Origin of the sequence: Bernardetia aquimarina, from assembly GCF_042180575.1 — a bacterium.
Taxonomy (GTDB): domain Bacteria; phylum Bacteroidota; class Bacteroidia; order Cytophagales; family Bernardetiaceae; genus Bernardetia.
In genome coordinates this window covers 4,900,001-4,957,671 of record NZ_CP170094.1, presented here as the reverse complement: position 1 = coordinate 4,957,671, position 57,671 = coordinate 4,900,001, and the positions used below count along the sequence as shown (strand labels likewise).

Annotated in this window: 53 protein-coding genes, 2 rRNA genes and 2 pseudogenes (2 of these 57 running past the window's edge); 38 read left to right on the top strand and 19 right to left on the bottom strand. The window is 31.4% G+C overall.

The window, feature by feature from the left end:
- The 5 genes in view from ACE193_RS21205 to ACE193_RS21185 are tightly spaced (at most 45 nt apart) and all read left to right on the top strand, a layout consistent with a single transcriptional unit that may run on beyond the window.
- Positions 1-200, top strand: partial view of a trypsin-like peptidase domain-containing protein gene (locus ACE193_RS21205; RefSeq protein WP_375560200.1) — the 3' portion only. It extends 4,930 nt beyond the left edge of the window; 200 of the gene's 5,130 nt are visible here — the last part of the coding sequence; its start codon lies off the left edge, out of view; its stop codon occupies positions 198-200.
- 3 nt (positions 201-203) lie between these two features.
- Entirely contained in the window at positions 204-431 is a 228-nt protein-coding gene (locus tag ACE193_RS21200) for a hypothetical protein (RefSeq protein WP_375560199.1), read from the top strand.
- Entirely contained in the window at positions 431-673 is a 243-nt protein-coding gene (locus ACE193_RS21195; protein ID WP_375560198.1) for a hypothetical protein, read from the top strand. Before ACE193_RS21200 ends, ACE193_RS21195 begins: the two co-directional genes overlap by 1 nt.
- A gap of 45 nt (positions 674-718) precedes the next feature.
- Positions 719-2,662 (top strand): AAA family ATPase, encoded by a 1,944-nt coding sequence (locus ACE193_RS21190; RefSeq protein ID WP_375560197.1) that lies wholly within the window; start codon positions 719-721, stop codon positions 2,660-2,662.
- Positions 2,663-2,664: 2 nt separating this feature from the next.
- Positions 2,665-4,434, top strand: coding sequence for an HNH endonuclease (locus tag ACE193_RS21185; RefSeq protein ID WP_375560196.1), 1,770 nt, complete (start codon positions 2,665-2,667; stop codon positions 4,432-4,434).
- A 58-nt stretch (positions 4,435-4,492) separates the two neighbouring features.
- Here the strand turns inward: ACE193_RS21185 and ACE193_RS21180 are convergent, their stop codons facing one another.
- A complete protein-coding gene (locus ACE193_RS21180; RefSeq protein ID WP_375560195.1) occupies positions 4,493-5,494 on the bottom strand; it encodes a hypothetical protein in 1,002 nt (333 codons plus the stop codon).
- Positions 5,495-5,692: 198 nt separating this feature from the next.
- Here ACE193_RS21180 and ACE193_RS21175 point away from each other — a divergent pair, with 198 nt between their 5' ends.
- From ACE193_RS21175 to ACE193_RS21160, 4 genes are read left to right on the top strand one after another with little or no spacing between them, the layout of a single operon-like run.
- A complete protein-coding gene (locus ACE193_RS21175) occupies positions 5,693-8,119 on the top strand; it encodes a type I restriction-modification system subunit M (protein WP_375560194.1) in 2,427 nt (808 codons plus the stop codon).
- A complete protein-coding gene (locus ACE193_RS21170; RefSeq protein WP_375560193.1) occupies positions 8,119-9,204 on the top strand; it encodes a restriction endonuclease subunit S in 1,086 nt (361 codons plus the stop codon). The genes ACE193_RS21175 and ACE193_RS21170 overlap by 1 nt, the downstream gene beginning before the upstream one ends.
- On the top strand, positions 9,201-12,308 hold the full coding sequence (locus ACE193_RS21165) for a type I restriction endonuclease subunit R (RefSeq protein WP_375560192.1): 3,108 nt from the start codon (positions 9,201-9,203) through the stop codon (positions 12,306-12,308). The genes ACE193_RS21170 and ACE193_RS21165 overlap by 4 nt, the downstream gene beginning before the upstream one ends.
- Positions 12,309-12,310: 2 nt before the next feature.
- Positions 12,311-13,015 (top strand): M48 family metallopeptidase, encoded by a 705-nt coding sequence (locus ACE193_RS21160; RefSeq protein WP_375560191.1) that lies wholly within the window; start codon positions 12,311-12,313, stop codon positions 13,013-13,015.
- 112 nt (positions 13,016-13,127) lie between these two features.
- Here the strand turns inward: ACE193_RS21160 and ACE193_RS21155 are convergent, their stop codons facing one another.
- From ACE193_RS21155 to ACE193_RS21135, 5 genes are all read right to left on the bottom strand, one after another.
- Complete coding sequence (locus ACE193_RS21155; protein WP_375560190.1) at positions 13,128-14,897, bottom strand: hypothetical protein; 1,770 nt, start codon at positions 14,895-14,897, stop codon at positions 13,128-13,130.
- A complete protein-coding gene (locus ACE193_RS21150) occupies positions 14,867-16,264 on the bottom strand; it encodes a M43 family zinc metalloprotease (RefSeq protein ID WP_375560189.1) in 1,398 nt (465 codons plus the stop codon). The genes ACE193_RS21155 and ACE193_RS21150 overlap by 31 nt, the downstream gene beginning before the upstream one ends.
- A gap of 70 nt (positions 16,265-16,334) precedes the next feature.
- Complete coding sequence (locus tag ACE193_RS21145; RefSeq protein ID WP_375560188.1) at positions 16,335-16,757, bottom strand: hypothetical protein; 423 nt, start codon at positions 16,755-16,757, stop codon at positions 16,335-16,337.
- Between the two features lie 25 nt (positions 16,758-16,782).
- Positions 16,783-17,283, bottom strand: coding sequence for a hypothetical protein (locus ACE193_RS21140; protein WP_375560187.1), 501 nt, complete (start codon positions 17,281-17,283; stop codon positions 16,783-16,785).
- 153 nt (positions 17,284-17,436) lie between these two features.
- A complete protein-coding gene (locus tag ACE193_RS21135; RefSeq protein WP_375560186.1) occupies positions 17,437-17,700 on the bottom strand; it encodes a response regulator transcription factor in 264 nt (87 codons plus the stop codon).
- 235 nt (positions 17,701-17,935) lie between these two features.
- Between ACE193_RS21135 and ACE193_RS21130 the strand changes: the two genes are divergently transcribed.
- A complete protein-coding gene (locus ACE193_RS21130; protein WP_375560185.1) occupies positions 17,936-20,773 on the top strand; it encodes a CHAT domain-containing protein in 2,838 nt (945 codons plus the stop codon).
- Here ACE193_RS21130 and ACE193_RS21125 read toward each other — a convergent pair.
- Together ACE193_RS21125 and ACE193_RS21120 are read right to left on the bottom strand one after the other, a co-directional pair.
- The gene (locus ACE193_RS21125; protein WP_375560184.1) at positions 20,757-21,530 is read right to left on the bottom strand and encodes a hypothetical protein; all 774 of its coding nucleotides are present in this window, start codon (positions 21,528-21,530) and stop codon (positions 20,757-20,759) included. The genes ACE193_RS21130 and ACE193_RS21125 overlap by 17 nt on opposite strands.
- Positions 21,531-21,711: 181 nt before the next feature.
- Positions 21,712-22,380, bottom strand: a complete 669-nt coding sequence (locus tag ACE193_RS21120; protein WP_375560183.1) for a hypothetical protein — start codon at positions 22,378-22,380, stop codon at positions 21,712-21,714.
- Positions 22,381-22,559: 179 nt separating this feature from the next.
- On the opposite strand from ACE193_RS21120, the gene ACE193_RS21115 reads away from it, so the two are divergent.
- From ACE193_RS21115 to ACE193_RS21080, 8 genes and pseudogenes are all read left to right on the top strand, one after another.
- Positions 22,560-24,806, top strand: a complete 2,247-nt coding sequence (locus ACE193_RS21115) for a hypothetical protein (RefSeq protein ID WP_375560182.1) — start codon at positions 22,560-22,562, stop codon at positions 24,804-24,806.
- Positions 24,807-25,199: 393 nt separating this feature from the next.
- A pseudogene (locus tag ACE193_RS21110) lies at positions 25,200-25,376 on the top strand (type I restriction enzyme endonuclease domain-containing protein); the annotation flags it as partial.
- A 105-nt stretch (positions 25,377-25,481) separates the two neighbouring features.
- A complete protein-coding gene (locus tag ACE193_RS21105; protein WP_375563375.1) occupies positions 25,482-25,610 on the top strand; it encodes a DUF4391 domain-containing protein in 129 nt (42 codons plus the stop codon).
- A gap of 228 nt (positions 25,611-25,838) precedes the next feature.
- Positions 25,839-26,876 (top strand): patatin-like phospholipase family protein, encoded by a 1,038-nt coding sequence (locus ACE193_RS21100; protein ID WP_375560181.1) that lies wholly within the window; start codon positions 25,839-25,841, stop codon positions 26,874-26,876.
- Positions 26,877-26,915: 39 nt separating this feature from the next.
- On the top strand, positions 26,916-27,314 hold the full coding sequence (locus ACE193_RS21095; RefSeq protein WP_375560180.1) for a hypothetical protein: 399 nt from the start codon (positions 26,916-26,918) through the stop codon (positions 27,312-27,314).
- Positions 27,315-27,552: 238 nt separating this feature from the next.
- Positions 27,553-28,098, top strand: a complete 546-nt coding sequence (locus ACE193_RS21090; protein ID WP_375560179.1) for a hypothetical protein — start codon at positions 27,553-27,555, stop codon at positions 28,096-28,098.
- Between the two features lie 165 nt (positions 28,099-28,263).
- Entirely contained in the window at positions 28,264-29,463 is a 1,200-nt protein-coding gene (locus ACE193_RS21085; RefSeq protein WP_375560178.1) for a S41 family peptidase, read from the top strand.
- A 229-nt stretch (positions 29,464-29,692) separates the two neighbouring features.
- A complete protein-coding gene (locus ACE193_RS21080; protein WP_375560177.1) occupies positions 29,693-30,163 on the top strand; it encodes an OsmC family protein in 471 nt (156 codons plus the stop codon).
- Between the two features lie 402 nt (positions 30,164-30,565).
- On the opposite strand, the gene ACE193_RS21075 is transcribed toward ACE193_RS21080, so the two are convergent.
- Positions 30,566-30,763: a hypothetical protein gene (locus tag ACE193_RS21075; protein ID WP_375560176.1), complete on the bottom strand. Its 198-nt coding sequence runs from the start codon at positions 30,761-30,763 to the stop codon at positions 30,566-30,568.
- Positions 30,764-30,884: 121 nt separating this feature from the next.
- On the opposite strand from ACE193_RS21075, the gene ACE193_RS21070 reads away from it, so the two are divergent.
- Entirely contained in the window at positions 30,885-31,127 is a 243-nt protein-coding gene (locus ACE193_RS21070) for a hypothetical protein (RefSeq protein ID WP_375560175.1), read from the top strand.
- Positions 31,128-31,132: 5 nt separating this feature from the next.
- On the opposite strand, the gene ACE193_RS21065 is transcribed toward ACE193_RS21070, so the two are convergent.
- Positions 31,133-31,402 (bottom strand): hypothetical protein, encoded by a 270-nt coding sequence (locus ACE193_RS21065; protein ID WP_375560174.1) that lies wholly within the window; start codon positions 31,400-31,402, stop codon positions 31,133-31,135.
- Positions 31,403-31,460: 58 nt separating this feature from the next.
- Here ACE193_RS21065 and ACE193_RS21060 point away from each other — a divergent pair, with 58 nt between their 5' ends.
- The 10 genes from ACE193_RS21060 (at position 31,461) to ACE193_RS21015 (ending at position 39,979) form a co-directional block, all read left to right on the top strand.
- Positions 31,461-31,718, top strand: coding sequence for a hypothetical protein (locus ACE193_RS21060; RefSeq protein WP_375560173.1), 258 nt, complete (start codon positions 31,461-31,463; stop codon positions 31,716-31,718).
- A gap of 248 nt (positions 31,719-31,966) precedes the next feature.
- A complete protein-coding gene (locus ACE193_RS21055) occupies positions 31,967-32,617 on the top strand; it encodes a trypsin-like serine peptidase (RefSeq protein ID WP_375560172.1) in 651 nt (216 codons plus the stop codon).
- 291 nt (positions 32,618-32,908) lie between these two features.
- The gene (locus tag ACE193_RS21050; RefSeq protein ID WP_375560171.1) at positions 32,909-33,352 is read left to right on the top strand and encodes a hypothetical protein; all 444 of its coding nucleotides are present in this window, start codon (positions 32,909-32,911) and stop codon (positions 33,350-33,352) included.
- Positions 33,353-33,517: 165 nt separating this feature from the next.
- A complete protein-coding gene (locus ACE193_RS21045) occupies positions 33,518-34,288 on the top strand; it encodes a helix-turn-helix domain-containing protein (protein ID WP_375560170.1) in 771 nt (256 codons plus the stop codon).
- 391 nt (positions 34,289-34,679) lie between these two features.
- Complete coding sequence (locus ACE193_RS21040; protein ID WP_375560169.1) at positions 34,680-35,312, top strand: NAD(P)-dependent oxidoreductase; 633 nt, start codon at positions 34,680-34,682, stop codon at positions 35,310-35,312.
- A 160-nt stretch (positions 35,313-35,472) separates the two neighbouring features.
- A complete protein-coding gene (locus ACE193_RS21035; protein ID WP_375560168.1) occupies positions 35,473-36,948 on the top strand; it encodes a serine hydrolase in 1,476 nt (491 codons plus the stop codon).
- A gap of 169 nt (positions 36,949-37,117) precedes the next feature.
- Complete coding sequence (locus tag ACE193_RS21030) at positions 37,118-37,462, top strand: 5-carboxymethyl-2-hydroxymuconate Delta-isomerase (protein ID WP_375560167.1); 345 nt, start codon at positions 37,118-37,120, stop codon at positions 37,460-37,462.
- Positions 37,463-37,783: 321 nt separating this feature from the next.
- On the top strand, positions 37,784-38,329 hold the full coding sequence (locus ACE193_RS21025) for a CbrC family protein (RefSeq protein WP_375560166.1): 546 nt from the start codon (positions 37,784-37,786) through the stop codon (positions 38,327-38,329).
- 287 nt (positions 38,330-38,616) lie between these two features.
- Complete coding sequence (locus tag ACE193_RS21020; protein ID WP_375560165.1) at positions 38,617-39,213, top strand: cysteine hydrolase family protein; 597 nt, start codon at positions 38,617-38,619, stop codon at positions 39,211-39,213.
- A gap of 238 nt (positions 39,214-39,451) precedes the next feature.
- Positions 39,452-39,979 carry a MepB family protein gene (locus ACE193_RS21015; protein WP_375560164.1) on the top strand — a complete coding sequence of 176 codons (528 nt, stop codon included), beginning with the start codon at positions 39,452-39,454 and terminating at the stop codon, positions 39,977-39,979.
- A gap of 156 nt (positions 39,980-40,135) precedes the next feature.
- Here the strand turns inward: ACE193_RS21015 and ACE193_RS21010 are convergent.
- Both ACE193_RS21010 and ACE193_RS21005 read right to left on the bottom strand, forming a co-directional pair.
- Positions 40,136-40,702: pseudogene (locus tag ACE193_RS21010) on the bottom strand (IS630 family transposase); the annotation flags it as partial.
- A 31-nt stretch (positions 40,703-40,733) separates the two neighbouring features.
- On the bottom strand, positions 40,734-41,177 hold the full coding sequence (locus ACE193_RS21005) for a helix-turn-helix domain-containing protein (RefSeq protein ID WP_375558679.1): 444 nt from the start codon (positions 41,175-41,177) through the stop codon (positions 40,734-40,736).
- A gap of 315 nt (positions 41,178-41,492) precedes the next feature.
- Here ACE193_RS21005 and ACE193_RS21000 point away from each other — a divergent pair, with 315 nt between their 5' ends.
- From ACE193_RS21000 to ACE193_RS20975, 6 genes are all read left to right on the top strand, one after another.
- Positions 41,493-42,134: a peroxiredoxin gene (locus ACE193_RS21000; RefSeq protein WP_375560163.1), complete on the top strand. Its 642-nt coding sequence runs from the start codon at positions 41,493-41,495 to the stop codon at positions 42,132-42,134.
- 279 nt (positions 42,135-42,413) lie between these two features.
- Positions 42,414-43,019, top strand: a complete 606-nt coding sequence (locus ACE193_RS20995; protein ID WP_375560162.1) for a class I SAM-dependent methyltransferase — start codon at positions 42,414-42,416, stop codon at positions 43,017-43,019.
- A gap of 142 nt (positions 43,020-43,161) precedes the next feature.
- Positions 43,162-43,338, top strand: a complete 177-nt coding sequence (locus tag ACE193_RS20990) for a hypothetical protein (RefSeq protein ID WP_375560161.1) — start codon at positions 43,162-43,164, stop codon at positions 43,336-43,338.
- A 464-nt stretch (positions 43,339-43,802) separates the two neighbouring features.
- A complete protein-coding gene (locus ACE193_RS20985) occupies positions 43,803-44,093 on the top strand; it encodes a hypothetical protein (protein ID WP_375560160.1) in 291 nt (96 codons plus the stop codon).
- 75 nt (positions 44,094-44,168) lie between these two features.
- The gene (locus tag ACE193_RS20980) at positions 44,169-45,431 is read left to right on the top strand and encodes a DNA/RNA non-specific endonuclease (protein ID WP_375560159.1); all 1,263 of its coding nucleotides are present in this window, start codon (positions 44,169-44,171) and stop codon (positions 45,429-45,431) included.
- A 30-nt stretch (positions 45,432-45,461) separates the two neighbouring features.
- On the top strand, positions 45,462-45,686 hold the full coding sequence (locus tag ACE193_RS20975; RefSeq protein WP_375560158.1) for a hypothetical protein: 225 nt from the start codon (positions 45,462-45,464) through the stop codon (positions 45,684-45,686).
- A 669-nt stretch (positions 45,687-46,355) separates the two neighbouring features.
- Here ACE193_RS20975 and accC read toward each other — a convergent pair.
- The 4 genes from accC to ACE193_RS20955 form a co-directional block, all read right to left on the bottom strand.
- Positions 46,356-47,711 carry an acetyl-CoA carboxylase biotin carboxylase subunit gene (gene accC / locus ACE193_RS20970; protein ID WP_375560157.1) on the bottom strand — a complete coding sequence of 452 codons (1,356 nt, stop codon included), beginning with the start codon at positions 47,709-47,711 and terminating at the stop codon, positions 46,356-46,358.
- A gap of 248 nt (positions 47,712-47,959) precedes the next feature.
- Positions 47,960-48,460 carry an acetyl-CoA carboxylase biotin carboxyl carrier protein gene (gene accB, locus ACE193_RS20965; RefSeq protein WP_375563374.1) on the bottom strand — a complete coding sequence of 167 codons (501 nt, stop codon included), beginning with the start codon at positions 48,458-48,460 and terminating at the stop codon, positions 47,960-47,962.
- A gap of 166 nt (positions 48,461-48,626) precedes the next feature.
- The gene (efp, locus tag ACE193_RS20960) at positions 48,627-49,196 is read right to left on the bottom strand and encodes an elongation factor P (protein ID WP_375560156.1); all 570 of its coding nucleotides are present in this window, start codon (positions 49,194-49,196) and stop codon (positions 48,627-48,629) included.
- A 245-nt stretch (positions 49,197-49,441) separates the two neighbouring features.
- On the bottom strand, positions 49,442-50,200 hold the full coding sequence (locus tag ACE193_RS20955; RefSeq protein ID WP_375560155.1) for an RDD family protein: 759 nt from the start codon (positions 50,198-50,200) through the stop codon (positions 49,442-49,444).
- 320 nt (positions 50,201-50,520) lie between these two features.
- Between ACE193_RS20955 and ACE193_RS20950 the strand changes: the two genes are divergently transcribed.
- Complete coding sequence (locus ACE193_RS20950) at positions 50,521-52,374, top strand: stage II sporulation protein M (RefSeq protein WP_375560154.1); 1,854 nt, start codon at positions 50,521-50,523, stop codon at positions 52,372-52,374.
- Positions 52,375-52,464: 90 nt separating this feature from the next.
- Here ACE193_RS20950 and ACE193_RS20945 read toward each other — a convergent pair whose 3' ends face one another.
- Positions 52,465-53,217, bottom strand: coding sequence for an SDR family NAD(P)-dependent oxidoreductase (locus tag ACE193_RS20945; protein WP_375560153.1), 753 nt, complete (start codon positions 53,215-53,217; stop codon positions 52,465-52,467).
- Positions 53,218-53,557: 340 nt separating this feature from the next.
- Between ACE193_RS20945 and ACE193_RS20940 the strand changes: the two genes are divergently transcribed.
- Positions 53,558-54,826 (top strand): LVIVD repeat-containing protein, encoded by a 1,269-nt coding sequence (locus tag ACE193_RS20940; protein ID WP_375560152.1) that lies wholly within the window; start codon positions 53,558-53,560, stop codon positions 54,824-54,826.
- 100 nt (positions 54,827-54,926) lie between these two features.
- The gene (locus ACE193_RS20935) at positions 54,927-55,502 is read left to right on the top strand and encodes a TetR/AcrR family transcriptional regulator (RefSeq protein WP_375560151.1); all 576 of its coding nucleotides are present in this window, start codon (positions 54,927-54,929) and stop codon (positions 55,500-55,502) included.
- A 539-nt stretch (positions 55,503-56,041) separates the two neighbouring features.
- Here ACE193_RS20935 and rrf read toward each other — a convergent pair.
- Together rrf and ACE193_RS20925 are read right to left on the bottom strand one after the other, a co-directional pair.
- Positions 56,042-56,152 (bottom strand): 5S ribosomal RNA (gene rrf, locus ACE193_RS20930).
- A 125-nt stretch (positions 56,153-56,277) separates the two neighbouring features.
- Positions 56,278-57,671: ribosomal RNA gene (locus ACE193_RS20925) — 23S ribosomal RNA — on the bottom strand (it continues 1,495 nt past the right edge of the window).

The window sequence follows — 57,671 nt, the reverse complement described above, 5'->3', positions numbered from 1 at the left end:
CTATTGAAAAATGTTGTTATCCACTTTCTTGGCAAGAATATAAAAAGTCAGATTCATATTTAGCTCGGAGTTTTGTAGGTGGTAAAAGCTTATTAGTTAGATACCCAGAATTACAAAGATATGCTTTAAATAAAGCTGCTATGAATGTCATAGGTAAAAATAATATTAATCAATTGTACCAAATTATTAATCAATATTAAATCATGTCTCAACCAAATAATCGAATAGAATTAGAAAGAAAACTCTACCTTTTTAAGGAACAGTTAGAGAATGGAAATGTATATTTTTCTATTCATACACCTCGATTAGGAGATAGTGTCAAAAATGTAAAGTCAACTCCTAATTTAAGGGTTAATTTGAGAACTGTTAATTCGCTAGTTAGAGCTTCAATAAACGTTATTGATTTGCAATTTTCTAAACAAGAAAAATAATGAATACTTTCAATTCTAGAAGAGATTTAGAACGTACTACTCATCTTATTATTGAAGAGTGTAATAAATCAATAAAATTAGATAAAGGGCAATCTTTTGTCAGAAAATATAGAATTTTTTTTAAAAGGCAAGGTTTTATGAGTCTTGAAAAAATTAATAACCCCTTACCTAATAGAAGAATTGATATTGTAGAAATTGATCCTATAATTAGATCGATTGGAAGACTGCATGATATACATTAACTATACAAATATTTTATTTAAACTCTTGCTTAAAAAAACATCTTTATGGAACTACTATATCTTTGGATCGAAAAATATAAAAACATTGAAAAACAGGGGTTTAATTTTAGCCCTTTGTATGATTTCAAGTATGATGAAGATACGAAAGAACTCAGTGTTGATAAAAAAGGAAATGAGGATTTTTATAAAGATTTTTTTAAGCTAGAAGAAATATTGGATACAAGTAGTGATGGTTCAGAACAGCTTGGAAAAATAACCAATGTTACAGCTATTATTGGGGAGAATGGATCTGGGAAAAGTTCTGTTCTTGAAGGTGTTTTTAATAAGGATATAGAAGCAATTAGAATTTTTAAAACTGAAATGAATTTGTTTGTCGTAATTCATTCTGATAAAATCACAATAACTAACAATTATCTTGATAAAGGAACATTTGAAGTTTTTAAGAAAAAAGAGTTTGATCAATTAGTTAAGGAGTTTAATGAAGAGGAGAAGAAAAAATATAAAATAAATGCTCTATACTATAATAATATTATGGAAGGTAACACAAAGTCAATATCCATGATAGATAAAGTTGATAACTTGTCTTTGTATTATAGATTGTACGAGCACGAGGAGAGATATCAGCATAATTTTGAAATGTACTCATTTTTTAACCAATGCACGCTAATAGAATATATCAAAAATAAGAAGAATTATACCTTTCCTTTTGATTTACCAAATAGAGTATTACTAAAAATTAATTACAATAAAATAAAAAGTTTCTTTGGTACAACAGATAATAAAGGAAGTTATTTAAAATTTCCTGCTAATCCTCCCCCAAATGATAATTGGAAGAATTTAGGTTCTGGAAATCATTTTACATCAAATTTTATTAAATACGTGAAATGGGCAATGTTTTATTCTCTTTTCACTGGAGATTCTTTTTCGACTAATTTCTTGAATTATAATGAAATGCATACTGAAAGAAGAGAAAAAATAGATAAATTATTGAGTGAAATACCTGAAAATGTTTCAGATGATGAAATAATATCGTTAGGGTGTCAAGTATTAAGGGATTATTTTAGTAGCTCTTATAAAGATAATGTAACCCTTCCAAACGAATATCAAAAAATAGACGAAGTAGAAAGTACAATGAAAGACATACTTACTATTTTAGAAGAAAATATTTTTAAGCTAAATAAGAATACTTTAATACATAATTTAATAGATTTTGATATATTAGTTAATTTGGTTAAGAAAATTAAAGAATTAAAATTGGTCAGTCCATTAGATTTTTCATGGGAAAAAGATGATACAGAATTTTATTTTAGCTCTGGCGAAAATGCTTTATTAAGTCTGTTAGCAACTATTTACAATTCAGAAGGTAGAAATAGCAATGATAATGATATTAATGTATTAATAGATGAAGGCGAACTAGGCTTACATCCTCAATGGCAAAAAAAATATTTAAACACATTACTTGATGTTTTACCACAACTATTTCCAACTCAAAATATTCAGCTCATTTTAACCTCTCATTCTCCATTTCTTGCCTCTGATCTTCCAAAAGAAAATATTATTTTTCTTGAAAAAGGAGATGGTGGGAAATGTGAAGTTGCTGATTTAGCAAATCAACAAAGAACTTTTGGTCAAAATATCTTTGAGTTGTTTGCAGATTCATTCTTTGTGCAAGATGGATTAATTGGGAAATTTGCTGATAATAAAATCAAAGCAATAGCTACAAAACTCAGCGAACTAAAATTAAAAGTTGAAAAAGAGGAATCTATAACTTCAAAAGAGCTTAATCAATTGATAGATGAGATTGATATGATAGGGGATGACTTTATTCGTTTCAAATTCAATGAATATTATGCCTCTATTATTACAGCATTAGATAATTCACCTAAATCTAGGCGACAAAAGCTACTCTCAGAGCTTAAAGAAGTTGAGGACAAAGCTAAAAATATTCGTAATAAACTTTCTAAATCAAACGACAAGGAGGACTTATAATCATGAAAGCAATTAAAGAGAAATTCAAAAATGGTAATCTCAAGGGTGAAAAAAAGTGGGAGGATATTGAAGCAGAATACCTTAATCTTATACTGCCTGTTTGTGAGGATTGTCAAAATAAAATAACTGATAAGCAAAATTGTGGTAAATGTAGTAAGATAGGCTATGATAACACAGGATTTCTTTTAAGTAGAATTATAGCGAAAAAAGATGCTTCTACTACAGATACCACAATAGTAAAACTACTTGAGTTTTTAATTGATGATATCGAAAATAATAAAGGAGTCTTAAAAGATTTATTGATATCTGAAGAGTTTGATTACAATAAAATAAAAATGGTTAGTGATGATGAAGAAAATAAAAAACTATTAGTATTGTTATTTCCTAAACTAGTTTTAAAAGATTATTATTTTACCACTCCAGAATTTAAGGAGTGTATAAGTGAAGTGTTTCAGTGGATTAATAAACAAGAATTTAAATCTGAAAGTCAGTTTCCAAAGGACGTTTATAAATACCTTTCTACTAATAAACATTTCAAAGAAATATTGAAGAATTTGAATAAAAATATAAATAATTTTGACGTAAAAAAGAAGATTTATAAAAAAAAGAAAAAAATAGCAATCAAAGACTCTTTCTGTAATATAAACATCAGCAAAAAGTGGCTGAATTATAATTTTAATAATTTAGAAAGCCTTGTTAAAAATGAAATAGACATTATTGTAAAAAATCATCCAGATCCTGATAAAGGAAGACGGAAAATTTTAAGTACTTTAAAACACAAGGATTTTCTTTCCCTTGGTAACCACGTCAAGAGAATTGAGGCATTACAAAAAAATAATAATAATGCTACTAAGGATAGTCTTAGAGATTTAATAAAGGTTCTTTATCCAAGTGGTAATTTTGCTATAAAAGTTATTTGTAAAACCACAGAGAAAGAAATAGAAAATGAAATAAAGAAATTAATTGCACATTTATTTGACAATACTCTATTAACTTTTCTTTACAAAAACATATTCAACTATACAACCCTCCAAAAAATGCATGGAGGATGGTTTGCTGACAAGTTAGGTATAAAAGCTTGTCCCTACTGTAATAATCAATGGGTATTGTCGGTTGATAAAGATGATAAAGGCAAACTTAAACCCAAATATGAGCTTGATCATATCAAACCTAAATCAATATTCCCACATCTAGCTATTTCTTTATACAATCTTGTACCAAGTTGTAGAAATTGTAATTTAGCAAAAGGAGATTCTTATGAAGATTTTTTTAATCCATATTCAGAGAGTTTTCATGATAATGCTAAGTTTAAATTATTAAACAATAATAATTTTATATATTATTTAAGTAATAAAGAAACGATTGAAAATTCTAAATTAAGTCTTTCTTGTACAGTTGATAAAAAAAAACCAGATGGCACAGATAATCTTAATTATAAAACTGATTCTCAAAAAGTTGAAAACCATAAAAAGAAATTTGCTTTGGATGAGATTTATACCCTTCATAAGGATATCATAGAAGAAATATACGCAAAAAGATATATTTATAAACACAATAATACTTGGCGAGATAAGATCAAGAAAATGCTTGAAGGTTTTGATAAAACAATAAATGGAAAAAACTTAGATCATGAAATAGATCGTTTTATCTATGGAACATATACAAAATCATCAGATTTTCATAAACGAATTCACACTAAACTACATAATGATATTATTGAGGAGTTAGAAAAGTTTGATATCTCACGAGGAACTATCCCAAAAAGTGTGTAAGTTGTAAAATTTATAGGGTTGAATTGATTTATAATTTAACCCTATCTCCAAATATCTCCTAAACTAACAACTCAATCTCTCCTGTATCAAAGCAATTTTTAAGACTTAAAATAGGAGGTAGTTTTTTCACAGAAGGGTTATTTTTCAAACGCTCATCACTTCTAGCATTATCTTGCCAACAAATAATCAAATCACAGTTTTTGGTAGAGTTTAAATGTCCGTGTCGTATATAATTATAACTTTCAAATTCGAATTCTACGTCTAATTCGAAATTTTTCTTCTTTTTCCCTGTCGTTTTGCAGCGAATGTTTGCATCAGGAAAAGCTGTTTGTATATATTTGATGGCAACAAAAGTTATCATCTCTTCTTTCCATTCAAATTGAGTTCCTCTTAAAGATTGAAACATAATACAAAATAACCCAACCACTCCCATTTCATTAATGGGTTCATTCTCCAATAGAGCACTCACATCTTTAAAGTATTCTGAAGTAAAAGGGTCGCCAAAAGGATCTTTACCATTTAGAGCTTTCTGTCTAGCTCTATTTCGTTTGCGTTTTTTAGCTTCCTCCTTACCTTTCTCTATATTAATGTTTATGATTTCCTCAATATTTTCTTCTGTTAAATCATATTCTTCACTATCTACGATCATTGTTACTATACCTACAATGTCAGAAACAGTCGGTTTATATCCTTCGCTACCTTCTGTTTCTTGCGATTCTTTTTCTCTGATTTCTTTCAAAACTAACTTTCTTAGTTTATCATTTTCAATCTCAGCAATTACCCTTAAATGGCTGACAAGCATTATATTACCAATTTCTTCTTTGGTAAAATTGCTGCGTATAATAATGTAGTTGTTTGCTGTCTGTGGGCTGATATCTATTTCTGTTTTAGTATAATTCTCAAATGTTTTATAGCGAGGAACATACTCCTTTTTATTTTTAACAATCATCAATAAATCTCCTGCATTCCAAGCAGAAATCCCTGAATTATCTACTTGACTAATCAGCTGTTTGAGCTGTTCTGTATCTTTTATGAGATCTTGTTCTTGAATGGTTTGCATGTTTTATATATGTGTTTTGTAATTCTATCATAGTACCTATTCATAAAGTTATTCTAATACTTAATATTAGAAGTAATTGATTGTCAAAATACGAATTTTATTTAAAATAAATAATTTGCGTAGCACTTCATAAATTCGTTACTTGCTTAGTAATTTTTAAACATACTTTTTAAGCAAAAAAAGAGAAATAGAAAATAAATGGCAATTAAAAAATCAGAATTATATAGTTCTATTTGGGCAAGTTGTGATGCTTTGCGTGGTGGAATGGATGCAAGTCAGTACAAAGATTATGTATTGACTTTGCTTTTTATAAAGTACGTTTCAGATAAATACGAAGGAAGTCCTTATGGTGCTTTAGTTGTTCCTGAAGATGGAAGTTTTAAAGCAATGACGGCTCTCAAAGGAAAAGCAGAGATAGGGGATAAAATGAATAAGATTTTTGCCTCACTAACTACTGCCAACGGACTGGACGAACTAAAAAACCTAGCTGATTTTAATGATACGGACAAGCTCGGTCAAGGCAAAGAAATGATTGACAGACTTACCAAACTCATTACTATATTTGAAAATCCTGCGCTGAATTTTAGTAAAAATAAAGCTGGAGGAGATGATTTACTTGGAGATGCTTATGAGTATTTGATGCGTCATTTTGCTACACAGAGTGGAAAAAGTAAAGGACAGTTTTATACACCAAGTGAAGTAAGCCGAATTGTAGCAAAAGTATTAGATATTCAAAATACGACAAACAATACTACTTTTTATGACCCTACTTGTGGTTCGGGTTCACTTTTATTAAAGGCTCTTGACGAAGCTGATGGAAAAGGAAGTATTTACGGACAAGAAAAAGATGTTTCTACGGCTGCCTTGGCTCGTATGAATATGATTTTGCACGATGATACTTCGGCAGTTATTGCACGAGGACAAAGTACGCTTTCAGACCCTAATTTTAAAGATGAGAATGGCTATTTACGAACTTTTGATTTTGTGGTTGCCAATCCTCCTTTTTCTTTAAAAGATTGGAGTACAGGATTTAATCCTCAAAAAGACCTTTTTAGTCGTTTTGATGGTATTGGAATTCCTCCTGATAAAAATGGCGATTATGCTTTTTTGATTCATATTATCAAATCCCTAAATAGTACAGGGAAAGCTGCTTGTATTTTGCCTCACGGTGTTTTATTTAGAGGAAATGCCGAAGCTGTTATTCGTCAAAATCTTATTGATAAAGGATATATAAAAGGAATTATAGGGCTTCCTGCAAACCTTTTCTATGGTACAGGAATTCCTGCTTGTATTATTGTCATTGATAAAGAACATGCCAATGGTAGAACGCATATTTTTATGCTTGATGCTTCCAAAGGATTTATCAAAGATGGAAACAAAAACCAACTTCGTGAGCAAGATATTCATAATGTGGTAGATGTTTTTAATAAACAGTTGGAAGTTCCAAAATATAGCCGTTTGGTAGCTATTGAAGAGATTAAAGACCCAAAAAATGACTATAATCTAAATCTACCAAGATACATAGACAACCAAGACGAAGAAGATATACAAGATATTGAGGCGCACCTTTTGGGAGGAATTCCAAATATAGACATTGAAAGCCTAGAGAAATATTGGACGGTATATCCTTCTCTTAAAAATGACCTTTTCGAAGCTACCGACCGACCTAATTACAGTCAGTTACGCATAGCAAAAGAAGACATCAAAACAGCTATTTTTAATCACGCTGAATTTGTTAGTTTTTCTGAAGAAATGGAAAATCTGTTTTTAGAATGGAAAACACGCATAACTCAACAGCTCAAAAACTTAGAAATAGGATTCAAGCCTAAAGAATTGATTCATACTATTTCAGAAGATTTATTGCAACATTACACCAACAAACCATTACTAGATAAATACGATATTTATCAGCATTTAATGAGCTATTGGAATGAAACAATGCAAGATGATGCCTATTTGATTGCTTTAGAAGGTTGGCAGGCGAATGTAGAACCTATTTACAAAGAAATCAAAAAGAAAGGAAAAGAAACTACAAAGAAAGTCATCGGACACGATTGTGATATTTTGCCTAAGACACTCGTTATAGAACGCTTTTTCAAAACCGAAAAAGAAACACTACAAGACTTAGAAGCGCAACGAGAAACAGCACTTTCAGAAATTACCGAATTAGAAGAAGAACACAATACTGAAGATGGTCTTTTTTATGATTACGATAAAATCAGTAAAAAGAATGTAGAAACGCATCTTAAAAAACTCAATAAATTAGACAGTAAAGAACAAGATAAAGAAGAGATTGTCATTTTAGAAAACTACCTTAAATTACAAGGAAAGGTATCAAAACTAAATGCTCAAATCAAAACCAAAGAGGCTTCTTTAGATGGAAAGGCTCTTTTGAAATACCCAGAGCTGACTGAGCAAGACATAAAACAGCTTATTGTAGAAGACAAATGGATAGGTGTACTAGAAAAAAATATAAAATCTGAAATGGAACGCATTAGCCAACGCCTTACCCAGCGCATACGTGAACTGGCAGAGCGTTATCAAAGCACACTCCCAGAGCTACAAGCCAAACAGCAAGAAATGGAAAGTAAAGTAATTGCTCACCTTCAAACTATGGGATTTTAATGGAAAAACAACTAAAAAACGGATATAAAAGTACGGAGGTTGGAGTGATTCCTAAAGAGTGGCAGGTTAAAACTATCAAAGAAATTGCACCATTACAAAGAGGGTTTGATTTACCAAATAGAGAATTAGTAACAGGAATTTACCCAGTAGTTTATTCAAATGGGATTGTAAATTATCATAATAAGTTTCAAGCGCAAAGCCCAGGTATAGTTACAGGTAGGTCGGGAACTATAGGCAAGGTAACTTATGTGGAAGAGAATTATTGGCCTCACAATACTGCTTTGTGGGTAACTAATTTTAATAATAATGATTCAAAATATATCTACTACTTATTTCTTAAAATTAAACTTGAACGTTTTGCAACTGGTTCAGGTGTTCCAACTTTAAATAGAAATGATGTACACGATTTTCAAATCCCTATCCCTCCCCTAAAAGAACAAAAAGCCATAGCCAATGCCTTGAGTGATGCCGATGTATATATTTCTTCTTTGGAAGAACTCATACAGAAAAAACAAAATATCAAACAGGCTACTATGCAAAAACTTCTAAAGCCGAAAAAGGATTGGGAAGTGAAGACTTTGGGGGAAGTTGCAGATATTAAAAAAGGGCAAATGATTACAGAAAGCCAAACTGTTTTGGGGAATATTCCTGTTATTGCTGGAGGAATGAAACCATCTTGTTATCACAACAAATCAAATAGGAAAAAGAATACTATTACAATTAGTGCATCAGGTGCAAATGCAGGATATGTTGCTTTTCATAAAAATGAAATTTTTGCTTCTGACTGTTCTACAATAGAAAATAGTAATCAATATAATATAAAATTTATTTATTTTCTTGTCTTGAGCAAACAAAGATTTATTTATAAACTGCAAGTAGGAGGAGCGCAACCTCATATTTACCCTGAACAAATTAAGAAAATAGAAATTTCACTCCCTCCTATTTCCGAACAAACCCAAATAGCCACCATTCTATCCGATATGGATAATGAGCTAGAAATCTTAGAAGAAAAGCTCCAAAAAGCAGAGCAGCTTAAACAAGGTATGATGCAAAATTTACTCACTGGAAAAATACGACTACTATGAGCAAAAGAACCGTTTCACCAGAGCGTGAAGTACAAAACCGTGTACTCAAGGTATTTCAAAACGAATTAGATTATCGTTACATTGGCGATTTGTCAAAAGAAGATAATCATAATCTTCGTCGAAATGATATAGAGGCTTTTCTAAAAAAGCAAAACTATACACCTGTTTTGATTCAAAAGGCTCTCTATGAATTAGAAAAAGCCGTTTCTATCAGCGCACAGGATAGCCTCTATGTAGTAAATAAAGATGTCTATTCTTTATTGCGTTATGGTGTTTCGGTCAAAGAATCAGCAGGAGAGCAGTATCAAACTGTCTATTTTATAGATTGGAAAAATATCCATCAAAATGATTTTGCTGTTGCTGAAGAAGTCAGTACAAAAGGCGCAAATCATACACGTCGTCCAGATATTGTCCTTTATATCAATGGAATTGCTATTGGAGTTTTAGAACTCAAAAAGTCAAGTGTATCAGTAAGTCAAGGTATTCGTCAAAATATATCTTGTCAAGATCATTTATTTGTAAAGCCTTTTTTTACAACGGTTCAGCTCGTTATGGCAGGTAATGATAGTGGAGGCTTGTATTATGGCACAACAGGAACAAGTGAAAAATTCTTTTTGAAATGGAAAGAAGAAGAAAGTACCTACCAGCCTGATAGTTTTCCATTAGATAAAGAAATAAAGGAGTTTTTGAATAAGGAGCGAGTTATGGATATTCTCTATAACTTTATCATTTTTGACTTTGGAACAAAAAAATTATGCCGTCCAAATCAATACTTTGGTGTAAAAGCAGCACAAAAAAGCCTTTCTAATAAAGAAGGTGGTATTATTTGGCACACACAAGGAAGTGGAAAAAGTCTAACAATGGTTTGGCTTGCCAAATGGGTACTAGAAAACAAACCACTCGGAGATAGTCAAAGAGTGCTTATTGTTACTGACCGTACCGAATTAGATGACCAAATTGAAGGCGTTTTTTCAGGTGTAGGAGAAACTATTGCACGTTCAAAAAGTAGTGCCGATTTGCTCACACAACTCAATGATGTTGGTAATCGTCTGATGTGTACGCTAGTGCATAAATTTGGAGAACGCACTACTGACGATGACGAATTAAAAGCATTTCTCAAAGACTTAGCACGTCCTAAAAATTTCAGTCCAAAAGGAGAGTTTGTTGTTTTTATAGATGAATGTCATCGTACTCAAAGTGGTTCATTGCACGATGCTATGAAAGCCTTACTTCCTGAAGGTAGTCGTATTTTGATAGGTTTTACTGGAACTCCTCTACTCAAAAAAGATAAAAAAACGAGTTTAGAGAAATTTGGTTCTTATATTCATACCTACAAATTTAATGATGCTGTAAAGGATAATGTTGTTTTGGATTTACTTTATGAAGCTCGTGATGTGGATCAGCATATTGTCGATCAAACAGGTATTGATGACTGGTTTGATGCTCACACCGAAGGAATGAATGATTTACCCAAGGCACAACTCAAACAGCAATGGGGAACAATGCAAAAACTACTTAGTTCTAAAAGTCGTTTAGAGCGAATTGTAGCCGATATTAAAATGGATTTTGCCAAAAAACCACGTTTGAAAGCCAAACGAGGAAATGCCATACTTGTTGCTCGTAGTATTTACGAAGCCTGTCGCTATTACAAAATTTTTACCGATTACGGATTCAAACGATGTGCCGTAGTAAGTAGTTTCGAACCCAATGCACAAAGTACAAAACAAGAAGAAACAGGAGACGGCACAACAGAGAAAAAAGAGCAATATGAGATTTATCAAAAAATGCTCAAAGATTATAATTTTGAAACTTCTCAAGCTGATAAGTTTGAAGATTTTGTTAAAAAGCAATTCAAAGAAAATCCTAGTCAGATGCAGCTTTTGATAGTTGTAGATAAATTATTGACAGGTTTTGATGCTATCCATTGTACCTATCTTTACATTGACAAAAAGATGCAAGACCACGGTCTTTTTCAAGCTATTTGTCGCACCAACCGTTTGGGTAAAGAAGAGGTAGATCAAGATTTTTATAAAGATTTTGGATACATCGTAGATTATCAAAGTTTGTTCGGCAAACTAGAAGATTCTATTACTACATATACTTCTGATGCCTTTGACTCATTTGACGAAGCTGATATAAAAGGTTTGCTTTCTAGTCGTCAAGAAAAAAACAAGGAGCAATTAGATGATGCCATCGAAACACTACATCATCTTTGTGAGCCTGTCGCTCCTCCAAAAGAATTACCTCAATATTATAATTATTTTTGTGGCGATCCTTCCAAACCAGAAGATTTAAAAGAACGAGAACAAAAGCGTTTGACTTTCTATAAAGCTGTTGTTTCTTTGATTCGTTCTTACAATAATATCGCTTCCGAAATTTTGCAATCCTATTCTAAAGAAGAGGCTGATAAGATAAAAAAGCTAGTCAATGAATACACAGAGTTGCGAAATAGTATCAAAGAGCATAGTGGCGATTATATAGATTTGAAAAAATATGAGCCAGAGATGCGTCAATTATTGGATATGTATCTAACGGCTGACCCTAGTCGTATGCTTTCCAATTTGGGAGAAAAAAGCCTTTTACAACTCATTATTGAAAATGGAATTGAAGATGCTACGGAACATTTATCTCCTCAAATAAAGAAAAGCAAAGAGTCTATTTCGGAAGCTGTAGAAAATAATATTCGTAAAATCATCATTCAAGAAATGCCTATCAATCCTATTTTTTATGGAAAGATGAGTGAGTTATTGAGTGATTTGATAGAGCAGCGAAAAACAAATGCGATTAGCTACGAAGAATTATTGAAAAAATACGAAGAGTTAGCTAAAGACATGCAGCCAGATGGAAAAAAACAAGATTATCCTGCTGATATAAATACACCAGCCAAACGAGCTTTGTATGATAATTTAGAAAAAAATGAAGCGATTGCACTTGCTTTGAATGAATCTATTTTACTCAACAAATACGATAATTGGATAGGGCATTTTAATAAGGAAAGAAACTTGAAAATACAGGTTGTTCTCCCTATCTTAGTGGAACATAAGAGAGAAGATAAATTAGAATCTATCTTTGAAATTATCAAACAGCAAACGGAGTACAAGTAAGAATGGAAAATAATACATTACAAATAGCCGAAAATTTGAACATTGATGTCATTCGAAAAAGCATCAAAAATGTTCATTTATCAGTACATCCTCCTGAAGGTCGTATTCGCTTGGCAGCTCCTTTGAGTGTTAGTGATGATACATTGAGATTATTTGTAGTTTCCAAAATTGGTTGGATAAGAAGACAACAACGTAGTTTTCAAAAACAAGAACGTCAGTCTGAAAGAGAATATAAAGAAAAAGAAAGCCATTATTTTCAAGGTCATCGTTATCTCCTTCGGATTACAGAAAAAGACGAAAACCCAAAAGTAACTCTGCAATCTAAAACTCACTTAGATTTACAAATACGTCCTAATTCTACCCAAGAGCAAAAAGATAAAGTAATGAGTGATTGGTATCGCTCTGAACTCAAAAAACACATTCCTAGTCTTATAGAAAAGTGGGAAACTAAAATGGGTGTAAAATGTAACGATTGGCGCATCAAACAAATGAAGACTAAATGGGGAACTTGCACCATTGAAGAAAAAAGAATTTGGCTTAATTTAGAATTAGCTAAAAAACCTTTGCATTGTTTAGAATATGTTATTGTCCACGAACTTACCCATCTTCTAGAACGCCATCACAACGAGCGTTTCTATGCTTACATGAATCACCACCTTCCCCAATGGAAACAAATCAAAAAAGAATTGAATGAGTTTGTTTTTTGATATACTACCACATAAAAATCTAAAAAGTATAACATTTTAGTTATGTTGTAATAAAAAAACACAGAGGATTTATCAAACTCTCTGTGTTTTTTTATTGTTACTTGTTTAATAATTAGTCCGTTACTAACTGAATACTTTTACCTCCATACTTAAAAGTAGCTTTGTAGTTTGCATCAGGTAAAGAAATTGCAGGTTCTATTACTTTTTGTAACAAAATACTGATATTTTCATAAGCATCCAAAGGTAATTTTTGCATTTTACTTTTAATTTCTTCCTCGTCAGGTTTGTGCTTCTCAAAAATTGCTTGGAATGCTGAATTAGCAACTACAACTTTGGCAATTTTTTTTGTTTCTTTCTTTTTTGCATCATAGATTTTTTCCTCTCCTTTTATGATTGGTTTTAAACCTACTACAGTTTTTTCTACATCCTTAGTTTCTGTGTACTCTTTCTTAGTTACAACTTTTAATACGACACCCTCTTGCTGTACAATATTGAGCAGCCTAGGAGTTCTAGATACTTGGACATTTACGTTTTGTTTCTTGTGGTCAATATCTACACTTATTTCATCCAGTTCAAAACCGATCGTATAAAGGCTTGTAATCTTCATTGTAACTTGAGCAGACTCCCCTTCACTAAGCTCTACAGTTTCCGTAACTATCTTCTCATGTTTTTGAACTTCTGCAACAAAATTAGTTAATGATTGCTGAACCCCACTTTGCATTTGAGGGGCAACACGGTTTAAATCATTCCCAAAAGCAACCTTGAGTAAGTTGTAATAGATAGTTTGAAGGTAATCTTCCTTTAAAACCCAGCAAACATTTCCTGTTTCAAGACCTATTATAGAGGCGTATTGAGAATTCTCCTTGCTGTAGGTTAGAACAACGTCAGCTACTGAACATAAATCCCAAGCAATAATATCAATCAAACTATGTGTTGTATGATAAGAGTGATAATTATAAAAGCTAGATTTTGCATCTGCTTCAATTCCCCATACTCTATAAATCGACAAATACTTCTCATAATACTGACTAGCTAAAGCAGGGTGAATTCTTTCATATTGCAAAATAGCATCCTCTCTTTCAATAGCAGAAAGTTCTAATCGTAGAGAAAGATAGTCAATCATATCAAGATGTATTTTTTTAATCAGAGCACTAAAAGTACTTGCATCTTCATAAATAGACTTTCCTTGTATAGTATGAATGTCTTCCACTAATTGAACATAATCTAAGGTGGATGGTAAATCAACCTCTTTTAATGTTATATTTTGCCCTTTTTTAAGTAGAATATTATAGGCGTTTTGATATCCATCTCTCCAACCCATGTTATACACCTTAGCTCGTATTTCTTTATACTTGCTTGAAGTGCTATCATAGGCTTCTTCTAAAATATTTCTTCTAACACTTTCTCTATACAAATCTATTTGCGCTTTTGCGTTTCCACTTCTTTTGAAAGCTCCCCAAAAGGCATCTGCAAGATATTGTAAGTTATAGTATTTAGCTGCGTCTTTCTCATTCATAGCTCGTAAATTTCCAATTTTACTAGAGTCGGAACTTGTGGGAGTCATCACTATGGGGATGGCATATTTTAACCACGAAGAATCCATGTTTACTAACTTTTCGTTAAAACCTAGTTCATACCCTTCGTCTTGCCCTTTTTTTATTCCTTTAGCATAACCTTCAGAATAACCTTCCTCATGTCCTTGCTTGTAACCCATAGAAATCCAATACTCTCTATCTTTTTTATGAGAAGTATTTTCTCCTGCATTTTTTGCAGCATCAATTATAGTCTGAGGGTTCTCATTTTGACTAAATACAGGAAAGAGAATACCACAAAAGACAATTACTAATAAAATTAGTGTGCGAGTTCTTCTAATATTTTGCATAGTTCATTTGGTTTGTGATAACCTAAAATAATTTTATTTAAAATAGTGTTTGTAGTGATTTGTCCATTACTATCTCCACTAACTTTAAAAATTAAAATTTGTGGATAAGTCACTAGCTGAGGGTCAAAAGCTATTATCAAAGAATCTTGAAGACGGTTTGACAACCCATCTTGACCTATTCCTCCTGGCATACGGTCTCTAACTTCTTCTGCATTAAAAGATTTGACATCGTATAAGCAAGTCGTATATTGACTAAACAATTCAGCTAATTTTTTATTTTCTCGAATATCATTTAGCAAAAGATTACACCATTGGATGCTATCATTGATAACAAGAAATATTACGCCTTTATCTTTTTTTCTTATACTTTTTAAAGCTAGAGAAGAAAATCTAGCACTCTCATCTCTTACAAAAATATTATCGTTTGTTGTTTTGTTTTTTATGAGGTACTCTCTACGATTTTGTATGACGCTCTTCATCATAGAGTATTGACCTGATGTGAACTTACTTCTCACGTCATAGTACGACATAAAATTATCAAAAGGAAGTTCTGTAAAACGATTGCCGTAACGATCCACATAAAACCCTTTATTTTTAATTTGCGCCTCAATTTTAAACTGAGTGATTGTTGTGTCAACCTCTGTTTCTTTGAGAAGGTTGATGTCAGGTGGAGTGTCACAGATGTAGTCTCCAGTTCTTTTGCAATCTCCATTCGGAAAAGGTTTACTATTCACGCTACCGAAAGTGTGCAAAAGCCCAAAGTAATGTCCCATTTCGTGAATCAATACTTGATTATTGCTACTAGCTTTAAAGTCATTTGCCACAATAAAGATATAATCTTGTTTATCAGTTGGTAAACTAGCATATCCATCAATATGATTCTTGTCACTTAGGATATCATCAAAAACATCTATTGCCAAAACATCATCCATTGTTGCATTCTCTAGCTTGTCAATATTCAGTTTTGAACTTGAGTTTTCGATAATTAAAGCAGGTGCCATACTGAATTGAACCTTAATTGGTGCAAACACTTCGTTAAGATTCTTAAGGGCAATATTTAAATCTTTATTATCGATTTTAGAGGTGTTACCTTCCTTTGAAGCATGAATACGGAACTGTAGCTCCATTTTGATACTGCCATTTATATCTTTGAATAATTCTTTTCTTTGTTTCTGTCCTTCCAACAATTTCTTCTCCACCTTTTTAGTAATGAATTCTGGAGTATTTTCAGGTACACTAGCTCTATCTAGACCATGAAAGCGTTTATGAAAAGATGGATTGTATTTTCTTTCTACCCCACAGTTGGATTGGGCGTAGGTTGAAAATGCAAACAAAAAAAAGTAAAAAGTAGTAATATATTTAAACATAGTTTTATTTTGGATAAAAATAAATGCTTTGCGTGAGCAAAGCATTTATTTAATTTTACAACTTATTTCATTACTTCAATTCTTGGCAAGCCACCTGTCCGTTGCTAATGTAAAAACGATAACGATAAGTTTGTCGTACTCTAATTGTTCCTGAAGCTCTTCCTATAGTAACTTTTACATTAGTAGAAGCTTGACCTTGAGGTAAATAATATTCTTCGGCTCGATTAGCTAAAGTATAAGAGCCGTATTGGATAGAGAGGTTTAAACTTGTATTCGTTCGATTCTCAATTGCAAACTTTCCTAAAGGAATGAGAGAACCATCATCGGAACTGGCAGAACAGCCTGAGCAAGAAATAAAATTGATTTTATCATTTTGCAAACTAGAAGTTTTTACAAAATAATTTGACTTATCTTCTTTTTTCTGAGGCATCGTACTCGCACAAGAGAAAAGAGATATAAAGAAAACAGTAAAATATAAAATTTTAGATGTCATAATTATTATTTGTTTTAAAAGTTAATTAATTATTATTTGGATTGGTATTTTCTGGCTGTTGGTTGTCTTTTGCTTCCTTAGCACATTTGTTTACTTCTGCACTACCTTGTCTTCCTAAAACATACCCTGCAACTGTTGAAAAGAGAGCTAACACAATAGAGATTTGTTCGATGCTGTAACCCATAATAACCAATATAACTGTGGGAATAATAAGCATAAACAAAGTCAAAAATTGAGAAACACTTGTGTCAATTTTCTTTTCTTTATTGAGATGAGTAAAACCCAAAACCAACCCCAACAATATAAGGCTGAAAATCATTATTGCAGCACCTCTCCAAACTTCTGCTGAAGTTATAGATTGAGGTTGCATTAAATATTCATCTTCAGATAGTTTAGATTTGAACGGTTCAGTTTCTATGGTATCCGCAGAAATAAAAATTATGGACTCTGTTTCAGTTGTGCCTTGTGCTTGAGTAAATGCAACAACTTGAAAAAATAAAATAAGACAAAATAGTATCTTTTTCATAAAATTGATATTTAATTTAAATACAGATTGAGAATGACAAATAAGTGGTTTGTAAAAAAGTATAATCTTAAAGAAAAGAGCTAACCGATATCTAAGTAGTGTAATATTTAAAAGTAAAATATACTCTCTTATAAACATAGTTGATAAATCATATTAAAAGTCACATAAAATTTTGTTTTTTTTATTACACCCTTCCTGCATGATATCTTCGTAAGTATAAAAGCCTAATTGAATAGCCTTGTGAAGTAGTAAAATAGAACAGTCTGAAGTTTCAAGAGTTTCCTTAATACGCTTCAAATGACTTTCAACTGTACGACTACTAATGCTTAACTCACGAGATATTTCATCGTATGTCATTCCATCACATCGAAACTTTAATACTTGTTTTTGTCTTTTAGTCAATAAGTTAGGATTCATACTATTAGTGATTATTCGGTTCAATCAGATAGGTATTCTAACTTAGAAAAAGTCACAAAAAAGTTAAAAATTTGATGATTTTTCAAAATTTAAAATTCCTATCATCATTTGTTAAGTGTTGCTAATTATATAGGAGGTCTAAGCTGTAAAAAGTCATTTTTAATAAAAAAAATGCAATCACTAGTGGATGTATTTATTTTTTAATATATTTGTTTAAATCACATAAATAAATAAAATGAACAGATTGATTACTTGCCTTGTATTATTATTACTTACGTTTGGTTGCTATCAAAACAAAATAGATAATAGTTTTAATGAGGACTCAAGAAAAATTATTCACTTCATAGAGTTATCAGATTTTAATGTTGCAGATAGTTTATTAGCGATTTATGAAAAAAAAATAGAGGCTTTTACAGAGGAGGAAATGGTTACCTTTTATCTATTAAATATGAGGTTAGCTATAAAACAAGCTGATAGAAAAAGATATAAAATAGCAGTAGATTATATCAAAAATAAATTAGATGACATTGATCCTTTATTGAAGGGACAGTTTTATATTTTAGAGAGTGAATATTTATATGATGTTGAGCAAATGTATAATTATTCAATTCTATCTTCATACAAAGCAATTAATATTTTTCAAAAAGAAAATAAAGATATTTTTTCTGATTCTATTTTGAGAGAAGTCTATTATCCAATGCTCTATTCTATCTTTCAAACACGAGAGACTGATTCAATGAAAAGCTCTATTGAGCTAACAAAGCATCTAATAGAAAAAACAAAAAAACCTAAAACCTTCAATGACTCATTGCATTTGTCTAAATTATATCGCTTGTACTATATTCAGAGCCAATGGCAGTACAATGATAGAGCTAGTTTTTTTTTGACTGAGAGAATTAATAGCATACGCAAATACGACACTCAGACTCCTGATACAACTTTAACACGAAAGATTCAGCAACAGTATGAACACCCATCAAAGATTGATAGTATCGCAAACAACTTTTTAGAAAAAGCATTTACATTTTGCCCATCTTCAATTCTTGATAAACCTACCTTGCATGGTGCTATGCTTTCTCATAATAAAGGAAATTACCATTTGTATCTGTATAGAGCAAAGCATGTAAATAACTTTCCTCGCCAAGAATGTCTTTACCATTTGGATTCGTCAGATAATTACTTCTATGAAGCTATAGAAAAAGTAGAACGTTTAACACCTACAAACTCTTTATACCCTCAACTATCATATCATTACTGGGTAGTTTCCTATAATAATTATCAGCGTAAAAATAAAAGCAGTAATTATAGTCTAATGAAGTCTTTACAGAAATCTAGTAAATACTATGACACTCTAGAGTATAAAACCTTATCAAATAATCCATTGCAGTATGTAGCAGAACTTAACTCTCTTGCCATGCTCTTGAATAGCTCTTTACAAGAAAAAAGAAAAACTCACACAAATATTCCAAGGCGACTGCGAAACTTATTAATTGAACACATAAGTAAACAGAATTTTGAGTATAATTACTTACCTAAGAGATTTGCTAGAACGAGTATATTAGAAAATTTGAAATACAATGTAGAAAAGAAATCTTTTTCAGTAGAAGATATAGACGAAATAATTGCTGAATTACAGTATGTAGATGATTGGCAATTATTTTTATATCAAACAAAAAATCAAGTAATAGGGCAATCACTAGATAGAGAGGAGTGGATTAATTTGTCGAATCAGTTTGAAAAAATAAAACGAGAGCAAAAGTCACTTTTCAGACAATCAGGTTTGCAAAATTGGGCTGAAATTGTGAATTTAGGAGCTGTTTTATATGACAATAAAGCAAAGCAAGATATTATTATAAAAAAATATAAGAAAAAAATAGAAAATAGTGTTAAATTTCAAACAAATGAGACAATAAAAAGTAAAATCCCTGATTCCACAGCAATAATTACAATCATTCCCAAATTGAAAAATTATACAGATACATATATCAAATATAGGAGGGATACATCTGAAATTTTAACTATTCTATTATCACAAGATACAATATTATTAAAAAACAAAACTGTTTTATACTCTGTAAATAAAAAATATCAAGAATATAAAAAAATAAATACTGAAATAAATAATATAATTATTAATTCTCAAAATTATCAATCTAATGAAAATTATAAAATCAAAAAACAACAATTTGATTCTTTACAAAATTTATTTTTCAACATATTTATTGGTAGTATAGAAGAAGATATTAAGCCGTATAAAAGACTCTGTTTTATATTTGCATCTGGAGAACTTTCGTATGACGAAATAGATTTTGCTGTTTTGAAAGACGCAAATGATAAATTATTATTAGATTCTTACGCAATTCAGCAGTATAGCTCTTTTAAAAGTGTAGTTAACTTATATAATGAATCCAACAAAGTTATTAGAGTAACACCTAATGATATCATAGCAATTGCGCCTTATTCAAGTTTTAATGAAAACTCTAGGAAAAAACCTGCGTATTCAATGTATAAACGTAACTCAGAAAGTAAGATTCCTCACTCTATTACCGAGTCTAAGCTAGATTTACTAGGTGTGAAGGTAATTTGGGAGCAAGAAAAATTAAATGCTGATTCATTTTTTGAATCACTACAAGAGAAAAAAATTGTCCATATTAATACCCATGCTTCCGAAGGGAATTTATTACTAAATGGAAGTCAAATTTCTATCTCTGACATTTACTTACAAAACCTATCTCACGTAGAGCTTATTGTGTTAGCTGCCTGCGATATTAACTATGAAGATAAAAACAATAAGGTAACAGGAGAAGCAAGTAAAAACCTTGCTAATGCATTTCTTGCTGCAGGTGTAAAATCCGTTATTTATACTACAACAAGCATCAATTCAAACTCTACAGATATGATATTAAAATTTTTTTATGAAAATTTACTACAAAAAGCAATGCACAAAGATCAAGCATTGCGTGCTGCACAAATAGAGTATTGTGCCAACACAAAGTCTGATTATCTTAAACACCCCTATTACTTTTCTAGCATAAAATTGGTAGGGAACCCTAGAGCTATTGTTCAGAAATAGCTTTTTTAAGCATATCACCTTCTTCTTTGACTAATGGCTCAGAGTAATCGTGTTTAATAAGTTTGTTTAGTTCTGTTTGATTATTTGTTTTCATATACTCCAATGTATATAAATAAGCAGATACATCAGAAGAAATTAGATTGCTTTCTTTTGCATTACTTATCAGAGGTAAAGCATTTTTACTTTTTGTAAATACTGAGCTATATAATAATATTAGATAACTAGAGGTATCTTGCAAACTTATATTCTCCTCTTCTGCTAAAATATTATTGTACTCCCTATTATAAAATTTACTTAATAGAGAACTCTTTTTTTTCATGTTGTTATTCGTTGCACTACGAGTAGATTTATCATAACCTATATGGTGAGGGTGAAATTTAGATAAAATATTAGGATCTGCATAGACCTTAAAATTATTTTGATTTTCATTACTAAGAAGAGGTATAAATTTTAGAACAACAAGCAATACTATTGCTGCAACCCCTAATGAAGCATAAATATATTTTTTAGTTTTTTGTTTTTTTATTTCTTCTATTTCATCAATCATAAGATGAGTAGATTCTACAGAATCTTTGTACGTTTTATACTTAATTCTGAAAGACGAACTATCTCTCATCCTCTTATCAAATTCTTTCTGAGCTTCTTCTGATAATTGCTCAAGGTAAGCTAGGCGAAATAATAAAAAATTATCATCACTAGTTTCTACTTTATTTAATAGAGTTTGAAAATATTCTTGAGATAAATCATTTGCTTCCATGGTATTGAATTTTAATTGTTTTGATATGCCTTATAAAATTAAGTTTTAGCTTTAATGTGATTTTAAATAAACGATTACTAATGAAGAATTAGTTTAAACATCAATCAATAAAAAACTGCTAACTAAATTTAATAGTTAGCAGTTTAAACATTTTTTGTGATAAAAAAAACAGTATTTTTACTCAATCAATAAAAGCCTCTGTAAAGTCACCTCCATAATTATTTTTTAAAAAATCCAAAGCTATTTCCTTTGCTATGTAATGCTTTTGTTTTATAGCCCCATATGTATACGGTTTGTTTAGTTTCTCTGCAATTTCTCCTAAAGAATAACCACAATAAGACTTTAGGTATAAAATATTCCACAGTTCATTTTTTCTTTTTTTTAAAAAATGTTTTTTTAAACCATTGATAGCTTCTTTCATATAAAGTAATGCAGGACTAGGAGTTCTAAGCTTATCTGATACTGTATCCTCATCTAAAGAAGATGAACTATGCTTCATATAATATCTAGTAAGCTCTCGCTCTTCTGCTTTTGACAGGTGATATAACCAACTCTTTATATACTGTTCTAGACTTTTTGTTATTTCTTTACTAGGATCTTCTAAAGCAGGAAGAATACATTTACCATGTATCTCATGAAGTAAAGCAGCTAGTACCTCTTTCTTAAAGATGAGTCGTTCTTTTTTATCTTTAGGAATTTCATAAGCTTTCATGTGAAACTCTAATTCAGAAGAAAACTTTTTTATATTGGTAACAATAATTCTTGTAAACTCAATAGGATTCTTAGCTAGATAAACAAGCTCTTCATTACTTAAAGGTCGATCAATTGTAATTCGTGTTTTTTTGGACATAGGATAAGGATTTAAGGAGATGGAAGAGAAGGGAAAAGAATTCATTAACAAAGTACAAAAGGTTTTTAAATTAATCAAATATTTTGTAAATTTATTTGAGCAAATTTTTCAAAACTTTCAATTTTTCATATAAAATTGACAAAAAATTTCAAAATATAACAAATAAACTAGTTAAAGTTATGGATTACAATGAATCAGACGGCTACACGCTTCAAGAGAGTATTACTATTATAGACTCCATGAAATCAAGTATTAGGAGTTCAGGGGGGGCGAAAGAACTCTTTCTATATATGTCCAAAGACAAAAAGTATAAGGAAAGCATGTTTATTAGTGGTAAAACACAAGCTAGTTTTGCCAGTTACTTAGCTAAAATGCAACCCGATAAGGCAAATGAACACTCTTTCATTAAAAGAGCTGGTAAGCTAGAGCTTAATTTATTATTAGAAGCAATAAGTCATTTTACGCAACAAACTGCTTTAGACGAAGACTGGCTTTATTTTATTATATACTTCATTGAGGTAGAAAGGATGGACAATAAATTACAAAGAGAAAAAAAAATGATAATAGGCTTAGATCCTAATGGTGACTCAGCTCAACTGCGATTCTTTAAAACATCCACTCAAGATGTAGAGTTGCACCCAAATGGTAAATATAGGTTTGAGCCAAATACATTAGTGATAGATACTGAACACAATACAAAAAGAACTGCACAAATAAGGATATACTGCCCCAAACCAAACATTTATGATATAAAGTGTTCATCATTAATGATGTTATACACAAGCAGGTACGGTGATCAAATAGCTGTAAAGGGAATTATAGAACCAAAGGACTCTAAAAAGGCAGCTCTTGATGAAATAGAAAATAGGAGTAACAGACTTCACATACCTGCAAACATAGGTTATCATTTATCAAGTAGTTTAGGTTTGATAGAGTTAAAAGGAGATAAAAATGCTGAATATACAAATATCATTGATATAGGGTTTCCTAAATCACATCAAATACGTAGTATAGCTGGAGTCTATAACGCTTATTATTTATCTCAAAATGATTTCTCAATAGATATGCTTATTATTGTGATTTTAAGTAATGGTAAGACACTTCTTATTGGAGATGATACTATATATGCTGGGGGTTTTGTATATATTGATGATGTGAATATTAGTGGACAATTTCATAATAATGATAATAATAAAAGTGGAGGTTCTTTTAGATTTCAGATAAACATTAATGAGAAGGAAATAAATACAGGGTATTTAAAGGGAACATACTCTGGTAGAGGAGCTACATCATTTGAACCAATGGCTGGCAGAATTATACTTCATAAAAGGAAAGATACAAACGATGAGATAAATAAAATTATTAAAACCCCCTCAGTAGATTATGAATTAGAAAACAAGATGGTGAACCACATACAACCAGAAAAAAGTATACGAAATTACAGGTTAAAAAATACCATTCAACAAACAGGAAATAATAAAAACTTTTACCCTGTAGAGCAACTGAAAAAAGATTTAGGAGATCAAGATATATTTAATACTATTATATCCTTCTTTTTGGGGAAGGATAATAATTTTATTGAAAGTTATGACTTTATGCACAAATACCTACAACCCTTGCTGCCCAAGTCACAAGAAATAAAAAGTGTTGAGGGATTATACTACCTTTATTCTTTTGAAAAAGAAAGAAGTCGTAGTTTCATTACCCTAAATCCAGTACAAATACTTTCAAGTGGAATAGCAAAGATGAAAAAAATGTCCTCTGATAAAGAATACTATATTGGAGAGGTATTAGTAAAAGGCGATAGATTAAGCATTGTTTTTAGCAAATTAGATGATATAGAAATACCTCCTATGTTTTTTTCTTTTATGTGTGGGGGAAAGTATAAGACAGCCAAATTTTATCCAGGTTTGTCACTAACAGCTATAAATAGACCAAATCCACAATCTAAAAGAGATTTTCTTGTTAAATCTAATTGTGAGGCTCAAATAGATAATATGCAAACAGAAAAGTTAGATTGGAGAAGATACATGAAAAATTCTGAAGAAGAGGAACAACAAAACATGTTAAGTAGTCTAGGAGTAGAACAATCAGTTCACGAAGACATTATTAAATTTATATTCGGAGAGTATAACAACATACTCAAAGCTACAAAAGATACTTCAACCAACTTACCTAAACGGACTGTAGAACCTTGGAAAATATTTTTTATTAACGCTTTATTTTATGCTGAGAAAGGAGATAAAAGCTCAACTATACAATTTTTGACATATTCTTACGAACATGGATTCAACTATTATTATAAACAAGATAATGATTTGAAAGAGCTTGTTGAAAGTAAAAAAGACGTGTTTGGGAGTTTAGGTATAGATCTAACAAATGCTTTAGAGCTTAATGAATTTACACATATAAGTAATTCAATATAGTATTTTAGGCAAATATTATGTAAAATTTTATGTTTTAAAAAAAAAATGACTTCTCTAAGTTTATGGCTATACTAGAAAAAGCAAAGGGATGACCACTTGCCTTTTGTCTATGAAATATAAGAAATAGAAAGCACTTAGTTTGATAGCATACTAAGCGTTTTTTGAAATCTTACCTTAATCTACCAAGAAAAAGACATCACAAGAAAAACTGATTTAGTTTACAACCACCTCAAAAACCAGTATTTTGGTGGTGGGTGGAGTCGGTATGGTGCTTATTAGTATCTGATGAATTAGGTATTAGTAAGCCTCTATTCTTGTACTATTTTACTAGTTACTTTCAGTTTGTTCTAGATTTCAATATGGAGCTAACAAGTTAATGCTTACAAATAAAAAGATAGTCAAGCCAAATTCCCAGACTGGAGCAAACGAGAAGACATAAAATCTGCCTTAAAAGTCGGACTTATTTTACTTTTGGACGAACATGGCTATCCCCCTGTAGAAAGAGATGAAGTGTATAAAGATATTTTCACACAAGCAGAGAATTATAAGAAGAATAAGGGTGGTTTATAACCACCTTAAAATCAATGTTTTGATTGTAATGAGTCACACTCATAAATTTTGGACATTACTAAAATTATTTCTTCTATGAACTCAATCCTAAAAAATTAACAAGAGATAGACCGTTTGGAAAAGGAAATAGCTCAACTAAAATCTGTCATCTCAAGAAGTAACCAGTTCAATGAAAAAGTGGAATTAAATCTAAAATTGAAGGGGGTGGAGAGGGAGTTAAGGAGTTTGGATTAGGCTTCTTCAAGATGATTTGAAGAAGGTAGGTAGTTTATTAATATATTTTAATAAAGCCCATAGAAATACAACTTCACAACTCCCTAAAAGTCAATCATTTAAAAAATAATTTACTTTTTTTTGTGAAAATACTGTCATTTTTCGGCAGTTTTTGACATTAAGTAGTAATACATCATTACTCTCTTCGCATCAAGTGCTATTTTTTTATAAAATCTCAGTAAATTAAATATGAAAATCACAGGTTTAGTCTTACAAGGTGGTGGAGCTCTTGGAGCTTATCAATATGGAGCATTAAAAGGCTTCTATGAAATAAATCCTAATTTTAGTCCTGAAATTGTAACAGGAACTTCTATTGGAGCTGTCAATGGAGCTGTTATGCTGGGAGGAAAGTATGGAGCATTAGAATCATTAGATAAATTATGGAATACACTTAAAATTCCATCTAACCCTTTTGTACCTCAAGAATGGCAAGCTAAAGCTTCTAAATTTGGCAATCCAAATATGTACTATATCAATCCTAACTTAATGCTTTCTCCTTTAACAGCTGATAGTGTTTATGATATTAGTCCTTTTCGTAAATTATTATTAGACCTCATTGATTTTGATAAACTCAATGATAAAAAAACAACGAAATTGGTCATAGAGGCAGTAAATGTAGAGAGTGGGGAGTTGAAGCAATTCTCTAATCATGATAAAGAAGGGTTAGACATTGATAAAATTATTTCTTGTGTGAGTATTCCTCCCAACTTTCCTGCTATGAAAGTAGAGAATGGTTATTATTGGGATGGAGGATTATATGCAAATATGCCTTTAAGTCCTGCAATCAACTTTTTAGAAAAATATAGACCTACCGAAGCAGAACAAAAAAAGGGAGTTACAATTACTGAAAGAGAAGTAATTGTAGTCAGTTTATTTAGAAAAGGTGCTGTGTTACCTACTAATATTTCAGAAATTACTGAGCGTGTAAAAGAGATTATCTTTGAAAGTAAACTTAAACTTGACTATAAGACTTTTGAGCAAATGAATGATACGATTGATTTGATGCGAGAAATCGATCAAGTTTTAGATCAAAATAGTCCTATTCGTAATAATGAAACTTTCAAAAAATTATTAGACCACGAAAAAATAAATCCACCTGTTCTACTTCAGTATGAAGCAGAAGGTGTAGAAGGTACTGATAATTTTACTCCTGAAGCAATGGATTTTAGAATAAGACAAGGATACCGAGACGCAATAAATTCTTTTAAAGAAGTAGTCAATAATTAATATTCACATTTTCACTTACATAACAAATAATCTATTATTATGCTATTTTACGATAAAAAATGGTGCAAAATCTACTATTACGAAGAACTTTCTTGTGTTCATCTTGATTGGTGTGGTTTTGCAAAAAGTGATCAATTTAAGGAAGCATGCGATTTTTCTTTAGAATTGCTTAGAGATAAGAAAGTAAACAAAATGATTGCAGATAATACAAAATCAAAAGTAGTGTCTGTTGAAGATCAAAAATGGTTGATGGAAGATTGGTTTCCTAGAGCTTATGAAGCAGGTTATCGCACTTCAGCAGTCGTTGTATCTACAGATGTATTCAACAAAGTAGCAGTAAAAAACATTGTGAATAAAATGGATAAAGGTAAATTTGTTGTTCAATATTTTGAAAAATTAGACAATGCTAAAATATGGATTAAGAAGTTAAAAAATTGACAAAACAGATGAAATTATAAACTCACAACTCCCTAAAAGTCAATCATTTAAAAAATAATTTACTTTTTTAATATTTTTTTGTCATTTTTAGGTGGTTTTTGACATTAAGTATATATAAAGGACAAGTGATAGAGTTGCGTTTATTTCTATCTTTGGGAGGGATTACGCAAGTTTTTTTTAAATAATTTAACGCAGTTGCGTTTATATATAAGTTGTGGGGCATTTGAAAAAAGCGTTTATGAAAGAACGAATAATAATAATTTCAGATTTGTGGGGAAGGGAAAAATCTGAATGGTTAATTAATTATACTCGAATTTTAGAGACAGAATTTGATATTTTGTTCTACGATAGTTGTGAACTTGGACAAATTGATGTAGGAAATTATTCTCAAGAGAACTTACACAAACAGTTTATAAGTGGTGGAATAGAAAAAGCGATAGACAAACTAGTAAAGAGTGAAAAACAAAAGGTGAATATTCTAGCATTTAGCATTGGTGGAACAATTGCTTGGAATTTCGGTCTTAAAACTGATAATATTAAGTCATTAGTCTGTGTTTCATCAACAAGACTTAGAAATGAAACTGAAAGACCTAAAGGAAATTTAGAACTTTACTTTGGAAAAAATGACGAAAATAAACCTACGGTAGAATGGCTTGAAAATATGGAACTTGAATATGAAATCCTATCAGATAAAGGACATCAAGTCTATTGCGAAACTCAATTCGCTGAACATTTAAGCGAAATAATAATAAAACGACACCACAACAATGTATATAAAAAATAGGCGAAATAGTAATAAAATCAAGGCTTTCAGCTCGTATTAAAATATGTGCTTAACCGAATGTTTAGTGCTTCGAAATCGCCTACTTTTCATATACTAAACGTTACCACACATTAAAAAAAACATCGTACTTCAATGATAAAACTGATATTTATTTTAATAATTGCTTTGAATTTCTCTTGTGTTCAGTCCCAAGAAAATCAAATCGACAGGACAAAAATCAAAGAAGATTTGAACGAAATTTTGACTGATATTTCCCAAAACTATATTTATCTCGATGAGAAAAATGTGGATTTGGATTGTATCCGAGAACATTATGAAAGCCAAATCGAAAACCTTAATACAGAAGAAGAAACGGTACTTTTTTTCGAATATTTATTAGATGAGTTTTACGATAGTCATTTGATTTTAAATACAAACCGTAGCTCATCATTTCGTTTATTTTCGCCAATCTACATTAAAATTGAGAACGGAAAAGCAGTAATCTCAAATATTTGGCAAACCCAAATTCAAAATATTGACCAAAATCTAATTGGAGCGGAAGTCCAAAAAATCAATGGATTAACTTTCGACAAAGCAATTGAGCAATTTCCAACGCATTGTAATGACAAAAAATCTAAAATAGTTCGAGAATGGATTGCAAACAAAATTTTAGCAGGTCGTTATAATGAACCAAGAGTTTTGAGCCTAAAATTGACCGATAATAAAAATATCGAATTTGATTTAGATAAAGTCAAAATCAAAAAAAATGACGGACTTTTAAACACAACGACACAAAACGGAATTGGAATTATTAGATTAAACAATTCGTTAGGAAATAACGGATTGATAAACGATTTTGATAAATCGCTCGACCAATTGGAAAACACAAAAGGACTGATAATAGATTTGAGAAATACAGTTGATGGTGGAAATTCTTATGTTGCTCGTGGAATTTTAAGTAGATTTATCACAGAACAAAAACCATATCAAAAACATTGGACAATTGAACAATATGATGGAAAAACGAAAGTCGAGAGAAGTTGGGTTGAGTACGTAAGTCCGAGAGAAAGCCAATATAAAAAGCCAGTTGTTATTTTAGTTGGTCGTTGGACAGGAAGTATGGGCGAAGGACTTGCAATCGGATTTGAAGGTATGGAAAGAGTCGAAGTCGTAGGTTCGGAAATGGAGAGATTGGCTGGCGAAATGAACGGATTTTCATTTATAAATCAAAAATTTGGCTATCGATTATCGACAGCAAAACTTTATCATATAAATGGAACGCCAAGAGAAAAATATGTACCGACAAATTATGTAACGCAAACGACAACAGAAAATGACGAAACCCTTGCAAAAGGGATTGAACTGATTAACAAAATTGCGAAATAAAAACGTATGGTAACAATGTATATAGGTAATAGTGGTTTCTGTGGGGTGCGAACAGTGGCGATGCGAATCAACCTCGCCAAATCTACCGATTTGACTATTTAATTTTTGTGTAGCTTTGGCTACTTAACAGCTTGATACGAAACCACATTTAAATCCACTACATGCTCATATACTCAACGTTGTAAGCCATTAAAAAAACTGTGGGAGTTCAAATATTAAAGTAATAATAATGAAAAAACATAATTACGAAGTAAAAGTTGAATGGACTGGAAACGAAGGAAACGGCACTTTGAATTATAAGTCTTATAACAGAAACCATACAATCATAGCTAACGGAAAATATAGTATGATTAATGGTTCATCTGACCCTTCTTTTTTAGGAGATAAAACAAGATACAATCCAGAAGACCTATTTTTATCTTCTTTGTCTGCTTGTCATATGCTTTGGTATTTACATTTATGTTCGGTACATAAAATTATAGTAACTGAATATTTGGACAACGCTACAGGAATTATGGAAGAAACAAAAAATGGAAGTGGAAAATTTACTGAAGTTACACTTAATCCGAAAGTGAAAGTTACAGATGAAAATATGATTGAAAAAGCAAATGAATTACACGAAGAAGCTAATAAAATGTGCTTTATCGCAAATTCTTGTAACTTCAAAATTGGACATAAACCGAATACAACAACTGAATAAAAACGGCTTACAACAATGGCTATAAGTAATTGCTTGTTCTCGCCTACTTCTGAAAATCCTTGCGCCAAATCTTTTGATTTGGCTTTAAAACAGAAAAAGATAAAACAAAATAAAAAGTTTTGGCTAAGTGCTTAATCGAAAGTTAACTACTTTTAATTTCCGTACTAACCATAGCCGAGACGTTAGCAAATACTAAATACACCAAGTTTGAAATAGGACAAGAGGTAACTTTAAAAAGCAACCATCAGTCTTTTAGTGAAGTAACTTTAATAGTACACACTGAAAATGATGCTGATACTGCACCTAGTTTACAATGTCTCTGCGTTGCAAAAGATGGTTCTGTAACAACAGTGAAAATACACAAGAATTTATTACAGGTTAAAGAAAAACCTAGTAATTATACTATGCCCATTGTTTAGTCGCTTCTTGTCGTTTTTTATTTATAGAATCAACAACTCCTTTTACAGTATAATAGCTTCCATCGCTCATTATTACGTTATTGAATGCTTTTAAAATTGTAAGACCAAAAACTTTGTAGGTTTTCTGCTCTGTATAGGTACTGAGTCCTACATATGCACGAATTGTGGTTATTGTAATCATATTAATACTATTTTTATGGTTTTATATTTATCATTATCGTTCTATGACAAATATACGGATTATGAAAATAAAACTTTGAAAGTCTATTTCTAAATAAATTTTTTACTAAAAAATTAAACCCATGACTTTAGAAGAATTTGAATCTTATTGTGATGATTTGATAAAGCAAGAAATTCGGGATAAGCCTAAGATTGGAAGGAATCAAAACTTTCAATCTGAAAATACGGTATGGGTAAATGATACAAGAATAAAACTAAGAAAATATTTTATTGAATATAGCCAGTATGTAGAACATACCGACTATAAAATGGTAGAAGAGGTTATTGATAAAAAGATAAAGAGTTTCGTAAACAGGTATTTGTAGTAAAATTAATCTTCACGAGTGTAAAAATTAGCCATATCAGGATATTCTTCTTTCCACTTTTGATAAATAGATTTTTGTTTTTCATTAAGGTAGTCATTCATGTGTTTTTCATATTCATCAATATCTACTGTCGGATGATGATAAACATAAAAGCCAATGCTGTCCAACTCTTGTATTTTTCTTTGCGCTTTTAATATAATTTCGTGCTGTTCTTTTGCTTGCAAAAATCGCTTTTCAGTATCTGTAATTTTTTGATTATTCAATTTTGTATTCATAATTATTCTATCATTTAAGTTATCATTATACTATCAAACAAATATACGGATTATAAAAATGCAAAAATACCTTATCACTTCCATTATCCTATTGGTTGGCTTAACTAGCTACCTAGGTTATCAAAATTCTATCAAAAATCCTGTTCTTGAATTTACTGTAAATGAAAACACAACTGTTTTTATTGATGGTAAATTTTATGATATAATAGAAGAAAATACTACTATATCAAATGCTCCTATCGGACACTATGAAATGGATTATGAAAATTTTGAAGTTACTCAGCCGAATACAACTGTACAAATTAACTATCAATAGTTAATAATTGTTAATGAAATTTAGAAGATTAAAAAAAATATTTCATTGATAATCAGATAGTTGTGAATTATTTTTGAGGTTTGTTGTCATTTTTTGGTGGTTTTTGTCCCTAAGTAGCAGGATGATTTAGACATTTAAGTAAAAAATCTCAAAAGTAAAGTATAGTAAAAACCCTAATAGAAACTTATAAGTAAATTAATACCTTTGGATTTTAGACATTTAAAAATAATCCAAAAAAAATAATTATTATGCACAAAGTAACTGATTTAAATGCATTTCCTTATAGTTCAGTAGGTTTACTTGTATTTAAAATGAAATATGAAGATGGTAGAACTGAAGACTATACAGGAACAGCTTTCATTGTTTCTTCTAAAGGAATATTTACTGCTGCTCATAATCTGTATGATCCAGATGAAAAATCAATAACTATTGAAGCATACTTTCATCTAAATTACCAAGGTGAGGTGAAAGTATGGAATTTAATGCTAGGAAAAGATGGTGTTACTCTTCCAGATCAATGGTTAGATGATGAAGATGAAAATTATGATATGGCTGTGTGTGTAATAGAACATTCATCTTTCAGAGAAATTGCTTCATCATTAATTTTACCAGTTTATGATAAATTAATAAAAGCAGGACAAAAGTTTAATGCAAAAGCTATCGGTTTTCAAGAAGCTGAGGAAGGAATGTACTATGATGATGGAGAAGCTATAGCTCTTGAAGAAGGCATTGTTCTTTCTAGCAATATGGTAGTAGGAGCTAGTGGAGGGCCTTGGTTGAATACATCTAATAATATCGTTTACGGTTCTACTAGAACTGCTGAAGGTGAAGATATAGCATCTCCTAATAATGGAGTTAGTGCAAAAGAACTAATAGAATGGTTGAATAAACAACCCTAGGTAAAGACAAAATTGAATTGATTTTTTACCTCGCAAGTAAAATGGCTATCGCTCACATTTTGCGAGTGAATAATATGTATTTGGCTTCAAGCCAATGATGTTATTGAATTTCTGTATCCCAACCCAAACACCAACCAAAAAAAAGTTGGTGTTTTTTTACATCAAAAAAATAATTTGCGTAGCACTCCATAAATTCGTTACTTGCTTATACACAAGTTTTTGAAAATAATTAATAAACGCAATTGCGTTTATATACAAGTTCTCATCAATTTTCACAAAAAAAATAAACGTATGAAAAAAGTTTTTGAAAACCCTCACGCCGAAATTTATGATATTAGCCGAGAAATTCCAAACACAGTATTTGCTTATTGGAAGGGCTACCTTATGAAAGAATTTGAAGATGCTACTACTGCTTGTGAAGAATCTTTAAAATATTTCAAAGAAGCAAATATTTTGGTAATGATTTCAGACCATAGCCATTTAGAAGGGGCATCATTAGAATTTTTAGATTGGCTACACGATTATTACTTTCCTACTTGTGTCAAAAATGGATTAAAAGCAGAATTAATCTTAGATTCAACACATAGTATGGGAAACATTGTCTTAGATTTGATGTACTATGAAGAAGATAAAAATCGTAACTTAAACGATGCGGGACTTTATACACCCAAAGTTGATACATTAGAAAATGCCAAAATACTTGCAAAAAATATAGTAGAACAAAATAAAGAATAGAAGAAAACTGATGACAACATTATGTTTGCCAAAAGGTGGGCTAATGTGCTAATTTAGGCTTTTGTACTTTTTATAAACTTTATGCGTAGTATAAGGAAAGTGCTATTAATCTCGCCCATTCGCAAACATTTTTTCGTTGTAGGGCAAGCAACAAACAAATAACAAATGACCATTTTAGAAAAGGAAAATCGAATTGCACCGTTTATTAAAGAGATTATTCTTTTGGAAAGCGATAGTCATTCCCAACATAATCTTCCTTTCTATGCGGACGGCTATCCAGGAATTATGTACTCCGAAACAGAAAAAGGAGTTAAGCTTCTTCCTGTCAACAAAATTTTACCCAAGTTTTTCCTTTACGGTCAAACCATTGAACCAATTGAATTACTAATTGAAGGAACGTACAAACTCATTGTTTTTCAACTTTACCCCTTTGCCACTCGATTATTGTTAGGTATTGACCCGAAAGATATTAATGATGAGTGCTACGATTTATCCCAAGTCAAGAATATTGAAACCACAAAAATTGTCTCTTTAATTGAGCCTGCGAATACGAAAAAACAAGTTGAAATAATATCAAACTATGTTCTCAAATTGGTTAAAAACTCTTCAATAGACTCTGATAATTCAATAAAACTTGCAGTCTCAACTATAATCAACACAAAAGGAACACTACCAATTAAAGAACTGAGAGATCAACTATTTATAACCGAAAGAACATTTGAAAGACGATTTTTAAAAGAGATTGGAGTTACACCAAAGCAATTTGCCAAAATCATTCAATTCAGTTTTTCTCTCAATCAAATTCAAGAGTCTAACTACACTAAGCTCACCAATGTTGCTTACGAAAATGGGTTTGCCGACCAATCTCATTTCATACGAACGTTTAAAAAATACACAGGAGCAACCCCTAAAGAATTATTGCAAAAAATCGTATAGATAGCATTTGTCGGTTTTGTTCAATTTTTAACTCCTAAATCTCTCCACCTTTGCTTCATAAAATTATTCGATATGAAGTATATAATCATTTTCCTAATTGTCATAAGCACTTTTGTTTCAATTCCAAAAAGTGATAGCACCAAAGTACATTCCAGTTCTATTGGACAAAAAGAAGCATTTAAGGTATTAACCCAAAAATGCAATGTCTGTCATAAAAAACAAAACCCAAGAAGAATATTTACTATTGAAAAATATGAATGGGTTTGCTCGAAAAATTAATAGACAGGTATTTGTATGGAAACGAATGCCAAAAGGAAAGGAAATATAGCTTTCAGAATCAGAAAAAGAGACACTTAAAAACTGGTTAAATATTAAACTAAATAAATAAAAAATGAAAAAAAGAATCCTAATATTTGGGGCAACAGGTGGCACAGGAAAAGAACTTGTAAAACAAGCATTAGCATCTGGAAATAACGTCACTTCATTTGCACGAACACCTGAAAATTTAAAAGTATCACATAATAATTTACGTATTATTAAAGGAGATGTGTTGAATTATGGAGATGTCCTTAAAGCTATGGACAATCAAGATGTTGTCTACTGTAATCTTGGAATGCCTGCTTCTGACAAATCCACTTTACGAGCAGATGGAACTACCAATATCATTAAAGCAATGCAAGAAAAAGGGGTGAAGAGATTTGTCTGCCAAACCTCACTTGGGTTTGGGGATAGTAAAGAAGTATTGCCTTGGTATATGAAGTACATAATCGTTCCATTTATTCTAAAAAACGCCTTCAAAGATCACGAATTGCAAGAAGTGGTTATTGAAAAATCAAATCTTGATTGGACAATCGTTAGACCTGGGAATATGACAAATGGTAAATTAACTGAAATCTATAAACACGGATTTAGTCCTGCCGAAAAAATAAAACTCAAAGTATCAAGAGCGGACGTTGCACATTTTATGCTTAGTCAAATAGACAATAATAAGTATCTTCGTAAGAAGGTTGGAATTTCTTATTAGGAAGAAAAGAAAGCCAGCCCATAACACTGTATATGAAATCATAGCATCCTTCGGGATGCTACACTTCATATACTTACCGTTGGCAACAATTTGAAAAAAACTGTAACATAATAGAAAACAAGTGGACTTATTCATTATCAATCAATCAAACAGCAATAAAATGAATTTAACTATTAAAGTACTAATTATAGTTTATTTAACTATTTCATCTTCAAACTCTTTTTCTCAGAATACTAATAAAGAGCTCTTCAATAGAATTGACTCATATTTGGAGTCAAGCGTAACAAATGGCTTTTCTGGAGTTATTTTAGTTTCCCAAAAGGGTGAAATTATTTTATCTAAAGGATATGGATGGGCAGATAGGGAAAATAAAATACCCAACTCACCATCAACAGTTTTTAATATTGGTTCTGTAACTAAACAATTTACAGCATCGGCTATTTTAAAACTTGTAGAACAAGGAAAAATTAAAACATCAGATAAAATAAGTTCATATTTTGCCCAGACACCTATTGACAAAAGAGATATAACTATCCATCAATTATTAACGCATACATCAGGAATTTCCAATAGAACTGGTGGTTTTAGATATGATGAGGCAAGTAAACAACAGTTTCTAAAAGAATTCTTTGAATCAGAATTACAATCTAAACCAGGCGCAAAGTATCAATATGCAAATGCCAACTACATCATGTTAACGGTTATATTGGAGTTCGTCTCAGGGCAAACGTATAGTTCTTTTCTAAATGACTATTTATTTGAACCTACTCAAATGAAAAGCACAGGATATAAAAGCATCAACTTTAGTACAGAACGACTCGCACATGGATACTACTATAACAGAAATGATGAGCAATGGGCAGATTGGGGAACAACCCAACAACACCTACCATACAACGATAAACATTGGTATAGTATAGGTAAGGGAGACATTCATTCCACCATTGAAGATTTATATAAATGGCATGTTGCTTTAAAAAACAACATTGTTTTAGCATCAAAAACAAGGACAATCCAAGAAACACCGTATGTAGCCGAAAATGATAAAATGACATCATTTTATGGTTATGGTTGGGCAATATCTCAAAGTAATAGAGACACGAAAATTGTTGCTCATAATGGAAGTAATGGATTGTATTTTGCAGATTTTGTTAGATTTATAGATGATGATGTAGTTGTTATATACATAACAAATGCGTTTTTAGGTAGTGAATCAGAAAATGTTGCTCGAGAAATTGGCAAAATGATTTTTGATTCCAATTATACTGCAACACCAATTTCAAGGAACATGTATGAATTAGTTCAAGAATTTATGAAAATCAATCCATCTTCAAATGCAGAAAAATTACCTGATTTTTTAAAGAAAGAACTTAATAATGAATTTAACGACCATGCAATACTAAATCGACTAGGATATAGCAGATTGAAAAAAGAAGACAAACCTGATTGGGCGTTGGAACTATTTAAACTTAATGTGAAATTATTCCCTGAAGATGGTAATTTATGGGATTCACTTGGTGAAGCTTACTTAAAATATGACAAAGAAGAAGAAGCTATAAAGAGTTACACAAAGGCAGTGGAATTAGGAAGTGAAGGCTCAAAGAAAAGATTGAATGAATTGTTAAAAAAAGACTAGAGTAAAAAACTGTTGCCAACAATAAGTATACGTAACGGTTTGATAGTGAAGTGTCTTGAAATCCAGCACTACGCATATTCGAGCCGTTGCTATGTCATAACTTCGCTCCGTTACGACATAGTCTACGCACATTACCCAACATTAAAAAACAACCTAATAAAAATAATTTATGCCACATTTTGTAATTGATTGTTCTGAAAATATTATAAAAATTAAATCACCTAATGAAATTATTCAAAAAGTGTATGATACAGCGAAATCAACTGACCTTTTTGACAAAGGAGATATTAAAGTAAGAATTAACCCTTTTGAATATTATAATATCGGAAATACTAAAAATGACTTCATTCATATTTTCGCCAATATAATGGAAGGACGAACTACTTCTCAAAAAAAGAACCTATCAGAAAAAATTATTACTGAATTGAAATCAATGTTCCCTAATGTTCCAATTATTTCTATAAATATTAGAGATTTTGAAAAAGCTACTTATTGTAACAAATCGATGATATAATAATAGAAAATGATGAATGTGGATTTAAAAAATAATGAGTGATTTATCATTTAAATACATCATAAGGAGAAGAAGAGCTAAAAAAAAGTAGTTGATAAATCTGATGACATAATATGTGGAAAAATTAATATAACCGATTTAAAATCTGAATAATAACGTTGGGCAACACCGTATATAATTTATTGCTAGTTCTAGCTTACTTACGAAAGTCCTCGTGGACTTTCTTGGTCGGTAATTATTTACTAAATTAGTTGCTTGAAACACGCAACAAACCATATACATAAATGTTAGGCAGTAATTTAAGAAACACTCGAAAAACAGATGGAATTACCAAAATTTAAATATAGTCCGAATGCTTACGAGTTAGATTTGTTTGATAAAGTTGAAGGAATTTGCTCTGTTTGTGAGGAGAAAAGAAATTTGAAATATAACAGTTCTTTTTACAGCATTGACAAGCCAGAATATATTTGTCCTTGGTGTATCGCAAACGGAAAAGCCTCTGAAAAATATGACGGAGAATTTAATGACTATTGTGGAATTGAAGGAGTTTCGCCAGACCCGAATGAACCAAAACCGACAATTCCGAAAGAGCCGTTATTAGAGGTGTGTTGTAAAACACCAAGTTACTCTTCTTGGCAGCAAGAACAATGGTTATCACATTGTAATGAGCCTTGTGCGTTTATTGGGTATGCTGATACTAAAACTATAGAACCAATACTTGATGAACTTAAAGATGATATAGAAAATAATATAGGTTTTGACCCTAATTCGATTAAAGAATATCTTTCTAAAGATGGACATTTAGTTGGTTATTTATTTAAGTGTGTGAAGTGCAATAAACATAGGTTACACGCAGATTGTGATTAAAAAAAACTACTGACAACAATAAATATACGTAATGTGGGTAGATTTGGTAAATTTGAGCTTTAGAGCTTTTAATAAATAATTCAGTGGTTAGAGTCTTGAAATTCCACACTATGCATATTTGAAGCGTTACTTTCAGCAAATACTATCAAAGCCCAAACCACCAACCCAAAAAAGTTGTTGTTTTTTTACATCAAAAAATAATTTGCGTAGCACTTCATAAATTCGTTACTTGCTTATACACAAGTTTTTGGAAATAATTTAACGCAGTTGCGTTTAGTATACAAGTTGTGCTTAATGTGAAAAAAAAATGGAATATAATGAAATTAAGAGATAATAATCCTGCTCTCATATTAGTCGATGTACAAAAAGCATTTATGGATGAAGAATATTGGGGAGGAAATAGAAACAATAAAAGTGCTGAGATTGTCTGTGGTAAAATTTTGGACAAATGGCGAGAATTAGATTTACCTATATTTCATATTAGACACAGTTCAACAAATCTAAAATCCAAATTAAACCCATCCAATAAAGGATTTGAATTCAATGAAAATGTAACACCTTTGGAAAAAGAGCCAATTATTACAAAAGAAGTTAATAGTGCATTTATTGGAACTGACTTAAAAGAGCAACTGGACAAATTAAGCATTGATACTCTTGTAATTGTGGGAATAACAACAAATCATTGTGTATCAACAACAACACGAATGGCTGGTAATTTTGGATACGAAACCTATCTAATTTCTGATGCGACTGCTACATTTGACAGAATTGGGATTAACGGAGAAAAATACGATTCGGAAACAATACATTTAACAACCCTTGCTAATTTGAATGATGAGTTTGCAACTGTTTGGAATTTTAAAAAATTAATATCCAAGATATAACAAAATGAAAAAAAACACTAAGCACAACACGGTGTATAAAACATAGCTAATAAGTGCTAAACCCAAAGGTTTGTGCTTATTTACAAAGACTGCCAAATTTTTAAATTTGGCTTTTAAGATTGATAAGTTAAAAACAAAATATAAAAATTTGGCTCTGTGTTAATCCGAAAAGTTAGCGTTTATTTATACGCTACGTTTCATACACAGAACCGTTGTATGTAATGCCCAAAACGCAACAATGAGAATTAAAAAACCGAATGAAATTGAGCAAATGGACAAAAATCTTAACCAAATAAAAACGGAAATTTACGACAAATGCTCATTTGAGATTTCGGATTTCAAAACTGAACCTGAAGGCAAAGAATATAATGCTTGTCATTATAAACTGAATGGAATGAATGTTTTGTGTAGAAACGCCAAGACAACACCAAAAAAAATCGGACAGTTTCTTACGTGTTGGAAACGTAATAAAAGTGGAATTACGAAGCCATTTAGCGAAAACGACCAAATTGATTTTTATGTGATAATCGCAAGGACTGAAAAAGAATTTGGACAATTTGTTTTCCCTAAGTCTATACTTATTAAAAAGGGAATTATGTCAACTGAAAATAAAGACGGGAAAAGAGGGTTTAGAATTTATCCGAATTGGGACACTGTGACAAATAAACAAGCTGAACGAACTCAAAAATGGCAACTAAATTATTTTTATCAAATAAATAGTTCGACTGACTTAAAAAAAGTAACTGAATTGTATAATGAAAAATAAAGCACTACATACAACAAGGTATAAAAAACATAGGGTGTTTGTGCTTACCCAAAGGTCTGTGTGTTTTTGTTAGGTCGACAAATATAAAATTTGGCATTTACGAAAAAAGATAAAAGCAAAATATTTATATTTAGCTAAGTAAGTAGTTAGACATAATTATCGTAACAATTTTCCTTTATATATAGTAAAATCAATTTTATACTTTTTACTATTGTATTTTTTTAGAATATTTTTTACAGCTTGATGTAAGTCTTCTTTACTCGTGAAATCTTGAGGTCTTAACCACTCTATTTTGATTTTTCTCCATAGTGTTTCTATGGGATTCAAATGTGGACTGTAAGAAGGTAAGTAGAAAATAAGTACTCCTTTCTCTTCCCATTCCTCTATTTTCTCTTCTATTTCTTTAGAAATATGCCAAGGTCCATTATCTAACACTAGAACAGTCGTTTTTTCAATTGTTTCTACAAACTGATCTATACAATCAATGATAACTTTAGAATTAATGTTTTGGGTGCTTACAAAACTGCTTAGTTCTCCACGCAAGTTAAGCAATCCAAATACATTTAAATTACCTCCCTTACTACTTTTAATGCCTACTTGTTCTCCTATTCTACACCAACCATAAGGAACATTGGGTTCTAAATTGAAGGAAGACTCATCACAAAAACGCAAATCTATACAGCCTGCTAAAAATAAAAGAATGAGAAATTCTAAACTACGTTTTTTTTCTTCATATACAACAGGGTCAGGTTTCTTAACAGTTACTTTTCTGAAGCGTTTCCAACACCATTTTTTTTTTAAGCAACCTTTTTAAAGTCTTGACTGACATAGATTTACCCAATTCCTCTTCCAATTGAGAAACAACTACTTTCAAACTTTGAGGACTGGCTTCAACTAGAGATTCTACTTTATTCATTTCTTCTTCATTATCTATACGAAGAATAGGGCGACGACCTTGTCCTTTACTCGTCTCTAATCCTGCTATGCCCTCTTTTTCATACCGATTAAACCAACGAATAACTAATTGGCGAGTAACTTGATAAAAATCCATTATCTCACTAACCTTTTTTCCTTGATGGCTTAAAAGAATGTAATGACAACGAGTACGGAAAGTTGATGATTTACCTTCTTTCCAACCTTGCTCTAAGGAAGATACTTCCTCTATACTCAAACTAATAAAACGTTTTTTTCCTCTCATAAAACAAAGATAAAAAAAATATTTAATAATTTTGTCTAACTACTTAATAAACCGAAACGATAGTGCTTATCACCTGCCCTACGTTTCATACACAGAACCGGTATAAGCAATAGCGAGTTCAGTTGCTTAACCCAAAGGTAGTACATTTTAACCCACCAAACCTTATTTCTAATTTTTTCGTAAATTTGAAAAATCAAAACAAGGTTTGGCTAAGTGCAGTGCTGAAATTAAAGTTTTCGTTTTTTTTATCCGCTACTGCTCATACACTAGACCGTTATATACAAATTTGAAAAATATCAATTAAATAAACAAAAAATGAGTACAATTAGACTAGGAGATGAGGCTCCAAACTTTACAGCGCAATCAACGGAAGGTGAAATTAATTTTCATACTTGGTTAGGTAATGGTTGGGGAATATTATTTTCTCATCCAGCAGATTACACACCAGTCTGCACAACAGAACTTGGAACTGTTGCAAAATACAAAGCTGAATTTGATAAAAGAAATGTTAAAGTAGCAGCACTAAGTGTTGATGGATTAGAATCTCATCATGGTTGGATTAATGATATTAACGAAACACAAAATACTACTGTTAACTTTCCAATTATAGCTGATGAAGATAAAAAAGTGGCAACACTCTATGATATGATTCATCCTAACGCAGATAACAAACTGACAGTTAGATCTGTATTTGTAATTGGATCAGACAAAAAAGTAAAATTAACAATTACTTATCCTGCATCAACAGGTAGAAATTTTGATGAATTACTACGAGTAATTGATTCATTACAATTAACTGCTTATCACAAAGTTGCAACGCCTGCCAACTGGAAAAATGGTGATGACTGTGTGATTGTTCCTGCAGTTTCAAATGATGAGATACCAAATTTATTCCCGAAAGGACATACAGAGATTAAGCCTTATTTAAGACTAACTCCTCAGCCAAACTTGAACTAATATTAGTATATAACATTGTATAAAGGGCATTGAAACGCCCTTTATACTTATCCATTATGGGTAATTTTAGAACAACACTACTCAACATTCAAAACAAAGTTCAAGCAAACCACATCTTGAACTCAATCAAAACAGAAAACCTTGAATTGAAAGTTAATTTTGATTTCAACGAGACTGAAAAAGCATATCCTTGTGAAACACATTTTGACAAGTGTAAAGAATTTAAGCTATAGTTACGAAATATTGCAAGACAAAGTTTGCATCTAAAAAATAATGGCAATGACAGAATTTTGGGAAGAAGCATTTAAGGACAAGCAAGAAATGTGGGGTTTAGAACCCACAAAATCTACCGTTTTGACAAAAGATTTTTTTGTTGAGCATAAAATTAAAAACATTCTAATTCCAGGAATTGGCTACGGAAGAAATGCACAAATTTTTATAGACAGTAGAATGAACGTAACAGGAATTGAAATTTCACAGACTGCCATTGATTTAGCTCAAAAACATTTTGGAAACGACCTGAACATTTTCCACGGTTCTGTAACTGAAATGCCTTTTGACAACAAATTCTATGACGGAATATTTTGTTATGGATTGGTTTACTTACTGAACAGAGACGCAAGAAAGAAACTCATTCAAGACTGTTTTAACCAACTCTCAGAAAATGGATATATGGTTTTTACGGCTATAACAAAAGATGCCCAAACTTATGGACAAGGAACACAGATAAGTAAAGACCGATTTGAAATGTTTGGTGGTGTTAAAATTTTCTTTTACGACCAAGAAACCATAGAAGAAGAATTTGGGAACAGTGGACTTTTTGAAGTAACGGAAGTGAGGGAGAATTACCCATTTCATTTAATTAAGTGTAAAAAAAATGTGTAGGAATTTGCTAAAAATCCGTAGATGAGAATATCTACTCAATAGAGTTAAAAGAAGAAAAAGGTTTATTGCAATCAAGTGATTATAAAGAAGTTTGGGATACTATTATTCCTTTACTGGCATAATATTAAATTATAATAAAAATATGGACAAGAATAAAAGTACAGATATATCTCCTGTTGATAAGGAGGTTTCAGAAATGAGTAATTTAGAAAAGTTAGAAGTAATGCAAAATTTTGTGGCTAACCTCACACAAAATAATGTTGGGTTGGATGCAGATATAGCAGAGATGGTTGATACTCATTTTCATGAATTATTTTAATTATGCCCACTTGGCTACGATTAATTTAATACTCTTCATTTTTTGCTTTATAGCAAAGTTATAGTCAGCTTCAAAACACTACTTCATCTCACTCACCTTCTAGAACGCCATCACAACGAGCGTTTCTACGCCTAAATGAACCACCTTCCTCAATGGAAACAAATCAAAAAGGAATTGAATGAATTTGTTTTTTGAAGCCTCTCATTAACACCCCTTAACAAACTCTAAAAAATATAATAATTCTAAGTTTTTGAAAAACAATAGCTTATAAAGTAATTGATTTTTTTAATGTAAAATCTGTAATTACGAAGTGTTTTTTGTCATTAAGTATATAAGGAAAATATAATTTACCAAGACTACTTAAATAATTTAAGTAGTCTTTTCCTATTGTATTTCTATCTACCAAATCACTAACTCTCCGAACTTAGAATACTTTTTATTTTTATGAAAGCATTTTTACGACATTGGAAAACTTAAATAATAAAAAAACATCTCCAATACAACAAACTATTGTATTTTTGCAAGCTGACAGCATTTTTGATAATTATAAAACTAAAAATAATGTTGTAAATGGCAATCATCATAACATTATTAATCAATCAAAAAAATTAAGTGATATTTATCAGAGCAATCATTCTGTAGAATTGGAAGTAATAAAAAAAGAGAATGAATTTCTTAGGGATGAAGTAGAATTTTTAAAGTACCAATTGGAGGTTACTCAAAATCTACTAGACAAGGCTCTAAATAAAAAGTAAATTTTCTGAGTTCTAAAGGATAAACTAATAAGGTTTTTGTATATTCCTATTCCCTTACACAACCCTTTATTCAAAATGAGAAAATTGTTTATCCTTTTGCTTGTGTTTTTTTGCTTTACCATTATTTCAAAGGCACAAACCTTAAACGAGCAAATTCGAACTTTTAAGCAAGAGCAAAAAAACTTAGAGCAAAAACTAAGCACTACAAAAAGCCACTTAGACAGTCTCAAACTTCTCAAAATTGTTTCAGACTTAAATAGCGTTGGTCTACCAAAATCTGAATTTAAAGATGAAGTAATTACACATTCAGCAATGATACTCGCTTATACTGAAGAATATGAACAGGCGAGATGGGTAACACACATCATTACTCCAGATATTGTTCAAACAAGTTTTGGTAGAAGTAATGATTTTAGAGAAGACGAAAAAGTTAGTACAGGTTCTGCCAAGCAAGAAGATTATTTTTTAGTAGATACTTTAGAGAATGGAAAACTAGAATACGATGGTTTTGGATATGACAGAGGGCATTTAGCTCCATCTGCTGACTTTAGATGGTCAGAAAAAGCACTTTCTGAATCATTTTTATATTCCAATATGAGTCCTCAAAAAGCCGAATTTAATAGAGAAATTTGGGCGCATTTAGAAGATGCTTTGAGAGGGTATGTTATCAAAAATAATACTCCACTCTATGTAGTTACTCTTCCTATTCTCAATAAAAATTTATCAAAAATAGAACGAGGAGTTAATAAGGTAGCTATCCCAAAACAGTATGCTAAAATAGCTATTGATCTAAAAAATAAGCGTGGTATTGCTTTTTTACTTCCCAATGCTGCTTCCACATCATTACTAACCACATTCACAACTTCCATTAACGAGATAGAAAAACTAACACAGATAGATTTCTTTTCAAGTATTGATGATGAATTAGAAAATAAACTGGAATCAATGACTGAAGGCAAAGATTGGATACCGAGTGATGAACAACAAGATGTAGAGTCAATAGCTGTTATGTCTTTACCGAAAGGTTATTTCAATACGAATCAAGCGAAGTACAAGACAAAATCCAATAAGAAAGTGACTATCTGTGGAACAGTTGTCAGTACCAAATTATCAAGCAAAGGAAATATTTTTATCAATTTAGATAGAGCCTTTCCCAATCAAGTTTTTACAGTTTCTATTTTTGCAAAAAACGTCAAAAACTTTCCATACAAACCTGAAGAATATTTGAAAGGAAAAACGATTTGTGTTACTGGAAAAGTTTCAGAATTTAATGGCACGCCAAGTATGAGTGTTGAGAATGGGAAAAGTATTTTTTTATATGAAGAGGAAGAAGAGTAAATTTGTAGCTCATCTTTACTAAAAAACAATATGTCTTCAATTTCTACAGAAAAACTATTTGCAAATACCATTGCTTCGAATGCTTCTATTCAGGCGCACCTTGAAATTATTTTAAAGAACCAAGCCGAGATTCTTTCAAAAATGACAGGAGAAGATGAGCAGGTCTTATTAAGTGCTTTCCAATTTGACGTGAGCAATAGAACACAGCAGATTAAGAATGAAATGTTGAGGAAGTTGACTAATGAAGAAGAATGAATATTTTTCATACCTATACTTGTTTTTCATTTTATAAATTTTATTTTATATGGGTATTTTTTAGTTAGAAAAGGATTTGAACTGTCTAACTGAAGGTATATTGATAAATATTTCTTATTTAACTTTTGCACCCTATACTGCCCCCTTATTTCAATACACCTTACTTAACACCCTGTTAATCAAGTATTTACATTAAAATATATTAATCCTGAAGGAATCACTAAACCAAAGGCATATACAGCAGTATATGCCTTTTTTTTGCTTTAAAGCGTGTTTTTCTAGCAATCTAAAGCTATATAACTTTAGATTGCTAGAAAAACACCTTTTTTAATCACTGACACCAATGACAAATGTTGTTATGAACCAAGCAAAAACAAATATTACTAGTAACTCTGTCCTTTCTGATAGAAGATACAAATTAATGTTATCTTTTTCATACAAAAAGAAAAGGTTAAGAATGGATACAAAGTCGTTGAAAACTATGGTAAAACCAAGCCGAAACTAAAGACTAACAACAGCTTTTTTACTTTTTTATCAAATAGGAAGGCCAACAAAAACGCAAAAATAAAATACACAAAAATATCATAAAAAAAGACTTCAACTGAACTATGTCAATTAAAGTCTTTTTGTATTCAAAATCTCACTACTAAAATCTAATTTCTATTTTTTTTACTCTTCAATAGAATTAAAATCAAAAGTTTCTAAGAATTTGGTTGTAAAATCTCCTTCTTTAAATTTTGGATGATCCATGAGTTTCAAATGAAATGGAATTGTTGTTTTTATTCCTTCAATTACAAACTCTTCTAACGCTCTTTTCATTCTTACGATGGCTTCTTCTCTTGTCTGTCCGACAGAAATAAGTTTTGCAATCATTGAATCATAATGAGGAGGAATTGTATAACCAGCATAGACATGAGAATCAACACGAATACCATGCCCTCCTGGGATATGAAGATGTGTAATTTTACCTGGGGAAGGACGGAAACCTTTTCTTGGGTCTTCAGCATTAATTCTACATTCAATACTGAATGATTTTGGATAATAATTTCTACCCGAAAGAGGCATTCCAGCAGCAAGTTTTATTTGTTCTTTTACCAAATCAAAACTTGTAACTTCCTCTGTAATAGGGTGTTCTACTTGAATACGGGTATTCATTTCCATAAAATAGAATTTCTTGTATTTATCTACCAAAAATTCTACTGTTCCTGCGCCTTCATAATTGATAGCCTTTGCAATCGCTACGGCAGCATCTCCCATTTCATCACGCAATTCTTGTGTCATGATAGGCGAAGGAGTTTCTTCTACCAATTTCTGATGACGACGTTGAATAGAACAATCTCTTTCAGACAAATGGCAGGCATCACCTTTTCCATCTCCAAAAATTTGTATTTCTACGTGTTTTGGCTCTACTACAAATTTTTCTAAGTACATCGCACCATTTCCAAAAGCAGCTTCAGCTTCTTGAGTTGCAGAATCCCACGCTTTCTGAAATTCAGACTCTTCATTGATGATGCGCATTCCTTTTCCACCACCACCAGCAGTTGCTTTGATGATGACAGGATAACCCACTTCTTTAGCTTCTTTCATTCCTTGTTCGATGGATTTCAAAAGTCCTTCAGACCCTGGAACAGTCGGAACACCAGCAGCTTTTACAGTTGCTTTTGCAGTCGCTTTATCACCCATTCGGTCAATCATATCTGCACTTGCTCCGATAAATTTTATATCGTGTTCGGCACAGATAGCAGAAAATTCAGCATTTTCAGATAAAAAACCATAACCAGGATGAATTGCATCTGCGTTTGTAATTTCGGCAGCAGCAATTATATGAGGAATTTTGAGATAAGAATCTTTACTAGGGGCAGCACCAATACAAACAGCTTCATCGGCAAAACGAACATGTAGGCTTTCTTTATCAGCAACTGAATAGACAGCAACTGTTTTGATTCCTAATTCTTTACACGTTCGAATAATACGAAGGGCAATTTCTCCTCTATTGGCAATTAATATTTTGTTAAAAAGTTTCACGCTTTAATCAGTTATCCTCATCAGTTATCAGTTACCAGTTATCAGTTACCAGTTAAATACAAAAATTGATTTATTAGTTTTGATAAAATGATAATAATGAACTAAAGACGGTTTATGAATGAAAAAATTAAAATGATTTTCTGTGATACTTATAAATTGTGAATATTTAATTATAAACTAATAATTTGATGATAAAAAATGTATTTGCATTCATTTATCACTAACAACTTATAACTTATCACTAAAAATTAGTTTGGTTCGATTAAGAATAAAGGTTGGTCATATTCTACTGGAGTAGCATTTTCTACGAGTACCTTTACAATCTTACCCGAAACATCAGATTCGATTTCATTAAATAATTTCATTGCTTCGATAATACAAATTGTTTCACCTTCTTTAATAGAATCGCCTACATTTACAAAAGGAGGAGTTTCTGGATTAGAAGAACGATAGAATGTTCCTATCATTGGAGACTTGACAGTAATGTAATTTCCTGTATTTGCTGGTTGTGCTTCTTCTTTTTTTGCTTCTACTTGTGGTGTAGTGGTAGGAGCTTGTGTTTGTTGTGCAACTTGTTGTTGAACTGGAGCAGGGATTTGCTGTGTATATTGTTGAACAGGCTGTGTAGAAACTACATTTTCTGCACTTCTTTTTACACTAACCTTAAATTTATCAGTTTCTATTTTTACTTCTTCTAATCCTGTTTGATTAATAAATTCGATAAGTTCTTGAAGTTCTTTTGGTTTCATGCTCATAAAATATGGCTTTTAGTGTGAGTAAAATCGTGTTAGGTCAAAATGAATACTTTTTTATTCATTTTTTGTTTAATGCCCTAAAAATAGAAATAAAAAACGGTTTTTGAGAAGTATCTTATCAAAATACTTTCAAAAACCATTTATTGAATCTATAATAGGCTTATTTATTACGAATACGTTCCATATAAGAACGCTCTGCTGTATTTATTTTTATCAAATCGCCTTCACCAATAAATAAAGGAACTTGAATTTCTGCACCTGTTTCCAAAGTAGCTGGTTTGGTAGCATTGGTAGCTGTATCTCCTTTTACTCCTGGTTCGCTATAAGTAACCAAAAGCTCTACATAACCTGGAACTTCACAAGTCAAAATTTCCTCTGTTTCGGCGTGTACCATCATTTCTACAATCATTCCCTCCTTCAAAAACTCTGAACGCTCTATCATATCAGCAGCGACGAAAGTTTGTTCATACGTATCTTTGTGCATAAAGTGAAAACTATTATCATCTTGATACAAATATTGATACGGACGACGCTCTACACGTACAGTAGTAATTTTGTGTCCTGCCGAAAATGTATTATCAAGTACACGTCCTGTAACTACATTTCTCATTTTGGTACGTACAAACGCAGGACCTTTACCTGGTTTTACGTGTAAAAACTCGGTGATTATATAAAGTCCATTATTGAATTCAATACAAAGACCATTTCTAATATCTGAAGTACTTGCCATAATTTTTTTAATAAATCTTCCTTAGCTATATTTTTAGTCAAAGAAGATAGTAAAGACAAACTGAAAATTTATAAAGTGCAAAATTAAGAAAAGTAGTTGAGAGTTTGGTAATTATGAGATAAAAAAAATAGTTTGAAAATTTAACTATATATAAAATGACTCACTTTATGAAACAGTATCTATTCTTTGCATAAAATCACATAAAAACCTCTACTTCTCGTTATTCCTTCCCAATTTCCCATTCTTTATCTCGTCAAAACAATATAATCTTGCAAAACGGTATGTAAAAACTGTTTTGTTTGTTGTGGGCTAGTAAATTTTTCCCCTGAAATATCTAGTCTTTTGGCTGCTAAAGTAGCTGTCTGTTGAAGTAATTTATATGTTTCCTTTTGTTTTGGAAAACGACTAGCACGATTTAGAATAGTTTTGATAGAGAGCATTTCTTCCTCTGAAAAAGAAATAACTCGCTCATAGGTAGGTTCATAATTTCTGAAAGAACGAATATTTAGAAGCTCTTTCATATTTACATGCTGCGTAGATTTTACTTTTATTATTGTTGTTCCTGCCAAAATATCTCCCAAACGTTGTCCTTTTTCAGTTCCTGTTATTAAAAGCACAGCCAAAGCTCCCGAAGAAAACATAATATCGACCATTCTGAATGCCCAACGCATAAAATAATCTGAAAGTGACGGAATATCGCCATTGAGTTTGACTACACGAATTCCCATCGCTCTTTTTCCTATACTTTGTCCATTAAAAACAATCTCACAAAAAAGAGAATAAAAAAACCATAAAGGTAAAATAACAAGAAAACTAAAGAAAGTATAGGCTAAATCTGACCAACCCACAGCATAAATCAACCAACTAAATAGCAGGTATAAAATAATGTTAGCAAGAATAAGAATAGCTAAATCTAAAACCCAAGCAATAATACGTTGAACCGTAGAAGGTAATTCGTATTCAATAGTTACGTTTTGAGAAGTGCGAATAGAAATGGTTTTCATATATTTACGAAATAATTAATAGTTATCAACAAGTAGTGGTTAATTATTTAACCTATTTTTTTGAAATTAGTTAAGTCTTAATTTTATAAATAAAGACAAGACAGAATTTAGTTATCTAATAAAAAATCTTGTTTTTTGTGATTTTTGCTCTAAATGAAAGATTTTAGTTTACAAATTAGTAAATTAATTAGTATTTTGTAGTTTATACGCAAAAATGATAAGAAAAAAGTAGAGTAGAGCAAGAAAAAAATATTTTTTCTTAGCTATATCATTCACTCGCCGTTGTTGGTATATCCACCAATGACAAAATATATAAAATAATGAGAGAAAATATTTTTATAGAACAAAATAAAGAAAAATGGCAAGACTTTGAGCAATTACTCAAAGACGACCAGCGTAATCCAGACAAACTTAGTGAATCTTTTGTCGAAATTACAGATGACCTTTCTTATGCACGTACATTTTATCCTAATCGTTCGGTGCGTTTGTATCTAAATGGTATTGCACAACAAATATTTAGAGATGTTTATAAAAATAAGCGTGTCAGATGGCAAAAACTAATAGATTTTTGGACAACTGATTTGCCTGCAACTATGTATATGATTCGAAAAGACCTTTTAGTTTCTTTTCTTATTTTCTTTGGTGCTTTGTTGATTGGTGTTTTTTCTACAGTACAAGATATTGACTTTGTAAGGGTTATTTTGGGAGATGGTTATGTCGATATGACTGAAAGAAATATTGCTAATGGCGACCCTATGGCTGTTTATAAAAGTAGTAATGAGATAACCATGTTTTTTGAGATTACTTTTAATAACCTACGAGTAGCCTTGATGAGTTTTGTGATGGGGGTATTTTTCTGTGTAGGAAGTATTTTTGTTTCAATTTATAATGGAATAATGCTGGGTTCGTTTCAGTATTTTTTCTATGCTAAAGATGTGATGATAGATTCTCTTTTTGCTGTTTGGCTACACGGAACACTTGAGATTTCGGCGATTGTTATTTCTACGGCAGCAGGCATTACGATGGGAAAAGGGTTGCTTTTCCCCAAAACACTTAGTCGTTTGGAGTCCTTTCAGATTAGTGCAAGGCGTGGAATGAAAGTAATGGTAGGACTTGTTCCTGTGATTATTTTGGCAGGATTTATTGAGAGTTTTCTTACTCGTTATACAGAGATGCCTTTGGTTATTCGTGGGACACTAATTTTGGTTTCGCTTCTCTTTATGGTGGGTTATTTTGTTGTTTATCCTTATGTTTTGGTAAAGACGAAGAAGATAACACTCCCTGTTCAAAAATTACCTGAAACGAGTGAAGACAGTGAATTTGAGCTTTTTCAGATACGTAGTCTTGGAAATATCTTGACAGAATCAATGATGATTCATAGAAGACATTTTGTTCCAATTTTTAATATTTGTGCTGTTTTATTATTTCCACTAGCTATTTTGATGTATCTTTTAGTATTTAAGGATATTGCAAATTTTGATTTTCCTCGTGATATAAAATACAAAGTGACAGAGTATTATTTACTTATAATTACAGGAAATTATATTTCAAGTATTCCATTTATGGTAGCTCATGCGCTTATTTGGACAGTTGGTTTAACAGCTCCTTTCTATTTTTTCTCTGAAACTATAACACAAGAATCTAGAAAAATAGAGTGGTCAGTTAGAAACTTTGGTTTGTTTTTGCTCAAACATGGCTATAAATCACTGCTTGTGGTACTATTACTAAAAGCGATTGTTTTTTCTAGTCCTTATATGATATTTGCAGCTCTTTTAGTTGTTCCATTGATGTTATTTTGGTTATACACTTGGACTACTCAAACAAAGAATCCTTTTAAAGCCTTTGGTAGAGCTTTAAAATTATTCTTTTTTCAACCTATGGATAGTTTTATGATGCTTGCCATTGCGCTTTCAGTAGGTTTTGTTTATTTTGTTCTTCTCAACTCTGGTTTGAGTGGATTTTTTATTGGAGTTTTGGAAATGCACTTTTTAAAAGGCGAAACTTTTGTTCTCAAAATAGCACAGGTAGTGTACTTTTCGGGTCTGATGACGGTAACATTTATTATTGTTCCTTTATTCGTTTATTCTATCGGAATACAATATTTTAGTATAATGGAGCGTGCCGAAAATACTACACTCAAGAAACGTATTGAATCATTAGAAGTAGAAGAGTAATTTTTTATAAAATGTATGTCTCAAAAAATGCTTACAAAAATCTAATAATTTGATTTTTGTAAGCATTTTTTCACCCTAGAAAGAATATTTTTAAGCACCAATAAGTGTCATTCCACCATCAATGTTATACTCTGAACCTGTAATATAAGAAGCGTCATCAGAAGCCAAAAAGCTAACTAACTTAGCAACTCCTTCTGACGTACCAATTCTTTTGAGTGGAATTCCATCCACTACTGAAGCCTTAAAACCAGCTACTTGTTCGTCATTCATTCCTGTTTTATTGAAAATTGGAGTTTCGGTAACACCTGGATTTACAGCATTGACACGAATGTTTTTAGAAGCTAATTCGGCTGCTGCTGTTCTTGTAAATGAATTTAGAGCTGCTTTCGTGGCTGCATAAATGATAGTAGAAGGCATTCCTGTATAAGCATTTACCGAAGAAAGATTAATAACTGATGCACCTTCACTCAGAATAGGCAAAAACTTTTGAAGTGTAAAAACAGCTCCTTTGAAGTTGATATCCATTTGGTTATCATAGACTTCTTCTGTAATCTGTCCTAAATAAGAGGGAATAAAAATGCCTGCATTGACAAACAAAATATCTACTTTTCCATGTAATTCCTTTACTTTTTCTACTAAAGAATCAAGATGAGAAAGATTTGCTTGGTCAGCTATAATTCCTTCTACTCCTAATGTTTGTGCAGCTTTTTCTACTTTTTCGGTATTTCTACCTGTAATGATTACTTTTGCTCCTTGTTTTAAAAACTCCTCTGCTGTGGCATAGCCTATCCCACTATTTCCACCTGTAACAACGGCAATTTTCCCTGCTAATGAATTACTCATAAAATAAATGAATTTAAAAATTGAATAAAAAATGAAATAAATATCTTGTGTAGATATATTTTAGAACGAACGTTCCAAAACAAGGTTTTTGTTTTTATCTACTTTAGTATTTATTAACAAAAAAGTGTAATTTTATTCTTCAATTAAATGACTCATTTACTTTATTAATGCAGCACTTTTACAAAATGCTGCGTACAGATAAATAGAAAGAATAGATTCAATAAAATTTCTTTTTACCCTTTTATTTTTTAGTATTTACCTTTCAGAATTTCCCCAAATTCTAAATTTATTAATTGTTATATACCATTCATTTATTCCTCACACTTTTTGTATTAAAGTTATGTATCGAAAATTTACTTTACCTTATTTCAATTTATCTAGTTTGCTTTGTTTTCTAGTTATTTTTTCAGTCCTGTTTTTCTCTAGTTGTGAAAAAGATGATTGTAGTTATTCTTATATTTCTTATGAGCCAGTTTTTATGAGTTATGACGAATTTCGAAGTATTCCTGTGGAGCTTCAAAATCCACGTCCTTTAAAAAATGTAGGCAAAATTTATTTTTATAATAGATATTTATTTATTAATGAAATCAATAAAGGAATTCATATCATTAATAATTCTAATCCAGCAAATCCTATTCAAGTAGGTTTTCTGAATATTACGGGTAATGTAGATATGGCAATTACTGGAAATATTTTGTATGCTGATAGTTATACTGATTTATTAGTAATTGACTTGACAGTTGTTACAAACCCTCAACTTCTTCAACGCATAAATAATACTTTTAATAAACAAATTTTTGGAGATAATGGCTATGCAGACCCAAACTATGGTGTTGTAGTAGCTTGGGAAGAAAAAGAAGTTGTTGTTACAAATGATTGTACAGGAAATGACCTTGTTTATGAAGACCAAAACGGATTTCCACAAGGAAGTGGCAACCCAAATGCAGGTGTTGCAGGTTCGATGGCTCGTTTTGCTATTACTCAAAATTATCTTTATACACTGAATGGCGATAATTTAAAACCATATTCTATTATTAATCCTATTTTTCCAGAAGCTAAACAAGAGATAGAATTAGGATGGGGAATTGAAACACTATTTCCTTATACTAATAATTTATTTATTGGTTCTCAAAGAGGAATGCACATTTATAATTTGGATCTACCAAGTCAGCCAAGGTTTGTTTCTACTTACGAACACATAACAAGTTGCGACCCTGTGGTAGTTTCTGAAAATACAGCTTATGTAACTCTTCGTAATGGAACAAATTGTAGAAGTGGAGTGAATGAACTTCATTTGATAGATATTTCCGATTTAGAAAATCCATCTTTAATCAATACACAACCCATGACAAACCCCTATGGTTTGGGTGTAGATTCAAAATATAGAAACAAAACACTTTTTGTTTGTGATGGAGATGCAGGTTTGAAGGTTTTGAATGTTACTAATCCATTGAATGTCCAACAAATTGGTGCAGATGCTTCAATAAATGGATATGATGTAATTGCTCACAATGATATTTTGATGATGATAGGGAAAGATGGTTTGTATCAATACGATTACCAAAACCCAGAAAATTTGCACCTTTTGAGTATTATTCCAACAGAATAAAGTTAGAAGTAGAAAAACTTTAGAACTTTTTTAACGTTCCTATATTGATTACACCAATTGATATAGGAATTTTTTCTATAAAATAAAATAGAATTAAATTATGGCACGAAAAAAACAATTTGAAGAGCAGGAGATATTAGAAAAAGCAACCAATTTATTTTGGAAACAAGGATTTCATGCTACTTCTATTCAAGATTTAGTGAATCATTTAAAGATAAATAGAGCAAGTTTGTATGATACTTTTGGAGGAAAAGAAGAGTTGTTTAATAAAGCATTAGAAAATTATAGAAATCAAAATAAAAAAGCAATAAAAACTTTTTTAGATAATCAACCATCTGTAAAAGAAGGCTTGAAAAATTTGTTTTTGCTTGCAATAACAAGCGAAAAAGAAATTCAAGAAAATGGTTGTTTTGTTATTAATTGTATGACAGAACTTATTCCAAATAATGATAATATGTTAGAAATAGCCATTCAAAATAAAGAGGAATTTGAATTTTTTGTTGTTGAATATTTGAAAAAAGGTATAAAAAATGGAGAAATTTCTTCCCAAAAAAATATAGAATCAATTGCTTCTTTTCTGTTTATGTTTTATAGTGGATTAAAAGTAGTCGGAAAAATAAATCCTAGCAAAAAAGAATTAGAAAAAACGATTGAAGTGGGGTTATCTGTTTTGTAATTTTTCAAAAATTATCAATACGATTTTCTGGTGCAATATCGTAAAAAACGGTAAAAATCATCTAAGAATAAACAGAAGTATCTTTGTAAAGCTTGTTCAAATTTATCTGTAATTAACATGACCTCGGTATTAAAAATGTTCTAAAATCCTTCTCTATGCACTATGAAAGCTACTTTCGATCTGCTCTAACGAGACTGACCTTGACCTACTTTTAATCAAGGTAAGCCCGAAAGGGCAGTACCGATGATTGAAAAAATAGCATAACTAATTGACAGTCAGTAAGTATAATACCAAGTTCACGTTAATTATAAAGATTATCTAATCTAAATACAAAGATTTTTTAGAAAAATACATGCTTTTTCAAAGAAAGAATAAAATTACATTAAGTATTTTGAATTAATTGACAAACTATTTATCATATTTTTTACAACCTGACAACATTTTACACAAAAAAAAGCCTTTATAACTACTTAGTTACAAAGGCTTGTAATTTTTGTTTCCAACACAAATACATTTTATTATGTATCTGTCCATATAAGGACGGGCGATGACCTACTCTCCCACGAATAGCGCAGTACCATCGGCGCAATAGGGCTTAACGGCTCTGTTCGGAATGGAAAGACGTGTACCCCTATGCTATAATCACCCTTTTTCTTCTGTAAATACATACAGTCGTATGTATCTACCAATTTCTTAAAAAGTTCTTTAACAAAGTAAGGTGTATAGTACATTCTAAAAACTACGACTGCTTGTTTGCATATCAAACAGCCTACACTAACAAAAGACTACTGAGAAATTAGTATTGCTCAGCTCCATTTATTTCTAAACTTCCACCTGCAACCTATCTACGTCATCATCTATAACGTCTCTTAAGGGAAATCTCATCTTGAAGTCAGTTTCGCACTTAGATGCTTTCAGTGCTTATCTGTTCCAAACGTGGCTACTCAGCTATGCAGTTAGCACCACAACTGATATACCAGAGGTTTGTCCAACTCGGTCCTCTCGTACTAAAGTCAGATCTTCGCAAATTTCCTACGCCCACAACAGATAGAGACCGAACTGTCTCACGACGTTCTGAACCCAGCTCGCGTGCCACTTTAATGGGCGAACAGCCCAACCCTTGGGACCTTCTCCAGCCCCAGGATGTGACGAGCCGACATCGAGGTGCCAAACCTCCCCGTCGATATGAGCTCTTGGGGGAGATCAGCCTGTTATCCCCGGAGTACCTTTTATCCTTTGAGCGACGGCCTTTCCACACAGAACCGCCGGATCACTATGCCCTACTTTCGTACCTGCTCGACCTGTTTGTCTTGCAGTCAAGCTTCCTTATGCCATTACACGCTACATACGATTACCAACCGTATTGAGGAAACCTTGGGAAGCCTCCGTTACACTTTCGGAGGCGACCACCCCAGTCAAACTACCCACCACGCACCGTCCCTTTATTCAAGGTTAGATGACAAATACAGAAAGGGTGGTATTTCAACAATGACTCCAACACGCCTAGCGACGCACCTTCAAAGTCTCCCACCTATCCTACACATTCTGTATTCAACAACTATGCGAAGCTATAGTAAAGGTTCACGGGGTCTTTTCGTCCCGTTGCGGGTAATCGGCATCTTCACCGATACTTCAATTTCACCGGAATCATGGTTGAGACAGTGTCCAAGTCGTTACACCATTCGTGCAGGTCGGAACTTACCCGACAAGGAATTTCGCTACCTTAGGACCGTTATAGTTACGGCCGCCGTTTACTTGGGCTTCGATTCAAACCTTCGGATTACTCCTAAGCTCCCCTCTTAACCTTCAAGCACCGGGCAGGTGTCAGGCATTATACTTCATCTTACGATTTCGCAATGCCCTGTGTTTTTGTTAAACAGTCGCTTGGACCTTTTTATTGCAGCCGCTTATATCGCTATAAGACGGCACCCCTTCTCCCGAAGTTACAGGGTAAATTTGCCTAGTTCCTTAACCATGAATCTTCCGAGCGCCTCAGGATTCTCTCCTTGACTACCTGTGTCGGTTTGCGGTACGGGCTACTTAAATTAACGCTAACGAGGATTTTCTTGGAAGCTATTATGTAGATTATCAACGCCCCCGAAGGTTTGTCGTACTATTGCCTAATCCAATCTCTAGCGGATTTACCTACTAAAAACCTTTGCGTTTCGG

Excerpts from the sequence above, each read along its gene's own strand:
- ACE193_RS21040 (WP_375560169.1), top strand. The coding sequence starts at position 34,680 with ATGAAAAAAAGAATCCTAATATTTGGGGCAACAGGTGGCACAGGAAAA.
- ACE193_RS20975 (WP_375560158.1), top strand. The coding sequence starts at position 45,462 with ATGTCTTCAATTTCTACAGAAAAACTATTTGCAAATACCATTGCTTCG.
- ACE193_RS20990 (WP_375560161.1), top strand. The coding sequence starts at position 43,162 with ATGGACAAGAATAAAAGTACAGATATATCTCCTGTTGATAAGGAGGTT.
- ACE193_RS21145 (WP_375560188.1), bottom strand. The coding sequence starts at position 16,757 with ATGACATCTAAAATTTTATATTTTACTGTTTTCTTTATATCTCTTTTC.
- ACE193_RS20935 (WP_375560151.1), top strand. The coding sequence starts at position 54,927 with ATGGCACGAAAAAAACAATTTGAAGAGCAGGAGATATTAGAAAAAGCA.
- ACE193_RS21125 (WP_375560184.1), bottom strand. The coding sequence starts at position 21,530 with ATGGAAGCAAATGATTTATCTCAAGAATATTTTCAAACTCTATTAAAT.
- ACE193_RS21070 (WP_375560175.1), top strand. The coding sequence starts at position 30,885 with ATGACTTTAGAAGAATTTGAATCTTATTGTGATGATTTGATAAAGCAA.
- ACE193_RS21005 (WP_375558679.1), bottom strand. The coding sequence starts at position 41,177 with ATGAGAGGAAAAAAACGTTTTATTAGTTTGAGTATAGAGGAAGTATCT.
- ACE193_RS21115 (WP_375560182.1), top strand. The coding sequence starts at position 22,560 with ATGGATTACAATGAATCAGACGGCTACACGCTTCAAGAGAGTATTACT.
- ACE193_RS20945 (WP_375560153.1), bottom strand. The coding sequence starts at position 53,217 with ATGAGTAATTCATTAGCAGGGAAAATTGCCGTTGTTACAGGTGGAAAT.
- ACE193_RS21045 (WP_375560170.1), top strand. The coding sequence starts at position 33,518 with ATGACCATTTTAGAAAAGGAAAATCGAATTGCACCGTTTATTAAAGAG.
- ACE193_RS21170 (WP_375560193.1), top strand. The coding sequence starts at position 8,119 with ATGGAAAAACAACTAAAAAACGGATATAAAAGTACGGAGGTTGGAGTG.
- ACE193_RS21195 (WP_375560198.1), top strand. The coding sequence starts at position 431 with ATGAATACTTTCAATTCTAGAAGAGATTTAGAACGTACTACTCATCTT.
- ACE193_RS21175 (WP_375560194.1), top strand. The coding sequence starts at position 5,693 with ATGGCAATTAAAAAATCAGAATTATATAGTTCTATTTGGGCAAGTTGT.
- ACE193_RS21185 (WP_375560196.1), top strand. The coding sequence starts at position 2,665 with ATGAAAGCAATTAAAGAGAAATTCAAAAATGGTAATCTCAAGGGTGAA.
- ACE193_RS21135 (WP_375560186.1), bottom strand. The coding sequence starts at position 17,700 with ATGAATCCTAACTTATTGACTAAAAGACAAAAACAAGTATTAAAGTTT.
- ACE193_RS20955 (WP_375560155.1), bottom strand. The coding sequence starts at position 50,200 with ATGAAAACCATTTCTATTCGCACTTCTCAAAACGTAACTATTGAATAC.
- ACE193_RS21025 (WP_375560166.1), top strand. The coding sequence starts at position 37,784 with ATGGAATTACCAAAATTTAAATATAGTCCGAATGCTTACGAGTTAGAT.
- ACE193_RS21075 (WP_375560176.1), bottom strand. The coding sequence starts at position 30,763 with ATGATTACAATAACCACAATTCGTGCATATGTAGGACTCAGTACCTAT.
- ACE193_RS21080 (WP_375560177.1), top strand. The coding sequence starts at position 29,693 with ATGAAAAAACATAATTACGAAGTAAAAGTTGAATGGACTGGAAACGAA.
- efp (WP_375560156.1), bottom strand. The coding sequence starts at position 49,196 with ATGGCAAGTACTTCAGATATTAGAAATGGTCTTTGTATTGAATTCAAT.
- ACE193_RS21015 (WP_375560164.1), top strand. The coding sequence starts at position 39,452 with ATGAGAATTAAAAAACCGAATGAAATTGAGCAAATGGACAAAAATCTT.
- ACE193_RS21120 (WP_375560183.1), bottom strand. The coding sequence starts at position 22,380 with ATGTCCAAAAAAACACGAATTACAATTGATCGACCTTTAAGTAATGAA.
- ACE193_RS21165 (WP_375560192.1), top strand. The coding sequence starts at position 9,201 with ATGAGCAAAAGAACCGTTTCACCAGAGCGTGAAGTACAAAACCGTGTA.
- ACE193_RS20940 (WP_375560152.1), top strand. The coding sequence starts at position 53,558 with ATGTATCGAAAATTTACTTTACCTTATTTCAATTTATCTAGTTTGCTT.
- ACE193_RS21050 (WP_375560171.1), top strand. The coding sequence starts at position 32,909 with ATGAAAAAAGTTTTTGAAAACCCTCACGCCGAAATTTATGATATTAGC.
- accB (WP_375563374.1), bottom strand. The coding sequence starts at position 48,460 with ATGAAACCAAAAGAACTTCAAGAACTTATCGAATTTATTAATCAAACA.
- ACE193_RS21035 (WP_375560168.1), top strand. The coding sequence starts at position 35,473 with ATGAATTTAACTATTAAAGTACTAATTATAGTTTATTTAACTATTTCA.
- ACE193_RS21200 (WP_375560199.1), top strand. The coding sequence starts at position 204 with ATGTCTCAACCAAATAATCGAATAGAATTAGAAAGAAAACTCTACCTT.
- ACE193_RS21180 (WP_375560195.1), bottom strand. The coding sequence starts at position 5,494 with ATGCAAACCATTCAAGAACAAGATCTCATAAAAGATACAGAACAGCTC.
- ACE193_RS21090 (WP_375560179.1), top strand. The coding sequence starts at position 27,553 with ATGAAAGAACGAATAATAATAATTTCAGATTTGTGGGGAAGGGAAAAA.
- ACE193_RS20950 (WP_375560154.1), top strand. The coding sequence starts at position 50,521 with ATGAGAGAAAATATTTTTATAGAACAAAATAAAGAAAAATGGCAAGAC.
- ACE193_RS21095 (WP_375560180.1), top strand. The coding sequence starts at position 26,916 with ATGCTATTTTACGATAAAAAATGGTGCAAAATCTACTATTACGAAGAA.
- ACE193_RS21055 (WP_375560172.1), top strand. The coding sequence starts at position 31,967 with ATGCACAAAGTAACTGATTTAAATGCATTTCCTTATAGTTCAGTAGGT.
- ACE193_RS20980 (WP_375560159.1), top strand. The coding sequence starts at position 44,169 with ATGAGAAAATTGTTTATCCTTTTGCTTGTGTTTTTTTGCTTTACCATT.
- ACE193_RS21155 (WP_375560190.1), bottom strand. The coding sequence starts at position 14,897 with ATGCAAAATATTAGAAGAACTCGCACACTAATTTTATTAGTAATTGTC.
- ACE193_RS21060 (WP_375560173.1), top strand. The coding sequence starts at position 31,461 with ATGCAAAAATACCTTATCACTTCCATTATCCTATTGGTTGGCTTAACT.
- ACE193_RS21190 (WP_375560197.1), top strand. The coding sequence starts at position 719 with ATGGAACTACTATATCTTTGGATCGAAAAATATAAAAACATTGAAAAA.
- ACE193_RS21100 (WP_375560181.1), top strand. The coding sequence starts at position 25,839 with ATGAAAATCACAGGTTTAGTCTTACAAGGTGGTGGAGCTCTTGGAGCT.
- ACE193_RS21140 (WP_375560187.1), bottom strand. The coding sequence starts at position 17,283 with ATGAAAAAGATACTATTTTGTCTTATTTTATTTTTTCAAGTTGTTGCA.
- ACE193_RS21000 (WP_375560163.1), top strand. The coding sequence starts at position 41,493 with ATGAGTACAATTAGACTAGGAGATGAGGCTCCAAACTTTACAGCGCAA.
- ACE193_RS20995 (WP_375560162.1), top strand. The coding sequence starts at position 42,414 with ATGACAGAATTTTGGGAAGAAGCATTTAAGGACAAGCAAGAAATGTGG.
- ACE193_RS21150 (WP_375560189.1), bottom strand. The coding sequence starts at position 16,264 with ATGTTTAAATATATTACTACTTTTTACTTTTTTTTGTTTGCATTTTCA.
- ACE193_RS21130 (WP_375560185.1), top strand. The coding sequence starts at position 17,936 with ATGAACAGATTGATTACTTGCCTTGTATTATTATTACTTACGTTTGGT.
- ACE193_RS21160 (WP_375560191.1), top strand. The coding sequence starts at position 12,311 with ATGGAAAATAATACATTACAAATAGCCGAAAATTTGAACATTGATGTC.
- ACE193_RS21030 (WP_375560167.1), top strand. The coding sequence starts at position 37,118 with ATGCCACATTTTGTAATTGATTGTTCTGAAAATATTATAAAAATTAAA.
- ACE193_RS21065 (WP_375560174.1), bottom strand. The coding sequence starts at position 31,402 with ATGAATACAAAATTGAATAATCAAAAAATTACAGATACTGAAAAGCGA.